60 protein-coding genes, 2 tRNA genes and 2 riboswitches (2 of these 64 running past the window's edge) are annotated in these 55658 nt (G+C 63.6%); of the genes, 21 read left to right on the forward strand and 41 right to left on the reverse strand.

Annotated elements, in window-relative coordinates:
- From IEV82_RS10655 to IEV82_RS10680, 6 genes are all read left to right on the forward strand, one after another.
- Window positions 1–144: the 3' end of an ABC transporter permease gene (locus IEV82_RS10655; protein WP_188482149.1), read on the forward strand. The gene continues 663 nt to the left of window position 1, outside the view; the window shows 144 of its 807 coding nt (coding positions 664–807); its start codon lies beyond the left edge, outside the window; it ends in the stop codon at window positions 142–144.
- An 82-nt stretch (window positions 145–226) separates the two neighbouring features.
- Window positions 227–1561 carry a glutamine synthetase family protein gene (locus IEV82_RS10660; protein WP_188482150.1) on the forward strand — a complete coding sequence of 445 codons (1335 nt, stop codon included), beginning with the start codon at window positions 227–229 and terminating at the stop codon, window positions 1559–1561.
- Window positions 1562–1623: 62 nt separating this feature from the next.
- On the forward strand, window positions 1624–2307 hold the full coding sequence (locus IEV82_RS10665; protein WP_188482009.1) for a type 1 glutamine amidotransferase: 684 nt from the start codon (window positions 1624–1626) through the stop codon (window positions 2305–2307).
- Window positions 2304–3668, forward strand: coding sequence for a glutamine synthetase family protein (locus tag IEV82_RS10670; RefSeq protein ID WP_188482010.1), 1365 nt, complete (start codon window positions 2304–2306; stop codon window positions 3666–3668). Before IEV82_RS10665 ends, IEV82_RS10670 begins: the two co-directional genes overlap by 4 nt.
- A 105-nt stretch (window positions 3669–3773) precedes the next feature.
- The gene (locus tag IEV82_RS10675; protein ID WP_188482011.1) at window positions 3774–5078 is read left to right on the forward strand and encodes an NAD(P)/FAD-dependent oxidoreductase; all 1305 of its coding nucleotides are present in this window, start codon (window positions 3774–3776) and stop codon (window positions 5076–5078) included.
- A 109-nt stretch (window positions 5079–5187) separates the two neighbouring features.
- On the forward strand, window positions 5188–6378 hold the full coding sequence (locus tag IEV82_RS10680) for a DegT/DnrJ/EryC1/StrS family aminotransferase (protein ID WP_188482012.1): 1191 nt from the start codon (window positions 5188–5190) through the stop codon (window positions 6376–6378).
- On the opposite strand, the gene phaR is transcribed toward IEV82_RS10680, so the two are convergent.
- The 3 genes from phaR to IEV82_RS10695 form a co-directional block, all read right to left on the reverse strand.
- On the reverse strand, window positions 6379–6957 hold the full coding sequence (gene phaR / locus IEV82_RS10685) for a polyhydroxyalkanoate synthesis repressor PhaR (protein WP_188482013.1): 579 nt from the start codon (window positions 6955–6957) through the stop codon (window positions 6379–6381).
- Window positions 6958–7127: 170 nt separating this feature from the next.
- Window positions 7128–7580 carry a phasin family protein gene (locus tag IEV82_RS10690; protein WP_188482014.1) on the reverse strand — a complete coding sequence of 151 codons (453 nt, stop codon included), beginning with the start codon at window positions 7578–7580 and terminating at the stop codon, window positions 7128–7130.
- Between the two features lie 135 nt (window positions 7581–7715).
- Window positions 7716–9509, reverse strand: coding sequence for a PHA/PHB synthase family protein (locus IEV82_RS10695; RefSeq protein ID WP_188482015.1), 1794 nt, complete (start codon window positions 9507–9509; stop codon window positions 7716–7718).
- 109 nt (window positions 9510–9618) lie between these two features.
- Between IEV82_RS10695 and phaZ the strand changes: the two genes are divergently transcribed.
- Window positions 9619–10896 (forward strand): polyhydroxyalkanoate depolymerase, encoded by a 1278-nt coding sequence (phaZ, locus tag IEV82_RS10700; protein WP_188482016.1) that lies wholly within the window; start codon window positions 9619–9621, stop codon window positions 10894–10896.
- A gap of 61 nt (window positions 10897–10957) precedes the next feature.
- On the opposite strand, the gene IEV82_RS10705 is transcribed toward phaZ, so the two are convergent.
- The 3 genes from IEV82_RS10705 to IEV82_RS10715 form a co-directional block, all read right to left on the reverse strand.
- Window positions 10958–11926: a Gfo/Idh/MocA family protein gene (locus IEV82_RS10705; protein WP_188482017.1), complete on the reverse strand. Its 969-nt coding sequence runs from the start codon at window positions 11924–11926 to the stop codon at window positions 10958–10960.
- Between the two features lie 91 nt (window positions 11927–12017).
- Entirely contained in the window at window positions 12018–12914 is an 897-nt protein-coding gene (gene rpoH / locus IEV82_RS10710; RefSeq protein ID WP_188482018.1) for an RNA polymerase sigma factor RpoH, read from the reverse strand.
- A 154-nt stretch (window positions 12915–13068) separates the two neighbouring features.
- Window positions 13069–14094, reverse strand: a complete 1026-nt coding sequence (locus IEV82_RS10715) for an RluA family pseudouridine synthase (protein ID WP_188482019.1) — start codon at window positions 14092–14094, stop codon at window positions 13069–13071.
- Here IEV82_RS10715 and IEV82_RS10720 point away from each other — a divergent pair.
- Window positions 14093–14398 (forward strand): DUF6476 family protein, encoded by a 306-nt coding sequence (locus IEV82_RS10720; RefSeq protein ID WP_188482020.1) that lies wholly within the window; start codon window positions 14093–14095, stop codon window positions 14396–14398. The genes IEV82_RS10715 and IEV82_RS10720 overlap by 2 nt on opposite strands.
- 3 nt (window positions 14399–14401) lie before the next feature.
- On the opposite strand, the gene IEV82_RS10725 is transcribed toward IEV82_RS10720, so the two are convergent.
- Together IEV82_RS10725 and IEV82_RS10730 are read right to left on the reverse strand one after the other, a co-directional pair.
- Window positions 14402–14478, reverse strand: a tRNA-His gene (locus tag IEV82_RS10725).
- A 52-nt stretch (window positions 14479–14530) separates the two neighbouring features.
- Window positions 14531–15016 carry a GNAT family N-acetyltransferase gene (locus IEV82_RS10730; protein WP_188482021.1) on the reverse strand — a complete coding sequence of 162 codons (486 nt, stop codon included), beginning with the start codon at window positions 15014–15016 and terminating at the stop codon, window positions 14531–14533.
- An 89-nt stretch (window positions 15017–15105) separates the two neighbouring features.
- Here IEV82_RS10730 and IEV82_RS10735 point away from each other — a divergent pair, with 89 nt between their 5' ends.
- Entirely contained in the window at window positions 15106–15300 is a 195-nt protein-coding gene (locus IEV82_RS10735; RefSeq protein ID WP_188482022.1) for a DUF6324 family protein, read from the forward strand.
- Here IEV82_RS10735 and IEV82_RS10740 read toward each other — a convergent pair.
- From IEV82_RS10740 to rlmB, 7 genes are all read right to left on the reverse strand, one after another.
- Window positions 15284–15763, reverse strand: coding sequence for an MmcB family DNA repair protein (locus IEV82_RS10740; protein WP_188482023.1), 480 nt, complete (start codon window positions 15761–15763; stop codon window positions 15284–15286). The two genes, IEV82_RS10735 and IEV82_RS10740, sit on opposite strands and share 17 nt — an antisense overlap.
- Before the next feature lie 266 nt (window positions 15764–16029).
- The gene (locus tag IEV82_RS10745; RefSeq protein WP_188482024.1) at window positions 16030–16359 is read right to left on the reverse strand and encodes a hypothetical protein; all 330 of its coding nucleotides are present in this window, start codon (window positions 16357–16359) and stop codon (window positions 16030–16032) included.
- A 76-nt stretch (window positions 16360–16435) separates the two neighbouring features.
- On the reverse strand, window positions 16436–16924 hold the full coding sequence (gene nusB / locus IEV82_RS10750) for a transcription antitermination factor NusB (RefSeq protein WP_188482025.1): 489 nt from the start codon (window positions 16922–16924) through the stop codon (window positions 16436–16438).
- Window positions 16921–17472 carry a 6,7-dimethyl-8-ribityllumazine synthase gene (locus tag IEV82_RS10755; RefSeq protein WP_188482026.1) on the reverse strand — a complete coding sequence of 184 codons (552 nt, stop codon included), beginning with the start codon at window positions 17470–17472 and terminating at the stop codon, window positions 16921–16923. Before IEV82_RS10755 ends, nusB begins: the two co-directional genes overlap by 4 nt.
- A complete protein-coding gene (gene ribB / locus IEV82_RS10760) occupies window positions 17472–18599 on the reverse strand; it encodes a 3,4-dihydroxy-2-butanone-4-phosphate synthase (RefSeq protein ID WP_188482027.1) in 1128 nt (375 codons plus the stop codon). Before ribB ends, IEV82_RS10755 begins: the two co-directional genes overlap by 1 nt.
- Before the next feature lie 75 nt (window positions 18600–18674).
- A complete protein-coding gene (locus IEV82_RS10765; RefSeq protein ID WP_188482028.1) occupies window positions 18675–19004 on the reverse strand; it encodes a hypothetical protein in 330 nt (109 codons plus the stop codon).
- A 49-nt stretch (window positions 19005–19053) separates the two neighbouring features.
- On the reverse strand, window positions 19054–19833 hold the full coding sequence (rlmB, locus tag IEV82_RS10770) for a 23S rRNA (guanosine(2251)-2'-O)-methyltransferase RlmB (protein WP_188482029.1): 780 nt from the start codon (window positions 19831–19833) through the stop codon (window positions 19054–19056).
- A 120-nt stretch (window positions 19834–19953) separates the two neighbouring features.
- Between rlmB and IEV82_RS10775 the strand changes: the two genes are divergently transcribed.
- Window positions 19954–20037: transfer RNA gene (locus IEV82_RS10775), tRNA-Tyr, on the forward strand.
- 91 nt (window positions 20038–20128) lie between these two features.
- On the forward strand, window positions 20129–21394 hold the full coding sequence (locus tag IEV82_RS10780) for a glycerate kinase type-2 family protein (RefSeq protein WP_188482030.1): 1266 nt from the start codon (window positions 20129–20131) through the stop codon (window positions 21392–21394).
- On the opposite strand, the gene IEV82_RS10785 is transcribed toward IEV82_RS10780, so the two are convergent.
- From IEV82_RS10785 to mraZ, 20 genes are all read right to left on the reverse strand, one after another.
- The gene (locus tag IEV82_RS10785) at window positions 21370–22152 is read right to left on the reverse strand and encodes a LamB/YcsF family protein (RefSeq protein ID WP_188482031.1); all 783 of its coding nucleotides are present in this window, start codon (window positions 22150–22152) and stop codon (window positions 21370–21372) included. The two genes, IEV82_RS10780 and IEV82_RS10785, sit on opposite strands and share 25 nt — an antisense overlap.
- 3 nt (window positions 22153–22155) lie before the next feature.
- Window positions 22156–23178 carry a 5-oxoprolinase subunit C family protein gene (locus tag IEV82_RS10790; protein ID WP_188482032.1) on the reverse strand — a complete coding sequence of 341 codons (1023 nt, stop codon included), beginning with the start codon at window positions 23176–23178 and terminating at the stop codon, window positions 22156–22158.
- Complete coding sequence (locus IEV82_RS10795; RefSeq protein ID WP_188482033.1) at window positions 23175–23921, reverse strand: 5-oxoprolinase subunit B family protein; 747 nt, start codon at window positions 23919–23921, stop codon at window positions 23175–23177. The genes IEV82_RS10790 and IEV82_RS10795 overlap by 4 nt, the downstream gene beginning before the upstream one ends.
- Window positions 23922–23959: 38 nt before the next feature.
- A complete protein-coding gene (locus IEV82_RS10800; RefSeq protein WP_188482034.1) occupies window positions 23960–24151 on the reverse strand; it encodes a DNA gyrase inhibitor YacG in 192 nt (63 codons plus the stop codon).
- Complete coding sequence (locus IEV82_RS10805) at window positions 24148–25170, reverse strand: ribonuclease E/G (protein WP_188482035.1); 1023 nt, start codon at window positions 25168–25170, stop codon at window positions 24148–24150. Before IEV82_RS10805 ends, IEV82_RS10800 begins: the two co-directional genes overlap by 4 nt.
- A complete protein-coding gene (locus IEV82_RS10810) occupies window positions 25167–25745 on the reverse strand; it encodes a Maf family protein (RefSeq protein WP_188482036.1) in 579 nt (192 codons plus the stop codon). The genes IEV82_RS10805 and IEV82_RS10810 overlap by 4 nt, the downstream gene beginning before the upstream one ends.
- Window positions 25746–25752: 7 nt before the next feature.
- Window positions 25753–25971 (reverse strand): translation initiation factor IF-1, encoded by a 219-nt coding sequence (gene infA, locus IEV82_RS10815; RefSeq protein ID WP_005978431.1) that lies wholly within the window; start codon window positions 25969–25971, stop codon window positions 25753–25755.
- Window positions 25972–26050: 79 nt separating this feature from the next.
- Window positions 26051–26935: a carbon-nitrogen hydrolase family protein gene (locus tag IEV82_RS10820; protein WP_188482037.1), complete on the reverse strand. Its 885-nt coding sequence runs from the start codon at window positions 26933–26935 to the stop codon at window positions 26051–26053.
- Between the two features lie 10 nt (window positions 26936–26945).
- The gene (locus IEV82_RS10825; RefSeq protein WP_188482038.1) at window positions 26946–27521 is read right to left on the reverse strand and encodes a GNAT family N-acetyltransferase; all 576 of its coding nucleotides are present in this window, start codon (window positions 27519–27521) and stop codon (window positions 26946–26948) included.
- The gene (locus IEV82_RS10830) at window positions 27518–27913 is read right to left on the reverse strand and encodes a ketosteroid isomerase-related protein (RefSeq protein WP_188482039.1); all 396 of its coding nucleotides are present in this window, start codon (window positions 27911–27913) and stop codon (window positions 27518–27520) included. Before IEV82_RS10830 ends, IEV82_RS10825 begins: the two co-directional genes overlap by 4 nt.
- 1 nt (window position 27914) lies before the next feature.
- Window positions 27915–28358, reverse strand: a complete 444-nt coding sequence (locus IEV82_RS10835) for an arsenate-mycothiol transferase ArsC (RefSeq protein WP_188482040.1) — start codon at window positions 28356–28358, stop codon at window positions 27915–27917.
- 3 nt (window positions 28359–28361) lie between these two features.
- Complete coding sequence (locus IEV82_RS10840; protein WP_188482041.1) at window positions 28362–28841, reverse strand: UPF0262 family protein; 480 nt, start codon at window positions 28839–28841, stop codon at window positions 28362–28364.
- A 67-nt stretch (window positions 28842–28908) separates the two neighbouring features.
- A complete protein-coding gene (locus tag IEV82_RS10845) occupies window positions 28909–30129 on the reverse strand; it encodes a Coenzyme F420 hydrogenase/dehydrogenase, beta subunit C-terminal domain (protein WP_188482042.1) in 1221 nt (406 codons plus the stop codon).
- Window positions 30130–30259: 130 nt separating this feature from the next.
- Window positions 30260–31342 (reverse strand): phospho-N-acetylmuramoyl-pentapeptide-transferase, encoded by a 1083-nt coding sequence (gene mraY, locus IEV82_RS10850; RefSeq protein ID WP_188482043.1) that lies wholly within the window; start codon window positions 31340–31342, stop codon window positions 30260–30262.
- Window positions 31343–31349: 7 nt separating this feature from the next.
- The gene (locus IEV82_RS10855; protein WP_188482044.1) at window positions 31350–32792 is read right to left on the reverse strand and encodes a UDP-N-acetylmuramoyl-tripeptide--D-alanyl-D-alanine ligase; all 1443 of its coding nucleotides are present in this window, start codon (window positions 32790–32792) and stop codon (window positions 31350–31352) included.
- The gene (locus tag IEV82_RS10860) at window positions 32789–34273 is read right to left on the reverse strand and encodes a UDP-N-acetylmuramoyl-L-alanyl-D-glutamate--2,6-diaminopimelate ligase (RefSeq protein ID WP_188482045.1); all 1485 of its coding nucleotides are present in this window, start codon (window positions 34271–34273) and stop codon (window positions 32789–32791) included. Before IEV82_RS10860 ends, IEV82_RS10855 begins: the two co-directional genes overlap by 4 nt.
- 43 nt (window positions 34274–34316) lie before the next feature.
- Window positions 34317–36104 (reverse strand): peptidoglycan D,D-transpeptidase FtsI family protein, encoded by a 1788-nt coding sequence (locus tag IEV82_RS10865; protein ID WP_188482046.1) that lies wholly within the window; start codon window positions 36102–36104, stop codon window positions 34317–34319.
- The gene (gene ftsL / locus IEV82_RS10870) at window positions 36101–36448 is read right to left on the reverse strand and encodes a cell division protein FtsL (protein WP_188482047.1); all 348 of its coding nucleotides are present in this window, start codon (window positions 36446–36448) and stop codon (window positions 36101–36103) included. The genes IEV82_RS10865 and ftsL overlap by 4 nt, the downstream gene beginning before the upstream one ends.
- Window positions 36448–37437 (reverse strand): 16S rRNA (cytosine(1402)-N(4))-methyltransferase RsmH, encoded by a 990-nt coding sequence (gene rsmH / locus IEV82_RS10875; RefSeq protein ID WP_188482048.1) that lies wholly within the window; start codon window positions 37435–37437, stop codon window positions 36448–36450. Before rsmH ends, ftsL begins: the two co-directional genes overlap by 1 nt.
- Before the next feature lie 6 nt (window positions 37438–37443).
- Complete coding sequence (gene mraZ, locus IEV82_RS10880; protein ID WP_188482049.1) at window positions 37444–37953, reverse strand: division/cell wall cluster transcriptional repressor MraZ; 510 nt, start codon at window positions 37951–37953, stop codon at window positions 37444–37446.
- Between the two features lie 666 nt (window positions 37954–38619).
- Window positions 38620–38801, forward strand: a riboswitch (cobalamin riboswitch).
- Between the two features lie 145 nt (window positions 38802–38946).
- On the opposite strand from mraZ, the gene IEV82_RS10885 reads away from it, so the two are divergent.
- The 7 genes from IEV82_RS10885 to IEV82_RS10915 are packed head-to-tail and all read left to right on the forward strand — an operon-like array spanning window position 38947 to window position 43772.
- Window positions 38947–39888, forward strand: a complete 942-nt coding sequence (locus IEV82_RS10885) for a FecCD family ABC transporter permease (protein ID WP_188482151.1) — start codon at window positions 38947–38949, stop codon at window positions 39886–39888.
- The gene (locus tag IEV82_RS10890) at window positions 39885–40643 is read left to right on the forward strand and encodes an ABC transporter ATP-binding protein (protein ID WP_188482050.1); all 759 of its coding nucleotides are present in this window, start codon (window positions 39885–39887) and stop codon (window positions 40641–40643) included. Before IEV82_RS10885 ends, IEV82_RS10890 begins: the two co-directional genes overlap by 4 nt.
- A complete protein-coding gene (locus IEV82_RS10895; RefSeq protein WP_188482051.1) occupies window positions 40640–41428 on the forward strand; it encodes a cobalamin-binding protein in 789 nt (262 codons plus the stop codon). The genes IEV82_RS10890 and IEV82_RS10895 overlap by 4 nt, the downstream gene beginning before the upstream one ends.
- Window positions 41422–42051: a MotA/TolQ/ExbB proton channel family protein gene (locus IEV82_RS10900; protein ID WP_188482052.1), complete on the forward strand. Its 630-nt coding sequence runs from the start codon at window positions 41422–41424 to the stop codon at window positions 42049–42051. The genes IEV82_RS10895 and IEV82_RS10900 overlap by 7 nt, the downstream gene beginning before the upstream one ends.
- Complete coding sequence (locus tag IEV82_RS10905; RefSeq protein WP_188482053.1) at window positions 42044–42418, forward strand: ExbD/TolR family protein; 375 nt, start codon at window positions 42044–42046, stop codon at window positions 42416–42418. Before IEV82_RS10900 ends, IEV82_RS10905 begins: the two co-directional genes overlap by 8 nt.
- Window positions 42415–42804, forward strand: a complete 390-nt coding sequence (locus tag IEV82_RS10910; RefSeq protein ID WP_188482054.1) for an ExbD/TolR family protein — start codon at window positions 42415–42417, stop codon at window positions 42802–42804. Before IEV82_RS10905 ends, IEV82_RS10910 begins: the two co-directional genes overlap by 4 nt.
- Window positions 42804–43772, forward strand: a complete 969-nt coding sequence (locus IEV82_RS10915; protein WP_188482055.1) for a TonB family protein — start codon at window positions 42804–42806, stop codon at window positions 43770–43772. The genes IEV82_RS10910 and IEV82_RS10915 overlap by 1 nt, the downstream gene beginning before the upstream one ends.
- Window positions 43773–43820: 48 nt before the next feature.
- Here the strand turns inward: IEV82_RS10915 and IEV82_RS10920 are convergent, their stop codons facing one another.
- Window positions 43821–44888, reverse strand: coding sequence for an Mrp/NBP35 family ATP-binding protein (locus IEV82_RS10920; RefSeq protein ID WP_188482056.1), 1068 nt, complete (start codon window positions 44886–44888; stop codon window positions 43821–43823).
- A 271-nt stretch (window positions 44889–45159) separates the two neighbouring features.
- Between IEV82_RS10920 and IEV82_RS10925 the strand changes: the two genes are divergently transcribed.
- Complete coding sequence (locus tag IEV82_RS10925; RefSeq protein WP_373285207.1) at window positions 45160–45333, forward strand: DUF1127 domain-containing protein; 174 nt, start codon at window positions 45160–45162, stop codon at window positions 45331–45333.
- Between the two features lie 475 nt (window positions 45334–45808).
- Window positions 45809–48745, forward strand: coding sequence for a valine--tRNA ligase (locus tag IEV82_RS10930; RefSeq protein ID WP_188482058.1), 2937 nt, complete (start codon window positions 45809–45811; stop codon window positions 48743–48745).
- 360 nt (window positions 48746–49105) lie between these two features.
- Here the strand turns inward: IEV82_RS10930 and IEV82_RS10935 are convergent, their stop codons facing one another.
- The 5 genes from IEV82_RS10935 to metZ all read right to left on the reverse strand — a co-directional run bounded on the left by IEV82_RS10935 (window position 49106) and on the right by metZ (window position 55121).
- A complete protein-coding gene (locus tag IEV82_RS10935) occupies window positions 49106–50698 on the reverse strand; it encodes a 5-guanidino-2-oxopentanoate decarboxylase (protein ID WP_188482059.1) in 1593 nt (530 codons plus the stop codon).
- Window positions 50698–52146 carry a TrkH family potassium uptake protein gene (locus IEV82_RS10940; protein ID WP_188482060.1) on the reverse strand — a complete coding sequence of 483 codons (1449 nt, stop codon included), beginning with the start codon at window positions 52144–52146 and terminating at the stop codon, window positions 50698–50700. Before IEV82_RS10940 ends, IEV82_RS10935 begins: the two co-directional genes overlap by 1 nt.
- A gap of 33 nt (window positions 52147–52179) precedes the next feature.
- Window positions 52180–52437 (reverse strand): hypothetical protein, encoded by a 258-nt coding sequence (locus tag IEV82_RS10945; protein ID WP_188482061.1) that lies wholly within the window; start codon window positions 52435–52437, stop codon window positions 52180–52182.
- 276 nt (window positions 52438–52713) lie between these two features.
- On the reverse strand, window positions 52714–53811 hold the full coding sequence (gene folE2, locus IEV82_RS10950; RefSeq protein WP_188482062.1) for a GTP cyclohydrolase FolE2: 1098 nt from the start codon (window positions 53809–53811) through the stop codon (window positions 52714–52716).
- Window positions 53812–53942: 131 nt separating this feature from the next.
- The gene (gene metZ / locus IEV82_RS10955; protein WP_188482063.1) at window positions 53943–55121 is read right to left on the reverse strand and encodes an O-succinylhomoserine sulfhydrylase; all 1179 of its coding nucleotides are present in this window, start codon (window positions 55119–55121) and stop codon (window positions 53943–53945) included.
- A gap of 56 nt (window positions 55122–55177) precedes the next feature.
- Window positions 55178–55254, reverse strand: a riboswitch (SAM riboswitch).
- Window positions 55255–55363: 109 nt separating this feature from the next.
- Here metZ and IEV82_RS10960 point away from each other — a divergent pair.
- Window positions 55364–55658, forward strand: the beginning of a protein-coding gene (locus tag IEV82_RS10960) for a DUF726 domain-containing protein (RefSeq protein WP_188482064.1). The gene runs 650 nt beyond the window's last position; 295 of the gene's 945 nt are visible here — the first part of the coding sequence; it begins with the start codon at window positions 55364–55366; its stop codon lies beyond the right edge, outside the window.

A 55658-nucleotide genomic window follows, 5' to 3' on the forward strand; every position in this document is an offset into this window, starting at 1 on the left:
CCCTACCCGATCCTTGCCTTCTATTTCATCCTGTTGACGCTGGTCATCATCAGCCTCTTCGGTTTGATCAATCGCCACCTGAACCGGCACCTGCCGGAAGAAACCCGTGCCCGGATCAAGCTGAAACTCAACGTCATCCGGTGAATTCCGCTTGCCAATTCAGGGGCACAGCGCCTATCCATTAATTTGATCAAATTATCAAAACGGCTCTAAAATGGACTCCCACATTCGCAACTGGCTCCGCAAGAACCCGCAGGTCCGCACGATCCGCGTTGCGGCTTCCGACCTCAATGGGCAGGCGCGCGGCAAGCGGGTTCCTGCACGTTTTGCCGACAAGACCATCGAAGGGGGCACCCGCTTTCCCCTGTCGGTCCTCAACCTCGACATCTGGGGCGAGGACATCGACGACAGCCCGCTGGTCTTCGAGGCGGGCGACGCCGATGGCGTTCTTTTCGCCACCGAACGCGGCTTCGTGCCGATGCCCTGGCTGGAGGCCCCCAGCGCTTTGCTGCCGCTGTGGATGTTCCGCGAAACCGGCCAACCCTACGAAGGCGATCCGCGCCATGCGCTCAATTCCGTGGTGCAGCGCTACAAGGCGCGCGGCCTGACGCCCGTGGTGGCGATGGAGCTGGAATTCTTCCTGATCGACGACAGCACCCGCAACCTGCAGGTGCCCGCCTCACCCCGGTCCGGCAAGCGCCGCAAGGCGGGCGAGATCCTGTCGATCCGCCTCATCGACCAGTTCGACCGCTTCTTCACCGATCTCTACGACGCCTGTGAGGCGATGGACATTCCCGCCGACACGGTGATCTCCGAGGCCGGTCTGGGGCAGTTCGAGATGAACCTGATGCATTGCAACGACGCCCTGCGCGCGGCCGACGACGCGTGGCTCTTCAAGATGCTGGTCAAGGGGTTGGCCCGCCGCCACGGCTTTGCCGCGTCCTTCATGGCCAAACCCTATCCCGATTATTCCGGGTCGGGCATGCACACGCATTTTTCCGTGCTGGACGAACAGGGCAACAACGTCTTCGACGATGGCGGGCCACGAGGCACCGACATGCTGCACCACGCCATCGCGGGATGCCTGAACGGCATGTATGACAGCACGCTGCTCTTTGCGCCGCACTGGAACAGCTTTGACCGGCTGGTGCCCGGCGCGCATGCGCCCACCGGCATCGCATGGGCCTATGAGAACCGCACTGCCGCGATCCGCGTGCCTTCGGGCAGCGCGTCGGCGCGCCGCATCGAACACCGGGTCGCGGGCGGTGACGTGAACCCCTACCTGACGCTGGCCGCGATCCTTGGTGCGGCCCTGACCGGCATCGAAGACGGCAAGGCCCCACCCGAACCTGTCAAGGGCAATGCCTACGCGCTCGACCTGCCGCAGGTGCCGGGCGAATGGGCCTCTGCGATCGCGGCTTTCGAGTCGAGCACGATCATCCCGCGCATCTTCCACGAGGAACTGATCCGCAATCTGGTGCTCACCAAGAAGCAGGAACACCATTACATGAAAGAGCTCACCCCCGCCGAACGCGTCGAAATTTACCTCGATACGGTTTGACGTACACCTTGTCCGCCGCCGGTCAAGCGCATAGCTTGAGATCACAAACACCTTGGTGCTTCATGAAAATCGGAATACTGCAAACGGGTCTGGCCCCGGACGAACTCAAGGGCTCGTTCGGTGAATACCCCGGATTCTTCGAACGGCTGCTGTCCAACAAGGGCTTCACCTTCCAGACATGGTCGGTGGTCGAAAACGTCTTTCCGGACGGGCCGGACGATGCCGATGGCTGGCTCATCACCGGATCGAAACACGGCGCCTACGAAGACCACCCGTGGATTCCCCCGCTGGAACAACTCATCCGCGACATCGTCGCAGCAGACCGCCCGCTGATCGGGGTGTGTTTCGGCCATCAGATCATCGCGCAGGCGATGGGCGGCAAAGTCGAAAAGTTCAAAGGCGGTTGGGCCATTGGCCAGCAAACCTATGATTTCGGCGGAGCCCCCATGACCATCAACGCCTGGCATCAGGATCAGGTGGTCCAAGTGCCCGAAGGCGCAGAAGTCGTGGCTACCAGCGATCACTGCGCCAATGCCGCGCTGCTCTATCCTGGCAAGGCCTTCACGGTGCAGCCGCATCCCGAATACGGCGATGATTTCATCACCGGCCTGATCGACACACGCGGCAAGGGCGTGGTGCCCGATGCGCTGATGGACGACGCACGATCCCGCATGGGCCGCCCTCTCGACAATGGCCGCATGGCCGACCAATTCGCCAAATTCTTCCTTGAAGGAACGCTTGCATGACCGACTGGACAGACAGCCTGCCCGAACCGGCGCGCGCCTTCCTCGAAGGCCGCCGCCTTGACGAGGTGGAGTGCATCATCGCCGACCTGCCCGGCATTGCCCGCGGCAAGGCGGTGCCCGCATCGAAATTCGCGCGTCAGGAATATTTCCACCTGCCCGATTCGATCTTCTTTCAGACCATCACCGGCGATTGGGGCGAAGCCGCCAACGAAGAAGATGGCGGCTTCATCGAACGCGACATGGTCCTGAAGCCGGACATGAGCACGGCGACCGCGGCACCGTGGACCGGCGACTGGACGTTGCAGGTGATCCACGACGCTTATGACCGCAAGGGCAAACCCGTGCCCTACGCGCCGCGCAACGTGCTCAAGCGGGTGGTGCAATTGTACCGCGATCAGGGCTGGGAGCCGGTGGTGGCTCCCGAGATGGAGTTCTTCCTGACCGCGCGCAATCTCGATCCGGCGCAACCGATCAAGCCGATGATCGGCCGCTCGGGTCGTCCGGCAGCCGCGCGCCAGGCCTACAGCATGACGGCAGTGGACGAATTCGGACCGGTCATCGACGACATCTACGATTTCGCCGAAGCCCAGGGGTTCGAGATCGACGGCATCACCCAGGAAGGCGGCGCAGGCCAGCTCGAGATCAACCTGCGTCACGGCAACCCGGTGAAGCTCGCCGACGAGGTGTTCTATTTCAAACGCCTGATCCGCGAAGCCGCGCTGCGCCACAATTGTTTCGCCACCTTCATGGCCAAGCCGATCGAGAACGAACCCGGCAGCGCCATGCATATTCACCACTCGATCATGGATATCGAAACAGGCAAGAACATCTTTTCCGGGCCGCAGGGAGGCGAGACGGACGCGTTCTTCCATTTCATCGGCGGATTGCAGACCTACACGCCCGCGGCCATTGCCGTACTGGCCCCCTACGTCAACAGCTACCGCCGCTACGTCAAGGATCACGCAGCGCCAATCAACCTGGCCTGGGGTCGCGACAACCGCACCACCGGCATTCGCATCCCACTGTCCAGCCCGGAAAGCCGCCGGGTGGAAAACCGTCTGGCCGGCATGGACTGCAACCCCTATCTGGGGATCGCGGCCTCGCTCGCCTGCGGCTATCTGGGGCTGATCAACGAGAAATGGCCCTCCAAGCCGCTCAAGAAGGACGCCTATGAGGGCGAGGCGGACATCCCGCAGGTTCTTGGACAGGCGCTGCAGGTGTTCGAAGAGGCGACGGAGTTGCACGAGATCCTCGGCGAGGAATTCTGTCGGGTCTATTCCATTGTCAAGCGCTCGGAATACGAGGAATTCCTGCAGGTGATCAGCCCGTGGGAGCGCGAGCACCTGCTGCTCAACGTCTGATCCGGGAGCATCGCACCGGCTGCGCCGGTGCGACCGGGTGGGGGGACGCTGTCCCCCCACTCCCCCCTGAGGTATTTTTGAACCAGAGAATAACAGGACCGCGTTTTGAATCTTCTGTTCAGCAATGACACGCGCGGGGCATATCCCCAGAGCTGGTACGCCGCGACCGCGACGCCGCTGGAGCCTTTTGCGCCCTTGCAGGGCGAAACCCGCGCCGATGTCTGCATTGTCGGGGGGGGCTATACCGGCCTGTCGGCAGCGCTCCATCTGGCCGAGATGGGCGCGGATGTGGTTCTGCTCGACGCGCATCGCGTGGGTTTTGGCGCGTCCGGGCGCAATGGCGGACAGTTGGGGTCGGGTCAGCGACAGGACCAGATTGTGCTCGAAAAGATGGTCGGGGTCGAGGCCGCGCGGCACCTGTGGGATCTGGGCGAGGATGCCAAGGCGCTGGTGCGCGGACTGATTGCGAAACACGGGATCGACTGCTACCTCAAGGATGGCATCGCCTGGGCGGCGTCGCACCCCAAGGATGTGACAGACCTGCATGCCTATGCCAAGCATCTGCAAAAGCGCTATGGCTATGACCGGATCAAACCGCTGGACCGCGCTGCGTTCCACGCGCTCTGCCCCTCGCCGGATTATGTGGGCGGCGTGCTTGACATGGGGGCGGCGCACCTGCACCCGCTGCGGCTGGCGCTGGGGCTGGCCGAGGCCGCCGCCAAGGCCGGTGCGCGCATTCACGAGCGCAGCCATGTCCACGCCGTTCAGCACGGGCCCAAGGTCACCGTGCGGACCGATGCCGGGCATGTGATCGCCGATCACGTGATCCTTGCGGGCAACGGGTACCTGAGCGGGCTGGACCGGCAGGTGACCGCGCGGGTCATGCCGATCAACAATTATGTCGTGGCGACCGAGCCTTTGGGCGAGGACGCGGCAAAGGTGCTGACACGCGACGTGGCGGTCGCGGATTCGCGGTTCGTGGTGAATTATTTCCGCCTCAGCCATGACAAGCGCCTGATTTTCGGCGGAGGCGAGACCTATGGCTACCGCTTTCCGTCCGACATCGCCGCGTTGGTGCGCAAGCCGATGACCACGATCTTTCCGCATCTGCGCGATGTGCGGATCGACCACGCCTGGGGTGGCACTCTGGCCATCACGATCAAGCGCATGCCCTACCTCGCGCGCGTGCGGCCCAATATCCTGTCCGCCTCCGGCTATTCCGGGCACGGCGTCGGCAATGCGATCCAGGCGGGCAAGCTGATGGCCGAAGCGACGCGCGGACCGTCCGAGGGCTTTGCCGCCTTCAACACCATCCCGCACACGCCCTTCCCCGGCGGCGGCATGTTGCGCACGCCGATCCTGTCGCTGGCGATGTCCTGGTACGCGATGCGCGACCGGCTGGGCATCTGAGGCCCGAAGGACGCAACGGCGCGGCGTTTGCGCCCGCGCTCTGTCATACCACTGTCACACTGGCGTGAAAACGCGTAGGCTGAGCAGAGTATAAATGAGAGGCGCAGCTATGGCACACCTTCCGAACATGCATGACGCAGAACCGATCCCCGAAGCGGCACGGCACGAGATCGACCGTCTGTTGAAATCGGGTGACCTGTTCCGCTACACCGCCTCCGAAGGGGCGCCGGTCTCGTTGCTCGAAGAAGAGTTCGCCGCCATGATGGGCGCGAAATATGCGCTGGCCGTCAGCAGCTGTTCCGCGGCCCTGTTCCTGTCGCTCAAGGCGCTGAACCTGCCCCGCGATGCGCGCGTGCTGATCCCCGCCTTCACCTTTGCCGCTGTGCCATCCTCGGTGGTGCATGCCGATTGTATCCCCGTTCTGTGCGAGGTCGATGACAGCTACCGCATCGACATGGCCGATTTCGCGGCCAAGCTGGACAGCGTCGACGCGGTGATGATCAGCCATATGCGCGGACATACCTCGGACATGGATGCGATCCTGCGACTGGCCGCAGAGCGCGATATCCCGGTGATCGAAGACGCCGCGCATTCGCTGGGCACGCGCTGGAACGGGCAGTTGATCGGCACGCTGGGTCGGATCGGCTGTTTCAGCTTCCAGAGCTACAAGATGCTCAACGGTGGCGAGGGTGGCATCCTGTTGACCGACGACGCCGATCTCGTGGCCCGTGCGGTGATCATGTCGGGCGCATACGAGCACAACTGGAAGAAACACCCGGTCCTGCACGAGGCCTTTGCCAAGTGGCAGAACAAGCTGCCGCTTTATAACCTGCGCATGTCGAACCTGTCGGCCGTGGTGATCCGTCCGCAGCTGGCCGAGCTGGACCGCCGGGTGCATGACGGGCGGCGCAACCACGATCACGTGGCCGACCGCCTGCGTACGTCTCCGTGGATCACTGTGCCGCGGTCCCTGCCGCAGGAAGTGCGTGCGCCGGATTCGCTGCAGTTCACTCTGCGGGACATGACCGACGGCGATGTCGATGCGTTTGCCGAGGCCGCGAAAGCGATGGGCGTGGCGATCCAGATTTTCGGGCGCAGCAGCGACAACGCGCGGGCGTTCTGGAACTGGGAATTCCTGGGCCCGGCACCCGAACTGCCGAAAACCCGCCAGATGCTGTCACGGGCCTGCGATTGCCGCCTGCCCGCGCGCCTGTCGATTGCAGACTGCGATGCTGTGGCGGACGTGATCCTGTCCGCCGTCGATCACGTCATGCGCTCACCCGCGCAAGCGCTCGCCTGATCACTTGTCGAGCTTCGACAGTTTCTTCTGAAGCTCGGCAAGCTGCGTCTTGATCGCGTCGAGATCGTCGTTGCTTGGCTTGGTCTCGGCGGGTTTGGGCGACGTGTCATCCTCGTCCTTCGATGGCGCGGACCAGGTGCCGCCCATCTTGCCCGTCATTGCCTTGAGAAAGGCTTCTTGCTGCGCCTGGATGGCATCGAACCCCGGCACGCCCGACATCGGGTTGGCCTTGTTCATGTTCTCCATCCATTTCGACTGGCTGTCGCGGAACATCTCGAAACTGGCGGCAAGGAATTGCGGCACCGCACTGGTGGCGGTCGTGGTATAGCTGCGCACCAGATCGTTGAGCACGTTGGTCGGCAGCACGCTTTCGCCCCGGCTTTCGTGTTCGGCGATGATCTGCAGCAGGTATTGCCGTGTCAGGTCATCGCCGGATTTCAGATCGACGATCTTGACCTCGCGCCCACCCCGGATAAAGCCAGCGATATCTTCGAGCGTGACATAGTCGGATGTTTCGGTGTTGTAGAGACGTCGGCTCGCGTAGCGCTTGATCAGTAGCGGTTTCTGGTCGTCGGCCAAGGTGTCCCCTCCGCGGAAATTCTGTGCTGCACAACAGCCTAAGCGCATGCAACTCAAAATGAAAGCTTTGCCGACGCCGGGCATGCACAAAAAAAGGCCGGATCCACGAGGGACCCGGCCTGAGGATAGCGTTCCAATTTGGGAGGAGAGAACGCTAGTTCGGTAAAAGCTTACTTGGCAGCGGCAGTTGTTGCCTTCTTGGCAGCAGCCGTTGCGTCAGCAGTTGCTTTCTTGACAGCGGCGGTCGCGTCTTCCGACATGTCCTTGCCTGCTGCCATCATCAGTTCGACAGTGTCCATCTGGACCTTCTTGGCGATCTCGGCAAATGCTGCCATGTTCTCGGCTGCAACTTCGGCCTGGGCCGATGCGAAATCGGTCATCGCTTTTGCGTAATCCGCGGGCTCTGTCTTTGCCTTGGACATTTCGCCGATCTTGGCCAGCGTGTCCTTGGTCCACTTTGCGGAAATCTCGGCCGACTTGTCAGCCGCTTCGATTGCAACGTGCGAAAGCTTCTCGTTCAGAGTCGCCGTGGTCTTGAAGGCGTCTTCCATTGCTTTCGTGTCAACCGGGAATGCGCCCATCATTTCTTTCATGGTCGCTGTCATGTCAGGTGTCTTAGCCATTTCTCAAATCCTTTCCTGCTTAGCGGGCCCACCCCGCTGTGCTTTGCAGATGACGAACATATACATGCTGCACTGCAGCAATTCAAGTCTTTTTCTGCGGTGCAGCAAAAATATTTGACCAAGCGTCAAGCACCATCACGCACGCGCTTTCACACGGACGTAGGTACCCGGTGCCGGTGCGAGGGACGGGTGCGATTCGTCACCGACGTCGCGCGCCTCGACCCACTTGCCCGACCGCTTGGCCAGCCATTTTTCCCAAACCGGCCACCAGGACCCCTCGGTATAGCTCGCCGTGTCTTTCCACTCGTCCGGCGACAGCGACAGGTCTTCATTGGTGTAATGACCGTATTTCTTCTTGGTCGGCGGATTGACGATTCCCGCGATATGACCCGACTCGGACAGGATGAACTGCTTGGATTTCGACCCCATGGTCTGAACCCCGCAATAACAATCCTTCCACGCCGCGATATGGTCGGTCTCGCAGGCGATGGAACACAGCGGTACATCCACATCGCGCAGCGACAGCGTGTGCCCCATCAATTCGAACTCGCCCCTCGCGAACTTGTTGGATTGGCACAGCCCGCGCAGGTATTGCATCGCCATGCGTCCAGGCAGGTTCGCGCCATCGCCGTTCCAGTATAACAGATCAAAGGCTGGGGGCGTTTCGCCCATCATGTAGCTCTTGATCGCGGGGCCGTAGATCAGGTCGTTGGACCGCAGGTAGCTGAAGGTGCGGGCCATGATGAAGGATTTGAGAATGCCCGACTCCTCGATCTCGGCCTCGATGCCGTCGATGAAATCGTTCTGCAGAAACGGCGTGAATTCACCCTGGTCGGAAAAATCGGTCAGCGTGGTAAAGAACGTGGCCGACTTGATCGAATTCTCGCCCCGTTGCTTGAGCAGCGACAGTGTCAGGCTCAGTGTGGTGCCCGCGATGCAGTACCCGATCGCATTGACCTTCTCGACCTCGCAGATGGATTTGACCTCTTCGACCGCGCGCAGATATCCCTCTTCGATATAGGCTTCGAGACCGACGTCGCGGTAGCTTTCATCCGGGTTGATCCAGCTTGCCACAAACAGCGTGTAGCCCTGATCGACCACCCAGCGGATGAACGAGTTTTCGGGCTTCAGGTCGAGAATGTAGAACTTGTTGATCCAGGGCGGGAACAGGATGATCGGCGTCTCGCGCACCTTTTCGGTGGTGGGCGCATACTGGATCACCTCCATCATGTGGTTGCGATAGACCACCTCGCCCTTGGCGGTTGCGATATTCGTGCCGATCTCGAACGCACCCTCGTCGGCCAACCGCACCACAAGTTCGCCGTTGTTCGCCTCGAGATCCGCCACGAGGTTCTCGAGCCCTTTGACAAGGCTCTCCCCTTCGGTCTCGAGCGCCTTTTGCAGGGCATCGGGATTGGTGGCGAAGAAGTTGGTCGGCGCGAACATGTCGACGATCTGCTGGGCGAAATAGCGCAGCCGTTTCTTTTCTGTCTCATCCATATCCTCGACATCGTTCACAGCATTGCTGATCGCCTCGGAATTGATGAGGTACTGCTGCTTGATGAAATTGAAATACGGATGCTCGTCCCAAAGCGGGTTCTTGAACCGCCGGTCCTTGGGGCCGGGATCCTCGGGCGGCTGCAGCTTGCCCTTGGCCAGCGCCTGCTGCGCCTCGAGATAATGGGTCATGGACTTGCCCCAGTATTCCACCTGGTGCTCGAGGATCTTGGCCGGGTTCTGAAGCCATTCCTGCCAGTAGGCGGTGAGCGCCTTGCCATAGAGCATCGAGTCAGGCCCCTGCAACGAGGGGTTGATCTGCCGCTTGTGCGACAGCGCCGACATCAGCCGCTGCGTCAGCGTGTCGATCTTTTGCAAATTGGCCTCAAGCTCCGCGCTTAATTCCGGTGCGGCAACGTCGTTGGTTGTCATGGCCAATATTCCCCCCTAGATATGCTGCCATGCAGAATACAGTCGCCTGCGTTGGGAGGCAAAGCGACGAATTGGCCCGGTTGCGGGTCGAGACAAAGGAGACGCCTCTATGCGCCACATGATGACATACGATCTCATGGAAACTTTCCGTAATACAAATCAATGGTTTGGCTCTACTGCCCGCACCATGGCATCATACCCTGCCTGGGCCATGATGCCAAACCCTGCGATGCAGTGGTTGGCTGCCTGGGGGGAAGTGACCGAACGCACCTTCGAACGGATGGTGGTCAAACCGGACTGGGGGATTCGAACATTCACCCACGAAGACGGCAAGGATCACCTCGTCGAGGTTAAGACTATAGTCGAACGTCCGTTCGGCAATCTGATCCATTTCGACGTCGTCGGACGCCCGGAACAAGCCCGCAAGATCCTGCTGGTTGCACCCATGTCCGGTCACTACGCGACGCTCCTCCGCTCGACGGTAAAGTCTCTGATCGTGAACTGCGAAGTGTACGTGACAGACTGGCACAACGCCCGCGACATTCCCGTCAGTGCCGGCAAGTTCGATGTCGAGGATTACACCCTGTACCTGATGGAGTTCATGCGCGAGCTTGGACCCGACACCAACGTCGTCGCCGTCTGCCAGCCAGTGCCGCTGACACTTGCCGCCACGGCCTACCTGGCAGAGCTTGATCCCGACGCACAGCCGCGCACGCTGACCCTGATCGGTGGGCCTGTGGACCCCGATGCGACGCCCACCGACGTGACCGATTTCGGCGCACGGGTGACAATGGGCCAGCTCGAGGAAACCATGATCCAGCGTGTCGGCTTCAAGTACAAGGGCGTTGGCCGCATGGTCTATCCCGGCTTGCTGCAGCTTGCGTCCTTCATCTCGATGAACGGCGAACGCCATGCCGACGCCTTCGGCAACCAGATCCAGAGCGTCATGCGCGGACAGGCGTCGGACCACGACGCGCATAACCGCTTCTACGACGAATACCTTGCGGTGATGGACATGCCTGCGGAATTCTACCTGTCGACAGTCGACCGAATCTTCAAGAAGCGCGAGATCGCGAAGAACACGTTTGTCGTGCATGGCCACAAGGTCGATTTCGGCGCGATCACCAAGGTGGCAATCAAGACAGTCGAGGGCGAGAATGACGACATTTCCGCCCCCGGTCAGTGCCTTGCCGCGCTGGCTCTCTGCACCGGCCTGCCGGACAGCATGAAGGCCAGCCATGTCGAACCCGGTGCCGGCCATTACGGCATCTTCGCGGGCAAGAGCTGGCGCAACAACATCCGGCCGCTGGTGCTCGACTTCATCGACAGCAACGCGGATGGCGCGAAGTCGAAAAAGTCCAAACCGGCCAACACCAACGCCGCGTAAATCAAAAAAGGGCTGATCCACGGATCAGCCCTTTTTCAATCCCCGAACGGCGCGCGTCGCGTCAGCCTTCAGCGGCCCAGATCATGTCCATGAGCGTCTGTGTGCCCCGGCTGAACTCCAGAGGACACGGATAGTCCGCCTCGCCCCGCACCGCGGCGCCGAACGCCTCGACCTGCTGCACATACTGGTTGACCCCCGGGTAACGGAACACCTCAACCGGTCCCGCCTTGCGCATCAACCGCACCTCGGCATCGCCGTAGCCCATCGGGTTGAACGGCACCGGCACCTCGATCACGCCCGTGGTTCCCTGGAACGTCACCGATTGGTAGCGCAGCATCCGCATCGACGTGAAGGATGTGAGCGTGAACCCGTCGAACTGCACCATGGCCTCGGCCCGCACCTCGACACCCTCTTCGCGGCGGATATCCGCAAACAGCACACGCTCGGCCTCCTGCCCGGTGACGAATCGCGCGCAGCCCAGCGTGTAGACCCCGATATCCGGCAAGCTGCCCCCACCGGTGCCCAGTGCATTGCGGATATTGCCGGGATCGGCCGAATTGTCATAGGTGAAGGTCGCATTGACCCGCCGCAGCGCCCCAATCGCACCATCCTGCACCCATGTGCGCACCTGCGCCCATTGCGGATGATGCACGATCATGTAGGCCTCTGCCGCCACCAGCCCGGTGCGATCCCGCAGGTCGATCAGCGCGTCGATCTCGTCCGCACGCATCGCGATCGGCTTTTCGCAAAGCACATGCTTGCCCGCTTCCAGCGCGCGGCGCGTCCACTGGACATGCATCGAATTGGGCAGCGGGATATAAACCGCGTCAATCTCCGGGTCCGACAGCACCGCATCATAGCTATCGACCACGCGCAAACCGCTGTCCATCGCCGTGAACGCCGCCGCCTTGGCCGGATCGGACGTGGCCAGCATCGCCAGCCGCGACTGGCGCGCCGCGTGAATCGCCGGGGCCATATGCTCCCGCGCAAACTTGGCCGCTCCCAAGATACCCCATCGCAATTCTGTCATGGCTGAACCCTCCTGTCTGTTTGCACCCGCCTAACACGAAAAAACGCCGGGCACAGGCCCGGCGTTTCCAAACTGTAAGGACGTGCGGGGCTCAGACCGGGCTCAGCAAACCCTGATCCTTGGCCAGATCCCGCATCCGCTTTTGCAGCTTCTCGAACGCGCGCACTTCGATCTGGCGAATGCGTTCGCGGCTCACGTCATACTGGCCAGAGAGGTCTTCAAGCGTCACCGGCTTGTCGGCCAGACGGCGCTGGGTCAGGATGTCCTTCTCGCGATCATTGAGCACATCCATCGCCTGCACAAGCATTCCCCGGCGAGCCTCAAGCTCATCCCGCTCTTCGTAGTCACCAGCCTGGTCCGCGCTTTCATCTTCAAGCCAGTCCTGCCATTGCATGGTGCCTTCGCCGTCGGAACCGACGGTCGCGTTCAGCGACGCATCGCCGCCCGACAGACGCCGGTTCATCGAAATCACCTCGTCATGGGTCACACCGAGATCCGTGGCGATCTTTTCGACATGCTCGGGGCGCAGATCCCCTTCCTCAAGCGCGCCGATGCGCGACTTGGCCTTGCGCAGGTTGAAGAACAGTTTTTTCTGCGCGCTGGTCGTGCCCAGCTTCACCAGCGACCACGACCGCAGGATGTATTCCTGGATCGAGGCGCGAATCCACCACATGGCGTAGGTCGCCAGACGGAACCCCTTTTCGGGATCGAACCGCTTGACCGCCTGCATCAAGCCGACATTCGCCTCGGAAATCACCTCGGCCTGCGGCAAGCCGTAACCGCGATAGCCCATCGCGATCTTTGCCGCGAGGCGCAGGTGGCTTGTCACCATCCGGTGCGCGGCTTCGGTGTCTTCCTGCTCGACCCAGCGTTTGGCGAGCATGTATTCCTCTTCGGGCTCCAGAAGCGGGAATTTCCGGATCTCCTGAAGATAGCGACTCAGTCCAGCTTCCGGTGACGGGGCCGGGAGATTCGCATAATTGGCCATACCCTTGTCCCTCCAATGTTTACGGGCTTAACATCCAACTTGGGAAGAAACCCGTCGGTTTCAAGTGTTGTTTGCTCTCTTGATCGTAATTTAACGCACACCGAAACCTTTATAACCGCCATGTCAGTGCGCTCACGCACATGGGACGATTGTTTCAGCCACGCAAAGATGTGATCAGATCATCCATGTCTTGGGGTAACGCGGCCTCGAACCGGATGGTTTCACCGCTCACGGGATGGTCAAACCCCAACACGGCCGCATGAAGTGCCTGCCGGTCAAACCGAGTCAGCAGTTCCATGGCGGCATCGGGCAAAGCCCCTTTGGCCACCTTGCGCCGCCCGCCATAGACCGGATCACCGACCAAACAATGACCGGCATGGGCCAGATGCACCCGGATCTGGTGCGTGCGCCCGGTCTCCAACCGGCACTCCACCAGCGACAACTGCACCGGCGCGCCGTAGACTTCCAGCACCCGCGCCCGCGTGATCGCATGTTTGCCATGCCCAAAGAACACCGCCTGACGCTGACGGTCGGTCTTGTGCCGCGCGAGGTCACTGGTGATCTTGATCACCGCACCCGGTTCGATGGACACGCCCCGCACGCCTTGAAGCCGCGGATCGCCTTGGTCGGGATGGCCGTGCACCACCGCCTGATACAGCCGTTCAACCGTATGCGCCGCGAACTGGTCCGCCAGCCCGTGATGCGCCCGGTCGGATTTGGCAATCACCAGCAAACCGCTGGTGTCCTTGTCGATCCGGTGGACGATGCCCGGACGCCCGACACCGCCGACTCCCGACAAGCGCCCGCCGAAATGATGCAACAACGCATTGACCAGCGTGCCGCCCGGCGTGCCCGGTGCCGGATGCACCACCATGCCGGCCGGCTTCATCACGACAATCAGATCGTCATCCTCGAACCGTACGTCCAGCGGCAGGTCTTCCGCACCGATATGGCTTTGCGTCACTTCGGGCACCGCGATCTCGATCACGTCGCCTTCGGACACGCTGGCCTTGGGGTTGGTCATGACCTCACCCGCGCAGCGCACAGCGCCTTCGTCGATCAGCTTGGCCAGCCGGGTCCGCGACAGCGCGGCTTCCTCTGGCACGTCGCGCGCCAAGGCCTTATCAAGGCGCGGCGGTGGTGCGGCCCCGATGGTCACGCGCAAAATGGAGTCAGACATGGACAACGCCCCCGAAGATCAGGCCCCCGAACCGGCCAATCTGCGCTTTCTGCGACGGCTGGTGACGGTGCTGACCGCAACTATGATCGCCGGGGTCATAGCGATCACTGCGCTGATTGTCATCCGCTTCAATCAATCCGCGACACCTTTACCCGACATGATCTTCCTGCCCGACGGCACCACCGCGACAGCCTTCACGCAGGCCCGAAACTGGTACGCGGTCGTGACCGGGGACAACCAAATCCTGATCTTCGCCCGCGACACGGGTCGCCTGCTCCAGACCATCGATATCGAAATCGAATGAGAATGGTACCGACACCCCGGCTCGAACGGGGGACCTCTTGATCCACAATCAAGCGCTCTAACCTACTGAGCTATGCCGGCACTGAGGGGCGAAATAACGGCACGATCCGGCCATTGCAAGACCCATCTGTTCCTAGAGCGTGACTTCCCACGCCTGCTCCACCAGATCGACCCCGAAACTGTGCACAGGCTCTGATGACGCGCAGCGCCAGCCCGCAGTGCGATAAAGCGCGCAGGCCGCCTCGTGGCTTTCATGGGTCCAAAGCTGCATCCGCGTGTAGCCCCGGTCGCGTGCGAATCCCGTGCAGATCGCCAGCATCCGCTTGCCCAGCCCGATCCCCCGCGCTTCGGGCGAAAGGATGAACAGCCGCAGCTTGGCCGTGCGCGCGTCCGCCCGCACGCAAAAGATACTGCCCAGCCGCGCGCCGTCACGCTCCGCCACCCATCCGCGCTCGAAATAGGGGTCATGCTGCGCCTCGAAATCCCGCAGGATCGTCGCCACCAGCGGCGCGAAGGTCGCGTCGAACCCTTCGGCCTCGGCATAGTGGCGGCCATGCAGATCGACCAGCCAGTCGAAATCGCCGGGGGTGTAGGCGCGCAGGATCACATCATCGGTCATGCCCGCACTCTGCCCCGGCAGCAGCTTGCAAAACAACCCCCCCGGCGCTATGGCCCGTGTCCAGACCCCAACCCCGCCGGAGACCTGTCATGGGCATCAACACCGAACGCGACATCGAAGCCAACCTGCAAATCGGCCCGACCGATCTTGGCATGATACGGCTGTTTGTTCTTGCCGATGGCCTCGAGATCCCGATGGATTTCACTCCCGAGGAAGCCGACGAAATCGCCGAGGAAATCCGCCTCGCCGCAACCGCCGCACGCAAGGTCAAGCCCAAGCGCTGAGCATCGCCTCCGGATCGCGCAGCGCGTGCAGCCGCCGCGCTGCGTGCATCGCAAACTTGCGGACCAACGTGCTGCGCCGCGCCGATGCCAGCTTGTCTTCCGGTGCCATGCGTACGATTTCCGCATCATAGCCGTCCGCGATGATCAGCCCGGTCTCAATCGGCAGCAGTTCTGACGGAAACTCCAGATCGACCGCCCAGAAGTATCGGTCACACCAGTCCAGATACCCTTCCCATTTCTGGTCCGACTGGAAATCCACCCGCGAGGATTTGCATTCGACAATCCAGATCTCGCCTTTCGGGCCCAGCGCCATCACGTCAACCCGCAACCCGCGATCCGGCACGAATTCCTCGATCACCGCGAACCCGTGGCTCGCAAGGTGACGGCACACCCCGCGCGCCAGAAGGTGCCCCGGCTGAACATCGGCCCCGCGGCCCAAGCGTGGATCGAATACGGAATTCATACCGCCCATAGTTGAACAAAGTGTGAACAAAAATCAAGCCACCTGCAGGGGTGATCCAAAAATACCCCTTGTCAGGCAGCCCCGTCGCGCCTACTTCAAGGATAGGCGGGTTTCTACGCTCCTCGTGGCAGGTTGCATTCCGGTGGCCTTAAGCAATTCCGAGGGAGTTGGCTCTGTCCGGGCCCTGGTCCGGTTACCCGACGCCCACCTGTAGATACAGGTCCTCGGGAATGAGAGAACCGCACGGTTGCCGTGGTTCCCGCCGCCTAATTTTTTCCGAAATTCCGAACGGTGCCGCGTGGTGCCGTTGCTTCGACCCGGATCGGGGTCAGCCCGACGGGGTGGCCTCGATCGTCATCATCATCGTCGTCATCGTCATATTTCATGAGCATGATCGAGATGCCGAACTGCACGCCTGCGAACACGATACCGTTGAAGAGCCACAACAGGAACACCGCCAGAAACCCGACATCGCTGTGGGTCACGAGGTGCCAGAGGTTCACGACATTCATGTAAAGCAACAAGGCGACAAAAACCGCCGACAACACGAAGCCAATCGCGGTCTGGCGGATATACATCTTGATCAGGTCGGGCATTGGATCACCTCGCTTTCGAAGCAAGACCTAAGCCACGTCACAGCGTTTTTAAAGCGTCCAAACCGCGCAGCCCGTTTCAGAACGCTTCGGGACGCGCCTCTCGGGCCATGTGATCCAGCACTGCGTTGACGAATTGCGATTCCTTGCCCTCGGGGAAAAACGCCCGCGCAACATCGACATATTCGTTGATGATCACCTTGGGCGGCGTTTCCGTTGCCACAAGTTCGGCCCCGGCCGCCCGGAAGAGCGCGCGCAGCGTCGGGTCGATCCGCGCGATGGGCCATTTCGCCACCAGCCCGCGATCCGTCATCTGGTCGATCTTGGCCTGCCAGTTCACCGCCTCTTCAGTGATCCGGCGAAACAGATCGACATCCCCCTCGACCAGAGCCTCGCCGTCCTCCTGTGCCAGTCCAAAGCGATGGTCGAGGAATTCGACCGCCACCTTGTCTACGGACTGGCCCGATTGCTCCATCTGGAACAGCGCCTGCACCGCGTAAAGCCGCGAGGCAGACCGCTTCTGGCGTTTTTCTTCCACCTTTTTCGGAGGCTTGGCAGCATGGCTCATGCGTTTTTCGGACCTTTGGAATCAGCAGCGATCTGGTACTCGTCCCGTGCCGGAACGAACCCCACGCCTTTGCGGGCAGCGCCCCATTTACGGCTGAGCGCGATCAGGTGCAAGGCAGCAGCCGCAGCCCCACCGCCTTTGTTCTGACCGGCCGCCTGCGCACGCGCCTCGGCCTGTAGCATGTTCTCGACCGTGAGGATGCCATTGCCGATGCACAGCCCCTGCAAGCCCAGCAACGAGAGCGCCCGCGAGCTGTCGTTGCAGACCGTGTCGTAATGCGTGGTCTCACCGCGGATGATGCAGCCCAACGCGACATAGCCATCGAAATTCGACATGCGTTCTGCAATGCCGATTGCCGTCGGGACTTCCAAGGCGCCCGGCACCTCGATCAGGTCATGTGTGCCGTCACAGGCCTCGATCTCTGCCCGCGCACCGGCGATCAACTGGTCCGCGATATCCTTGTAGTAAGGCGCAACCACTATCAAAAGCTTAACCGGCTTGTCGAATGTCGGCCGCTCCAGCGTGTAATGTTCAACAGATGCCGCCATCATCCCAACTCCGAGATCTTGCGCGTGCCGACGATCTCGAGCCCGTAGGCATCAAGCCCGACCACCTTGGGTGTCGGTGAATTGGTCAGCAGCGTCAGTTTCGACAGGCCCAGCGACGACAGGATCTGCGCCCCCAGACCGTATTGCCGCAGCGTCTTGGGTGACACCTCGTCACCCACATCCAGTTTCATCGACGTGTCGCGCAGCAGAACGACCACGCCGCGCCCCTCTTCGGCAACCGCCTGCATCGCATGCTGAAATTCGTCCGCGCGCCCTTTCGGCCCGGTGCCGACCACATCCAGCATCGGGTCCATCGCGTGCATCCGCACCAGAACCGGCTCATCGCCCGACAGGTCTCCCTTGGTCAGCACGATATGTTCGTCGCCATGGGTTTCGTCGGTGTAAATCCGCATCAGCCAGTCACCGCCGAATTCCGACGTGATGGTTTCCTCCTTGCGCACGCGCACCAGATTGTCGTTGCGGCGGCGATAGGCGATCAGGTCGCTGATCGTGCCGATCTTGAGGTTGTGCCGCTGGGAAAAAGCCACCAGTTCCGGCAGCCGCGCCATCGAGCCGTCGTCGTTCATGATCTCGCAGATCACCCCGGCGGCATTCAGCCCGGCCAGTCGGCTCACATCGACAGCCGCTTCGGTATGGCCCGCACGCACCAGCACGCCGCCATCCTTGGCGCGCAGCGGGAACACGTGGCCCGGCGTCGCGATGTCCTGCGCGCCCTTGGTGCCGTCGATGGCCACCGCCACGGTCCGCGCGCGGTCCGCTGCGGAAATGCCCGTGGTCACACCTTCGCGCGCCTCGATCGACACGGTGAACGCGGTTTCGTGGCGCGAGGAATTGTTCGTCGACATCAGCTGCAGGCCAAGGTCCTCGATCCGCTTGGAGGTCATCGCAAGGCAGATCAGCCCACGCCCATGCGTCGCCATGAAGTTGATCGCGTCCGGCGTCGCCCATTGCGCGGGAATCACCAGATCGCCCTCGTTCTCGCGATCCTCGTGGTCGACCAGAATGAACATCCTGCCGTTGCGCGCATCCTCGATGATCTCTTCCACCGAAGAAATCGCGTCTTTCCAGTTTTCCTCGACCGGACCGGGGGTTTCGTATGTCGTCACGCGGGCGCCTCCGTCATTGCACCTGCGCACTTAGAACACGGCGCTGGAATTGACCAGTGAAACGTCCCGTTGAGATCAGTCGAAAATGTCCTCGATCACGTCGATTGCCTCTTCGAAGAACCGCCGCGCCAGCGTCTTGCGCTTCTTGGGTTTCTTGCGCTTCGATCCGCCGTCATCGCGGTCCCAGGCGGCAAACGGGGCACCGCCGGTGTTTTTCGGCTGTTTGACCGGACGATGCTGCGTCGGGACCTGTTTCTGCGCCACCTCCGCGCGCAACATCTTCATGTCATGCAACGGCGCGCCACAGGCCGAACAGCTCAGCTCGTGGCGTGTGTCGCCCCTGAGAACAAGCGCCGCACGTGTTCCGCAATAACAGCACGTGGCGATCTTTGTTCCGTGGGGCATGGTGTCTCCTTCGGCAAGGATATTGGGACGCAGGACCCCGGACGCAAGTTCACGCCCGTGCGGCGTAAAGCGCCACCGCCGCCGCGTTCGACACGTTGAGCGATCCGAACCCCTGCGCAAAGGGGATTTTCACCAGCGCATCACAGGTGTCCTTGGTCTTGGGCCGCAGCCCCGGCCCCTCGGCCCCCAGCACCAGCGCAATCGGCCTGTCACGGACGGGGGCAATGGCGTCGTCGATGGTCTGCTCGGCCTCACCGTCCAGCCCGAAGATCATGTACCCCATGGACCGCAAACGCTCCATCGCGTCTGCAAGATTGCGCTCGCGCAGATAGGGTTGCCGCTCCAGCGCGCCCGAGGCGGTTTTCGCCAAGGCACCCGTTTCCGGGGCCGAATGGTGCAGGGTGCCGATGACGGCAGAGGCGCCGAACACCTCGGCAGAGCGCAGAATCGCCCCCACGTTGTGCGGATCGGTCACCCGGTCGAGCAGCACCACGCGGGGCGGGCCGTCGCCCGGCCCAAGCGCCACATCCTCCAGTCGCCCCCAGTTCAGCGGCTTCACCTCAAGCGCCGCGCCCTGGTGCACGGATTGCGGATCAATGGGTGCCGCGAACCGGCGCGGATCGCTCATTTCCGGTTCCATCCCGGCCACTTCGATCGCATCGGCCAGCTTGTCCATCGCGTTGCGCGTCACCACCAGCCGCAGCCTCTCGCGGTTGGGGTTGACCAGCGCGTCGCGCACGGCATGCAGCCCGAAGAGCCACACGGTTTCCGCCGCAGAAGCCTTTCTGGACTGTTCCTTGGCCACCACCCAGCTTGGTTTCTTGACCATCACAGCCCCCTTTTCCATCCTGCCAAAACGCTGCCCGCTTGATGGGATTTTCCTGTTGACGCCGCAAGGGGGCAATTGTAATCACCCGCTCACGCCAAAGACAGGGTCTTGGGCGAAAGTGGGCGACAGGCCGCAAGGTGTGGCAGGGGACTGTAACTCCCTCGCGGAGACGCACGCCTGGTTCGATTCCAGGGTCGCCCACCACTTTCTCCTTGCAGGCGAAATCTGAAAGCGTTGCATCAGCTCTGCTGCGCAAGCATTTGACTTTCATGGTATTTGCAGCCCTAATCCTCTCATGACCAAGATCGACACGCTTCGCACCAAGGCCCGGCTCCTGTTCGACGCAGCCGTCACCGCCGCCGACCCGGCGCGCGCCGTACGACGCGGGCTCGATCAATCGCCGCTGCCGCCGCAACAGCCCGGTGGACGCACGTTCCTCATCGCCATCGGCAAGGCCGCACCCGCCATGCTGGGCGAGGCGATGAAGGCCATCCCCGACGCATACGCGGCCCTTGCGGTGACCCATCACGAGAACGATGCGACCCTGATGGGTGCAGAACTGCTCCGCGCGGGCCATCCCGTCCCCGACGAGGCCGGTGCCCGCGCCGCGCGCCGTGTCATGGACCTCCTGGCCGAGGCGACCGAAAAGGACCGCGTCGTTGCCCTGATCTCGGGAGGAGGCTCCGCGCTTTTGCCCGCGCCACCCCCCGGCATCAGCCTAAGCGACAAGGCGCGGCTCAACGATCTGCTGCTCTCGGCCGGGCTGGACATTGTTCAGATGAACCTTGTGCGCCAACAGGTCAGCCTGCTCAAGGGCGGCGGCTTCGCGCAGCAGGCGGCCCCGGCCCCGGTCTTTGCCTATATGCTGTCGGACGTGATCGGCGACGATCTGCGCGCCATCGCCTCGGGCCCCACGGTCAGCCCGATCGGCACCGCGTCCGACGCGATCGACACGCTCAAGAGCGCCGGCATCTGGGCCAGTACCCCTGACCCGATTCGCAGCCATCTGGAAAAGGCGCAGCACGACACGCCGCCGCCTCTGCCCGAGGCGACGAACACCCTTGTCGGATCGAACCGCCTGTCGCTCGAGGCGATGGCGAAAAAGGCCCAAGAGCTCGAACTCACGCCCCGGATCGTCAACGACGCCCTTACCGGCGACGTCGGGGACGCGGCCCAAAGCATCCTCGACGAGTTGATCGCGCGGCCCGAACCGACGGCCCTGCTCTTCGGCGGCGAAACCACCGTGCGGCTCACCGGCACCGGGCGCGGCGGGCGCAACCAGGAACTGGCCCTGCGGGTCGCTGCCCAAGCCCCGCACATCAACGGCACATGGGTCTTCCTGTCCGGCGGCACCGATGGGCGCGACGGCCCGACCGATGCGGCGGGCGGCGTGGTCGATGCGGGCACCCTGCCCCGGATCGTGGCGGCAGGTCAGAACGTGGCTGCCCTTCTGGCCAACAATGACAGCTACGCGGCCCTGTCCGCCGCAGGGGATCTGCTGATGACCCGCGCCACCGGCACCAATGTGGCGGATGTTCAGGTCTTGCTGATCGCGCCCTGACGGCCTTCGAACCGTTGCAACGACACACCTGCCTCTGCCAAGGCACGGCGCACCGTTTGCGCGATCTGAACAGCCGTTGCCCCATCGCCATGCAGGCAGATCGTGTCCACCGCCGCCGGAATGTGCCTGCCGCTTTCTGTGATGATCGCGCCTGCCTTGACCATCTCGACCATGCGCCGCCCAGCCAGATCCGCATCGTGGATTACCGCTCCGGGCTGGCTCCGGTCCACCAAGGTTGCATCGTCGTTATAGGCGCGGTCCGCGAATATCTCGCCCGCCCAGCGACAACCCAGCGCCTCGACCGCGGTTTGCTGCTGCGTCGCGGCGAGCACCATGATGATGATGTCGGGATCGACCGACAACGCGCCCTCGTAGCACGCCTTTGCCAGCGCCATGTCCTCGGAAGTCATGTTCGACAAGGCGCCATGCAGCTTGAGATGCCGCACCGTTCCACCCACGGACCGCGCCATAGCCTGTGCCGCACCCAGTTGATATCGCACGAGATTGCGCAGACTGTCCGGACTCATCTGCATCCTGCGTCGCCCGAAGCCCTGCAGGTCGGGAAAGCCCGGATGCGCGCCGATCCCCACGTCATGCGCCACCGCCAACGCCATCGTCTGCGCCATCACATCCCAGTCGCCCGCGTGAAAGCCGCAGGCGACATTGGCCGAGGTGATGACCTGCAACAGCGCCGCGTCCGATCCCATCGGCCAGGGACCAAAGCTTTCGCCCATATCGGCGTTCAGATCGACATGCATCGCCTATTCCTTCGTTCCGGGGGCATCGCCAGCCGTGACGCCACTGATCAGTTGATACCCCAGAAGATCCCGGATCTGCGACGGATCTCTGACCAAAGGCTGGCGTGATCGGGTCAGGTTGCGCAGATACTCCTGCATCCGCGTCTGCGCCTGCAACGCCTCATCCCGCGACACGAACCTGAACCGCAAGCGCCCCCAAGCAGGCGTCTGTACAGCGCGCGGCAGATCAGCGGGAATGACCGTCCCGATCCTTGGATAGCCCCCGGTCGTCTGGCTTTCGCCCAGCAGAAGGTAGGGCGTGCCATCGCCGGTGACCTGAATATCCCCCGGCAGGATCGATTCCGACAGGATGTTCAACCCACCCTCGGGCGCAAACCCGTCCACGCCAGACTCAAGCCGCAGCCCCATCCGATTGGCCCGCGCATCGCGGGTGAAAACCGTCTCGGCAAACTGCGCCCGCGTCGGCTCATTGAAAAGCCCGGTCTGAAAGCTCTCGACCATGCGCAGCGTACCGCCGTCAAACCGGGTGTCCGGCGGCAGGCACAGGCCCGTTTCGCTGCGTGTGTCCTCGCCCACGGGCAGAACCTCACCCGCCTGCACCACCGCCCCGATTCCCGCCGCCAGATGCGCCGCACGTGACCCAAGCCGCAGCGGCACATCGAACCCGCCGCCCACATGCAGGTAGCCATAGCTGCCTGCCGTGGCACCGCCGATCTCGATCCGCGCATTCGCTGGCACGGCATGGGACGCGTTCCAGACCAGCGGTGCTCCGTCCAAAGACGCCCGCATCGGCGCGCCGGTCAGGGCGATGCGCAGGGGTGCTGTCGCCTCGAAGACGCCGCCCGATCCCGGCAGTTCCAGCGCTGCGCAGTCGGTGGATTGCCCGAGCAACGCCGCCCCTTCGGCCAGCGCCAGCCTGTCCGCCGCGCCCCCCCTCGACACACCGAACGCGCGATACCCGCTGCGGCCCATATCCTGCACAGAGGATCCGGGCGCGATGCGGTGCACGATCAGACCGCGTGTCATCGGATCGCCTCGATCACTGCACCACCATCGGGGTCATCGGCATGACGCGACATCACATCCGGCGAAACCTGTACGAACTGCACCTCGTCACCGGGACGCAGGAAAAACGGCGTGTCGCTGTCGGGCCGGAAGAGTTTGAGCGCGGTCTGGCCCACATGCCGCCACCCCGTCGGGCTGGACACCGAAAACAGCACGAATTGCCGGATCGCCACAACCAGCGCGCCTTCGGGCACTGATTTGGTCAGCGCGGTCTGGCGCGGAATGTCCCAAGCCTCGGGCAAGAGGCCCAGATAGGGCTGACCGGGCGCAAAGCCGATGGTCTGCACCCGCACGCGCGCCTCGGAAAGTTGCGCAATGGCCTGTTCGACCGATAGCCCCGCAGCCTCGGCTGCCTCGCCCAATTGTGGCGCGATATCAGTGCCATAGACCGTCGGCACGCGAATGAACCGCCGCCCCTCCGGCATGGGTGCCGCGTACCAGTCCCGATCCTGCAACAACGCGGTCAACCGCGCGGCCAGCCTATCGTACCCCAAATGCACCGGATCGAATTGTACAAAGACCGACACCAGCGACGGCGCGCATTCCTCGACCCCGTCGATTCCGGCACGCGCAACCGACGCCGAAAAAGCCAGCGCTGCCCGGTTGGCAGGCTCCGACAACGCGTCGCCAAAGCTGACCAACACGCCATCCAGACCCGCCGGGCGGATCACAGGCTCAAAGGATCGGGACGTCAGATCGTTCATGACCAAGCCGTATCATGACGACTGATCGAGACAAGGTGCTAGTGCAGCTTGTCCGCCGCTGCTGCCGCCTGCTCGACCGCCTCGATCGCCGCTTCGATGTCTTCGGGATCATCGGACGGCACGGCGTAATTCCCGTTCAGCCACCGCGCCAGATCGACATCGGCGCAGCGTTTGCAACAGAACGGACGAGTCTCGGGCTTGGCGTCCTTGCCGCAGATGGGACAGCTCATGTCAGCACCTCGCTCAGGGACAGTCGGTCCCGTTTGCGTTGCAATTCGATATGCCCCAGCGGAGTCCACCCCACGAACACGGTTTCCACGCTGTCGCGTTTCAACGACGCCCGCAGCGCGCTTTCGATCTGCCGGCGGTCTTTCTTGGCCGTGGGAGCCGGGTCAATGACGATCTGCCCGCCAAGACCCCGCAGCCGCAACTGGCGCGGCAGGTCTTTGACAGCGGCCAGATTGGCCTTGAGACCAGCCGCCGGGCTGGTATCGCCGCCAGTGTTCACGTCGACCGCCACAAGCGCCCGCGTCGGCTCGATCGCCATCGATGCCGGCCCCCCCAGCGGCACATCGCGCGCTTGCAGCCCGTCCAGCACATCCAGAATACCATGTCGGTCGAAACTGCCATCGGCGCTGTCGATCTCGGCATCCTCCGTCCATTCGCGCCACGCCAGCAAATGCGGCCCGTCGCCAAGGGTCAGCGTTTCCGCATCCCCCGTGGCATCCGCCATCACCTTGGCCGCCAGATCGGCCATCGCCGCGATGTCATCGGCGATCTCGCCCGTATCCGCACCCTCGCACGAGGATCGCAGGATCAGGCCGAAGCCTTCCAAATCCATGATATCATGCGCGATTTCCAAAAGGCTCTCGCGCGCATCCTCGTCCTTGATCCGGCGTGAGACGTTGATCCCCGGAGCCTCGGGCGTGACGATGGCATAGCGGCTCTTGAACAGCACCTTGTGCGTGACGGGAATCGCCTTGCCCGGTTCGCCGTAGCCGGTGACCTGCACCAGAATCGCCTGACCGGGGGCCAGCCCCTTGACCTGCCGCACAAAAGCGGAGCCATCGGGCGTGCGCAGGAACATCCCGCCTTGCCCCTTCATCGGGCGGTCGACAATGGCGCGGTAAATCGTGCCCGGAGCGGGCTGGTCGGTGTCGAAGAACAGGTCCTCGACCACACCATCCACCATCAGCGCCGCCGCCTCGCGACCGCCAATATGATCCAGCGCAATCAACCGCCCCTTCATGCCGACACCTCGTAAAGCGGATAGCCCGCCGCCACCAACAGGCTCGCGGTCTCGGCCAAAGGCAGGCCCACAACGGCGCTGAAACTGCCGCTGATCCACGGCACAAACGCGCCTGCCGGCCCTTGGATCGCGTAGCCACCCGCCTTTCCGCGCCAGTCTTCGCTGGCAAGATAGGCGTTCACCTCGGCATCGCTCAAGCGTTTCATCTTCACCTGCGTGACCACGTCGCGTTCCCAAATCTGATCCCCGCGCCGCACGGCCACCGCCGTCACAACGCGGTGCCTGCGGCCCGACAGCGCATACAGAAACTGCGCCGCCTCGGCCACATCCGCGGGCTTGCCCAGAATGCGCCGCCCCAAAGCGACAGTGGTGTCTGCCGACAGAACGATCTCGTCGTCACTTGCGGGAATCGCCCAGGCCTTTTCGCGCGCAAGCCGCACGCAATAGGGTCGTGGCAATTCACCGGGGCGCGGGTCTTCGTTGATGTCGGGCGGGCGGATGTCATCCGCCTCCACCCCGATCTGAGCCAAAAGCTCTCGTCGCCGGGGGCTGCCGGAGCCGAGGATCAGCTTCATGAATCGCTTACTTGAAGCGGTAGTTGATCCGACCCTTGGTCAGATCGTAGGGAGTCATTTCGACTTGCACCTTGTCGCCTGCAAGAACCCGGATACGGTTCTTGCGCATCTTTCCTGCCGTGTGCGCGATGATCTCATGGCCGTTTTCAAGCTCGACCCGAAACGTCGCGTTAGGCAGGAGTTCCTTGACGACACCGGGAAATTCGAGCGTATCTTCCTTGGCCATGGTTTCTCCTAAGTTGTTCGCCCCTTACTTCGAGACGCGCTCTTAAATGGGGCCAAACGTGCGGTTTATCAAGGCCTATTCAGCCGAGTTTCCGCGCCGCGGCAATACTGTCGCGTCCCGATTGCTCGTCCCAGTGCCGCCGATTGAGCACCACGCCATCAGCCCGCACATGTGCAATCTGCTCCAGATCGACCTCTGCATAGGTCCAGCCGGGTTGGTTCAATCGGCCCTCAGCAATCACGCCCGTAGGCGGAAACCCGGTATCGGGAGGCCCGAAAATGCCGCCCATTCCGGTGTTTTCGTCAACAGCCTCTGACCAGTCGCAGGCTCCTACGGTTGACGACATGACCGTAACACACTGATTTTCCAGCGCCCGCGCCATCGCACCAATGCGCACACGCGAATAGCCAGCCAGCGCTTCGGTGCAGGACGGCACGAGAATCAGATCCGCCCCCGCGACCGCCCGGCCCAGCAGCGGAAACTCGCTGTCATAGCAGATCAGGATGCCGATCTTGCCAAGCGCCGTGTCGAACAGATGCAGTGGCCCACCGCCGATGACACCCCAGACCTCGCGTTCGAATCGCGTCATGATCTGCTTGTCCTGCGCGCCCATGTCGCCGTTCGGTGCAAAGAATCGCGCCCGGTTCACCGGCCGATCCCCCAGATCCGCATCGAACACCGGGGCCGAGGCCGCAAGGATGTGAACTCCGAACTCCTGCGCCAGCCGGGCGTGCAGCCCATCCGCCTCAGGTATCCGGTCCGACACCGCACGCAGCGACGCCTCCAGATCCCGTGCCACATCGCGCCCTGCCAGCGTCGCAAGCTCCATCGCGCCATATTCGGGGAACACCAGGAGATCCGCCCCCGAACCTGCCGCCTCGCTCACCCATCGGGTCAACTTGTCGTCGTAAGCTTTCCACGAATCAAGGAAATCCATCGGATAGGCTGCGGTTGCAATTTTCATCGACTTGTCCTCACAATGTGCGCATCCATCCCTGCAGACGGTGCGCCGTCTCTTCCGCCTCACCCACATCCTGCCAGTGAAAGGTGGCGATCACGCCCTCGGCGGGCGCATATCCGCGCTTGCGCCAGAACGCGTCAAGAGGGCGATACTCAACAGGACGCGCCGGGTGATCTTCGGGACGTATCACGCTGAAGAAAAGCGCATATTTGAAGCCGGCCTCCCGCGCCGCCGCCTCTCGCTCATCAAAGAAGGTATGACCGATGCCGCGCCCGCGATACTCGGGCAGAAGCACGCTTTCAGCACAGTAGAAGATCTCATCCTTCGGCGGCAGCGTGCCAGCAGCCTGCAACGCGTCGGCATGGCTGGCAAACGGCATGCCCGTCGCCGCGCCCACGACCTTGTCGTCATCCCGCGCCACGACAATCACCGCTTCCGCGTTGTCCCGATAGGACCGCATATAGCTGCGCTCATAGCCGAGATCCCCGTCGTAAAGGTATGGAAAATCGCGAAAAACTGCGATCCTGAGATGTGCAAGATCGTCAAGCGCGCCGTCCAGCGCGTCGGGATGCAGACGCTCGACCTTCACGAGACCTGCTTGATCCAGTCGTTGAGGTTGTAATAGGTCACCACGCGGCTGATCTTGCCGTCCTGCATCGAAAAGAACGACCCGGCAGGCAGGCGGTACCCTTGCCCACGCGCCTCCGGCAGGCCCGCATCGGTGGCAAGGTACGTTCCGTTGACCATGTACTCCGCCGCCCCGCGCGCACCGTCCTCGGCGGCGAACACCACCAGTTCGGTCAGCGTCTCGTCGTAGCACTCTGACATGTGGGCGCAAAACGCCTCGAACGCGTCGCGCCCGATCCGCACATTTCCCTCGTTCACGTGATGCGCCACGTCCTCGGACAGACAGTCCAGCATGGCGGGAATGTCCTTGGCGTTGAATGCTTCGAAATACCGCTCGATGGTTGCACGGCTCATGTCAGCCTCCCCATTTCCGTTTGAGTTGTTCGACCAATTGGTCGCGTGTCTGCCGATAGGCATTGAGCTTCTGCTCACGGGTCTCGCCAAGGCCGGTCGGGTCCATGATCGGCCAGTATTCTACCGTCAGATGATAGAACCGCGTCAGATCCAGCGCCCGCCGCTGCGATGCGGGCGACAGCGCCACAATGAGGTCAAACCCCGAAAGCGCCTCGCCGGTTTCCTCCATCTCGTCGAAACTGCGCGACTGGTGACGGTCCATCTCGACCCCGATCTCCTTGCAGACCGCGATGGCGAACCCGTCGATCTCCAGATCGTTCATCACACCCACCGATTGCACATAGGTCTCGAAGCCGTAGAGCTTCTTCGTGATCCCTTCCGCCATCGGTGAGCGAACAGCGTTGTGATCGCAGCAAAACAGAATCGACTGCGGCAGCGCTTTCAATCCTCAGCCCCCGAAATGCAGCACGCAGACCAGCGTGAACAACCGCCGCGCGGTGTCATCATCCACGGTCACCTTGCCCTCGAGCCGTTCCTGCAGGATGCGCGCGCCTTCGTTGTGGATGCCGCGCCGCGCCATGTCGATCGTCTCGATCTGGCTCGGCGGCAGGGTCTTGACCGCATCGAAATAGGATTTGCAGATCTGGAAATAATCTTTCACCACCTGCCGGAACGGCGACAGGGAAAGGTGAAATTCCGCTGCCTTGTCATGGCTTTCCGTGGTCACGTCAAAGACAAGCCGCTTGTCGCGGATCGAGAGCCCCACATTGTACGGCCCAGACGGCACCGGTTTTCCGTCGCGCGCAGGCAATTGAAACGTGTTGTGCTCCATGAGGTCGAACATCGCGACGCGGCGTTCCTGTTCGATCTCGGGGGTTGGCGGAGGCAGGTTGCCGTCGTCCAGCTTGATATGGGCAATGCGTGTCATGGGTGGTCTTCCTTGGTCTGCGCACCTCCCTAACGCGCGTTCAGATATGGCGCAATTGACCTTTGGCCTAACTGCGCGTCTCGTCATTGTCGGGCATCAGACCATAGCGCGCGGCAATCCGCCAGACATGCGCAGGCACCATGTTCTTGATCCGTGCCGGATGCACCCGCCGCAGGTGCAAAATTGTCTCTATCGCCTTCATCTCGACACGCGCCCGCGCAAACTCGAGCCCCCTCGGCCCGGTGCGCGGCTGCAACCACGCCACGATGGGCCGCACCCAGTCCGGCATGCGCCGCAACGGCAGGCCACCCGCCGCCCGTTCGGTGTTGGCCATGAAGCCTTTCACGGCGGCCTCGCGCTTGCCCTTGTCGGTCAAGGCGCGCCGCACCACCCGGTCGCCCAACCGGTCCAGCACTGCCGCCCCGCGCGCATTGCGCACGATCAGCCACTGGTCGCCGTCACCACCCATGTAGCCCACGGTGATATCCGCCAGCCGGTTGGTGTAATCGACACAGGTCTTGCAGGTCATCGGAAAGAAATCCGCAGGCAGGTCGGACAGCGGCAGCTTGAGAAACGGCACGAAGCGCGGCTTGCGCCCATCGTCGAACCGCAGTTCCACACGGTAGTCCGCCCGGAACTCGAGATACGACACGGTCTCGGGCCGGTCATCCAGCCGCGCCAGAAACGCATGGAAATTCTCGGTCGTGGTGTTGTCGGAACAGGGCGTGCCGATCACCGTGATCTCGTCGAACCCCAGCTCTGCCTCCAGCGCCCGCAGCGCATAGACCTGGCAGGGAATGCCCACCACCGCGATCCGCCGATGCCCGGCCGCGCGCGCAGGCTCCAGCAGCGCCAGAAGCGGCCCGTAGCCCATCCGCATGCCCCGGCACTGCGCCATCTGCTCGGCATCCGTCACGATCACTGGCAGCGGCTTCCACCGGTCCTCGGGGTCGGGTGCCGTCGCGAGCACCGCATCCACAGCGCCAGCGCGCAACAATTCCGCCGCCAGCGCCGTGGTCAGGCCGGTCCATTGCGCCCCCTCCGCCGCTGGCTCCAGCCGTGCACGGTACATGGCGTGTGTCACCCCGAAAAACGCCTCGTCCCCCGTCCCGGCCAGACGCCCGTGGACCGACACCTCAAGGCTCTCGTAATCCGGCTGGATGAACTGGCAGGCCCGCCCGCAGGCGCGGCCATCCCCCATGCGCGACACACCGCAATCGGTACAGAGCCCAGCGCGCGGCGCGCCGCCGATCTCGGGCACCGTCAGGCCAACACGACCACCATCCATGCCAACTCTCCCTTGCGCCAATGTGTCAAGTTTAATTGACAGTATCACCGAAAGCGAGTCCGCACTTCTTCTTTTTCCAAATATGCCAAAGCAACGCCAACGCCCGTGCAACGGCTGGCACTGGCCCGTGTCAGCGCACCTTCAGCGTCGCAAGTCCGATCAGCGCGAGAATGAGCGAGATGATCCAGAACCGGATCACGATCTGCGGCTCGGCCCAGCCCTTCTTCTCGTAATGGTGATGGATCGGGGCCATCAGGAACACGCGCTTGCCCGTCCGCTTGAAATAGAGCACCTGGATGATCACCGACAGCGCCTCGACGACGAACAGCCCGCCGACGATGGCCAGCACGATCTCGTGCTTGGTGGCCACGGCGATCGCGCCCAAAGCGCCGCCAAGGGCAAGCGATCCGGTGTCACCCATGAACACGGCCGCAGGTGGCGCGTTGTACCACAGGAACCCCAACCCGCCACCGAACAGCCCGGCGGTAAAGATCAGGATCTCGCCCGTTCCCGGCACATAATGCACGTCAAGGTAGTCGGTGAAATCGACCCGGCCGACCGCGTAGGCGATCACGCCCAAAGCTCCCGCCGCGATCATCACCGGCATGATCGCCAGCCCGTCAAGCCCGTCGGTCAGGTTCACTGCATTGGCGGCACCGACGATGACGATCACCGAAAACGGCACGAACAGGTAGCCAAGGTTCAGCAGCATGTCCTTGAAGATCGGAAAGGCCAGCTGGTTGGTCAGCTCTTCGGGATGATACTGCGCCGCCCAGTAGCCCGCGATGGCCGCGATCACGAAGCCCAGCAGCAACCGGACCTTGCCCGACACACCGGCAGTGTTCTGCTTTTTGACCTTCGCGTAGTCATCGGCAAAGCCGATCATCGCAAAGCTCATGGTGACGAACAGCACCATCCAGATGAACGGGTTGTCCAGCCGCGCCCAGAGCAGGGTCGAGGTCAGCAGCGCGCCGACGATCAGCAGCCCGCCCATGGTCGGTGTGCCCGCCTTGGAAAAATGCCCCTCCGGCCCGTCGCTGCGAATGGGCTGACCCTTGCCCTGCCGCTTGCGCAGCACGTTGATCAGCGGCCTGCCAAAGAAGAATCCGAACAGGAGTGCGGTCAGGAACGCGCCCCCGGCGCGGAAGGTGATATAGCGAAAGAGGTTGAAGAAATCGCCCCCGTCCGACAGCGCGGTCAACCAGTACAACATGAACGTTTCATCCTTCCGCTTCGTCGCGCGCGCTGCCTTGGCCCATATTCAGGATGGCGTCAACCACGCGGGCCAGCCCCATCGACAGCGATCCCTTCACCAGCACGACATCCCCGGCATCAAGCTGGCGGGGCACGCGTGCGGCCAGTTCATCGGCGGTTGCGACCCACAGACCGCGCCGCTCGGCGGGCAGAGCCTCGTGCAGGTGCCGCATCAGCGGCCCGACGCAATGCACCTTGTCCAGCACCCGCGTCGCATCGAGATCGGCAAGCGCCGCGTGCAGGTCCGGCCCGGTCGGCCCCAATTCCTTCATGTCGCCCAGGATGGCGACCCGCCGCCCCCGGCTCAGCCGTCCGACATCGTTCTGCACCGGGGCTGCGGCCAGCACTTCGAGCGCCGCCGCGACCGAGGCCGGGTTGGCATTGTAGGCATCGTCGAACAGCGCAAGCGTCGCGTGCGGATCGGCCTCGTCGAGGGTGATCGCCACATGCGCTCCGCGCCCTGCACCGGGATTCCAACGCGCCAGATCGTTCATCACCATGGCGCGGTCCAGCCCAAGCGCGGTCGCCACAGCCACCACACCCATGCCATTGACGCCGAAATGCCGCCCCGGCGCATTCACCTTGAACAGGATCGGAATGCGCCACGCGCGCCCCTCGACAACCACCATGTCCGGGTGCGGCGTGACCGCAATCGCCCGGTGATGGCAGCCTCGGCTTTCCCCGAACGAGATCGACCGCGCGGCATGGCGCGCCGCCACCTCGCGCAGGATCGGGCTGGTCTGGACATCGCCGTTGAACACCGCCGTGCCCTTCGGCTCCAGCCCCTCGAAGATCGACGCCTTTTCATGCGCGATGCCTTCGATGCTCTCGAAGGCCTCCAGATGCGCCGGGGCAACCGTCGTGACCATCGCCACGTGCGGGCGCGCCATGCGGCTCAGCGGAGCGATCTCGCCGGGATGGTTCATGCCGATCTCGATCACCGCGAACTGCGTGTCGCGCGGCATCCGCGCCAGCGTCAGAGGCACTCCCCAATGGTTGTTGTAGCTGGCTTGTGCCGCATGGGTGATCCCGTGCGAGGCCAGCACCGTGCGCAGCATCTCCTTGGTCGAGGTCTTGCCCACCGACCCGGTCACACCGACCACCTTGGCGCGTGTCCGCGCCCGCGAGGCCCGTCCAAGCGCCTCCAGCCCGGTCTGCACGTCGTCCACGATCAACAGCGGCGCATCCTCCGCAACGCCCTTTGGCAGGCGGCTGACGAGGGCCGCCGCAGCGCCCTTTTCCAGCGCCTGCGCCACGAAATCATGCCCGTCCCGCGCCGCCGTCAGGGCGACGAACAGATCGCCCGGCTGGATCGTGCGCGTGTCGATGGACACGCCATGTGCCTCCCAGGCGGCGGTCACCCGACCGCCTGTCGCCTCTGCCGCCTCTGCACTTGTCCAAAGGGTCATGCCAGTTTCCCGTCCAGAGCCGCCACCGCCACGCTGGCCTGTTCCACATCGTCGAACGGATAGACCGTGTCGCCCACGATCTGCCCGGTCTCGTGCCCTTTGCCGCAGATCAGAAGCGCATCGCCCGGCCCAACCGCATCGACGCCGCGCAGGATCGCCTCGGCGCGGTCCCCCACCTCGGTGGCCTCGGGTGCGCCCTCCAGAACGGCGGCACGGATCGTTGCGGGGTCTTCGCTGCGCGGATTGTCGTCGGTCACGATCACAAGGTCCGCGAACTCGGCCGCAGCAGCCCCCATCAACGGGCGCTTGCCCGGATCGCGGTCACCGCCCGCACCGATGATCGCCACCAGCCGGCCCATCACATGCGGACGGATTGCCCGGCAGGCGGTCGCCACCGCATCGGGCGTATGCGCGTAATCGACATAGACCGCAGCACCACTGCTGCGCGTCGCGGCCAGCTGCATCCGGCCCCGTACGGTCTCGAGCTCGGGCAACACCGCAAACACCCGGTCCGGCGCGGCACCGCTGGCGATGACAAGCCCCGCCGCCACCATGACGTTTTCGGCCTGAAAGCCACCGACAAGGTTCAGCCGCGTCTGAAAGGTCTCGCCACCGAACTTGATCCGCACGTCCTGCCCGGTGGCGTCGAACCGCTGCGCGAGCAGCGCCATGTCGGCCCCGCCATCCTTGCCGACGGTCATGATCTCCTGCCCGCGCGCCCGCGCGATGGCCAGCATGTCCACGCCCCGTGCGTCGTCGATATTGATCACCGCAATCCCGTCCTCGGGCAGCACCCGTGCAAAAAGCCCCGCCTTGGCGTCGAAATACGCCTCGAAGCTTTCGTGGTAATCCAGATGGTCCTGCGTGAAATTGGTGAACCCCGCCGCGCGCAGGTTCACCCCGTCCAGCCGCCGCTGTTCCAACCCGTGCGAGGAGGCCTCCATCGCCGCGTGGTCGATCCCGGCCTCCACGGCGCCGGCCAAGGCCCGGTGCAGCGTGATCGGTTCGGGCGTGGTGTGCAGAAGCGGTGCCTGCCAATCGCCCTCGACCCCTGTGGTGCCCAGATTGACCGCCGGATGGCCCAGCAATTGCCAGATGCGCCGCACGAAACTGGCCACGCTGGTCTTGCCGTTGGTGCCGGTCACGGCAACCACCGTATCGGGCTGCTTTTCGAACCAGAGTGCTGCGCAAAAGGCCAGCGTCTGTCGCGGATCGGCTGCGATCACCACGGCTGCCGTCGATCCGGCCAGTTCCTCGCGGGCAATCTCTGCGCCGTCCATGTCGGTGAGAATCGCCGCAGCACCCATGCGCAGCGCATATTGGATGAATTCGGCACCGTGCATCCTTGTGCCCGGCAGCGCCGCGAAAAGGTAGCCGTCCTTCACGTCACGGCTGTCCACCGCAAGCCCGGAGACGATCGCATCCGTGCCACCGCGCGCCGTCAGACCCAGCTCGCTCAGGCGTTTGCCCCCTGCTGCCATGACGACCCCCTTGTGTCCTGTGTCTCGTTCCGGGCTGCTGCCCTCAGTTCGAGGTGTTGATGATGCCCGTCAAATGCCGCGTTTCGACCTCGGGACGCAAGCCCAGAAGCGGCGCGATGCGGCGGATCATTTCGGCCGCCACAGGAACAGCTGTCCATCCAGCCGTCCGCCGCGGCTTGGTGCCGCTGGTCTCGACCGGTTCGTCCAGCGTGACGATCAGCACGTATTTCGGATCATTGCTTGGAAAGACCGACGCGAAGGTGTTGATCACCTTGTCATCGTAATAGCCGCCACCCCGCGCCTTGGGCTTGTCCGCCGTGCCGGTCTTGCCGCCCACCGCGTAGCCCGGCACCTCGCCAAAGCTGGCGGTGCCTTCTGTCACGACCTTGCGCAGCATGTCGACGGATTGCCGCGCGGTTGTCTCGGACATCAGGCGCGGTCCAAGGCGTGGGCCGGTCTGCCGCAGCAGCGTGGGTTCCACCTTGAAGCCGCCATTGGCAATCGCCGCATAGCCCGCGGCAAGGTGCATCGGGCTGGACGACAGCCCGTGACCATAGGAAATGGTCACCGTCGACAGTTCGGTCCAGCGCTTCGGCAAAAGCGGCTTGCCGCCCTGCGCCTCGACGATCTCCAGCGGCGTCGCATCAAAGAACCCCAGCCCCTTGAGGAATTCCTGCTGCCGCTCTGCACCGATCGCCAGCGCCAGACGCCCGGTCCCCCGGTTCGAGCTTTTGACGATGATATCCGACACCGACAGGGGCCCGTAATTCTTGTTCTGGAACTCCCCGATCGGAAACCCGCCCACCCGCATGGGACCAGAGGTGTCGATCACCGTCTCCGGACCGACCAGACCCAGTTCAAGCGCCTGTGCCGACGTGAATACCTTGAAGGTCGATCCCAGCTCGTAAACCCCCTGCACCGCACGGTTGAACAGCGGGCTGTCGGCTGCTTCGCCTTGGGTCAAGGGGCGTGGCCGGTCGTTCGGATCGAAATCCGGCAGCGAGGCAATCGCGATCACCTCGCCGGTGTAGATGTCCATCAGGATGCTCGCCGCACCCTTGGCATTCATCAGGTTCATGCCGCCCTGCAGCACGCGCTCGGTCGCCGCCTGAATGGTCAGGTCCAGCGACAGCACCAGCGGCGCGCCTTCACGGGCGGGATCACGCAACTGTTCGTCAAAGAACTTCTCGACCCCCGCGGTGCCGATAACTTCAGCAGAATGAACACCTTCACGGCCAAAGCTCGCGCCGCCCAGCACATGCGCCGCCAGGGCACCATTGGGATACAGCCGCATCTCGCGCGGCCCGAAAAGCAGCCCCGGCTCGCCGATGTCATGCACGCGCTGTTTCTGCTCGGGGCTGAGTTTTTTGCGCACCCACAAGAACTTGCGCTTGCCAGTGAAGTCTTCACGCAAACGGTCTTCGTTAAGCTCTGGAAAAATCTTGACCAATTCCGCTGCGGTGCGGATCGGGTCCACCATCTGCTGCGGATGCGCGTAAAGCGAAAAGGTCTCCATGTTGGTCGCAAGAATGCGTCCCTGCCGGTCCACGATATCGGCGCGGCTGGCGATGATCGACGCACCCGACGCCTGCGCGCGCGGCTCTTCCGGCTCGGACGCGGCCAGCGTGCCCATGCGCGCACCGACAACGACAAAAGCGCAAAAGAACATCACCGCCATGACCAGCAACCGCCCCTCGGCCCGCGACCGCGCCCTGTCGCGCATCTGTTCGTGGCGGATGCGCAGGTTCTCGCGCTCGATGGCGTCGGGGTTTTCCCCCTTGCGCCGCGCGTCGAGGATTTGCGCAAGCGGTCGAAGCGGCGTGCGGATCATGGTTCTTGCGCTCCCGCGCTGGAAATCTCGACCGGGTCGGTGATGGGCAGCTCGGGTGGCTGCGGGAACGCGATCTGGTCAACGCGCCCGAACTGGTCCGGCTCGAACGGCATCAGCCCCAGCCGCTCGAAATTGACCTCGGCCAGATCACGCAGCCGGTCCGGGCGGTTCAGATAGGCCCATTCGGCCCTGAGCACTGCAAGGCGCGCCCGCGCCTGACCGATCTCGGCCCGCACCGCCTGCGCTTCGCCCAAAGCGGCCTGCGTCTTGTAATTCTCGTGATACGCCCAGAACGCCGCCGCGATGACGGACAGGAATGTCAGGACATACAGCAGGGAACGCATCAGCGGTCTTCCTTCAATTGCGGCAGGGCGATCTGCCCTGCGTCGATCTCGCCCGAGGGGGCATCCGTACGCCGCGCCACGCGCAGCTTGGCCGATCGCGACCGCGGATTGACAGCCAACTCGTCATCATCCGGACCCACCGCCTTGCGGGTCACGATCTGGAACGCCGGGGTGTCTTCCTCGATTTCGGGCGCATAGCGGTTGGCCCGCCCCGATTGTCCGCCGCGCGCCTGCAGGAACCGCTTGACCATCCGGTCCTCGACCGAATGAAAGCTGACCACCGCAAGCAATCCGCCGGGTTTCAACGCCCGCTCCGCCGCCATCAGCCCGCGCATCAGCGCGCCGTATTCGTCATTCACCGCGATCCGCAGCGCCTGAAAACTCCGCGTTGCCGGGTGCGACTGCCCCGGCTTGGGACGCGGCAGGCAGGATTCCACGATCCGCGTCAGCTCCAGCGTCCGGGTGATCGGCGCCACCTTGCGCGCCGCGACAATCGCCTTGGCGATCCGCCGCGACGCACGTTCTTCGCCGTAGGTATAGAGAATGTCAGCGATATCGAACTCGTCCGCAGTGTTCACGATATCCGCAGCCGATGGCCCGTCCTGCCCCATCCGCATGTCCAGAGGGCCGTCGCGCATGAAGGAAAACCCGCGCTCTGCCAGATCAAGCTGCATCGACGACACACCGAGATCCAGAACCACACCGTCCACATCCGACGCGATCTGGTCCATCTCGGCAAAATTCGCGCGGTGCAACTCGATCCGGCCATCAAACTCCGGCAACCACGCCGACGCCATCTCATGCGCCAGCGGATCACGGTCGATGCCGATGACCTTGTCAGCCCCCGCCCCGATCAGCCCGCGCGCATAGCCGCCCGCGCCAAAGGTGCCGTCCACCCAGACGCCTTCGACCGGCGCCACCGCCCGCAGGAGCGGCGCAAGAAGGACGGGAATGTGAGGGTCGGCGGAAGGGTTGGAAGCGGCAGACATGTCTGATCAGCCCCCCGGCTGCTGATCCAGGAAGATGAGCGGATCGACATCGTCGGGCAACTCGTCGAGCCACTCGTCGGTCGCAGCCTGCTCCTCTGCCTCGAAGATTTCGGGATTCCAGATCTGGAACGTGTCGCCCGCACCGATAAAGAACGCCTCGGTCGACAGCCCGATCTTCTCGCGCAGCTTGGCGGGCAGCACCAGACGCCCGGTCTCGTCAACGCTGGTCGCGTGTGATTGCCCGTTGAACAGGCGTTGCAGCATCTTGCGCTCGACCGACCCACGCGGGAGCGCCTCGATCTTCTCGTCCACCTCTTCGATGGCCGCGACGGTATAGCATTCAAGGTATTTGCGGCGCTTGTCGCCATAGACGATGACCAGTTCGGGGTGCTGACCTTCGGTAAACGCCGGATCGCCAGCCTCAAGCACACGGCGAAACGAGGCCGGGATAGACACCCTGCCCTTGCCATCAACCTTGTGATGACTTTCACCTCTGAACCTTAGCCTGCGGCTCACTGCCCTACCGGTCCTTTCACCACGATGATCCCTGGAAACGGAAACGGCGGGTTGATCTGCTGCCACTGATCAACCCGCCGTCCGTGTCCCGTTTCCGGGAAGTCCGACTGCGCGCGCCACCTGGGGGGATGTCTGCTCGCCCGCGCGCCGGATCTCTGTCGTCAGATGAAAGCGGGTGCCTGTATGAAACCTGCTTTTTTTATAATTTGGATACCGCGTCGAGGTCTGTGCGCCTCGTTTGCCGTTCCTGCTCTCATCTCGTAAGACAGGGATGCCATGGGAAAGCATGGGTCGCAACAGTTTTTTTATGGGAATTCACGCCTACATGCTGCTAGCAAAGTCTGGCTGGAACCACATCTGGTAGTAAATTATTTCAATTTCGTCAAAATACACCGCATGATGCGAATTCGACCACAACATATAGCGCATCCATTGGCGCAGGATCAATGCCCATAATTTCCCACAGCCGCAAGAAACAAACCAAGAACATTACAAATCCGAAACAAACTTACCCGTCAAAATCGCTCATTTTCAGGGAAATCCATCCGAATCACTCATTTGGTTCGACATGTCGCAGGCCCGTGGCCCCACCCGTCCCATCAATTCCCATGCCCATCCCGTCCCTGCCCTCGGATCGGCAATGCTTGCAATGCATGTCGCCCGGTTGTACGCCAAAACCGTCATGGTCCGGGCAATCCCCGGTGAAAAGGGAACGTGGTGCAACGCCACGACTGCCCCCGCAACTGTAAGCGGCGAGCGTGTTCGGCATATGCCACTGGGAAACCGGGAAGGCCCGAGCCACGCAAAGACCCGCAAGTCAGGAGACCTGCCGTGACAGATCACCCTACACTCGCGCGGGGCGCGCGGGATGTGACGGTACTCCGGCGTGGTGACAGTCACCGTCTTTGGGTAGGCCCAAAGGCATGATATGTTGTTCGCGCGGGAGGCAGAGCGGTGAAGCTCTTTATTGCGCTGACGGGTCTGACGGGGGGGATGTTCCTGGCATCGCTCTTTGTCGGCTACGCGGCGATTTCGGTGCCCGAAGGTCTTGCCGCGCTGTTCGGACAGGGCAATCCTCTTCATGTCACCGTCATGCAAGACATCCGCCTGCCCCGCACGCTGCTGGCCGCGATGATCGGCGTGTCGCTGGGTCTGTCCGGTGCCGCGATGCAGGGCTTTCTGCGCAATCCACTGGCCGAACCGGGGCTGATCGGCGTGTCCGGTTCTGCCGCCCTTGGCGCCGTGATCGCCCTGCAAACCGGGTTTGCCGCTGCATTCTTCCTTGCCTTGCCGATCACCGCGCTTGGCTTTGCCGGGGTGGCAGTCGGGCTGATCCTGCTGCTTGCCGGTCCGCGCGGATCGTCGCTCACCCTCATTCTTGCAGGCATCGCCGTGTCCGCCTTTGCCGCAGCCCTCACCTCATTGACGCTGAACCTGTCGCCCAACCCCTACGCCGCGTCCGAGATCATGTTCTGGATGATGGGTTCCGTCGCCAACCGCGCGATGAGCCATGTCTGGCTGGCACTGCCGATCATGGCACTGGGCTGGCTGGCGCTGGCGGGTCTGGGGCGCGGCCTTGACGCGCTGACGCTGGGCGAAGATGCCGCCGAGGCAATGGGCATCTCGCTCTCTGGCCTGCGCGTGCAACTGCTCTTCGGTACCGCCGCCGCTGTCGGGGCCGCCACTGCCGTTGCTGGCGCGGTTGGCTTTGTCGGGCTGGTGGTGCCGCATATCCTGCGCCGCTTTGCCCATGGCCGCCCCTCCACACTGCTCTGGGCCTCCGCTCTTGGCGGCGCCGCCATGCTTCTGGCCGCCGATCTGGTGACCCGGCTGGTGCTGCCCGAACGTGACCTCAAACTCGGCGTCGTCATGGCCCTGATCGGCGCGCCGCTCTTCCTGCACCTCATATACAAGACACGGAGGGAGTTTGCATGACGCTCCTGTCGGTGCAGAACCTCACCGTGCGGCGCGGCGAATGTCCCGTGGTGGATGCGGCTTCGTTCAGCATCGGCCCGGGCGAATGTGTCGGCCTGATCGGCCCCAACGGCGCGGGCAAGACCTCGCTTCTGCGCGGCGCTCTGGGCCTCTTGCCGTTTGAGGGGACCAGCAGCCTTGCAGCCCTCCCCCCCAGACAGCGCGCCGCGCAGGCCGCATGGCTTCCGCAGACCCGCGAAATCGCGTGGCCCATGTCGGTCGAACGCATCGTGGCCCTTGGCCGTCTGCCCTACCTCGCCCGTGGCGCGCGCCTCAGCCCTGCGGATCAAGGCGCGGTCGATGCCGCCCTCAGCCGCATGGGGTTGCAGAATTTCCGCACCCGCCTGGCCACCGCCCTCTCGGGGGGCGAACAGGCCCGCGTGTTGATCGCACGCACCTTGGCACAGGACACGCCGCTCCTGATGGCGGACGAACCCATCGCAGGGCTCGACCCCGCCGCCCAGATCGCCACGCTTCAGGTGTTCGAGGCCCTGGCGCAGGAAGGCCGCGCCGTGCTGACCTCGCTGCATGACCTGTCTCTGGCCGGGCGCTACTGCACCCGGCTCATCATGATGGGCGCAGGCCGCATCGTCGCCGATGGCCCGCCTGACAAGATCCTGACCGCCGAAAGGCTGGCCGAGGTGTTTCACCTGCACGCCAATATCGTGCCAACGCCACACGGCCCGCTGGTGCAACCGCTCGGAGTGATCGCATGACTGCCCCGCAGCGCATCGTTTGCCTGACCGAGGAAACGGTCGAAACGCTCTACCTGCTGGGGCAGGAAGACCGGATCGTCGGCGTCACAGGCTATGCCGTGCGCCCCAAACGCGTGCGGCAGGAAAAGCCCCGCGTCGGTGCCTTCACCTCTGCCGACATTCCCAAGATCCTCGCGCTGCGCCCCGATCTGGTGCTCACCTTCTCGGACCTGCAAGCCGACATCGCCGCCCAGTTGATCCGCGAAGGGGTCGAGGTCATGGCCTTCAACCAGCGCGATGTGGCGGGCATCCTGCGGATGATCCGCATGCTGGGCCGCCTGACCGATTGCACCGACCGCGCCGAGGCACTGGCCCAAGGCTTCGAGACCCGCATCGCGGAGTTGCGCGCCAACGCGCCCGCACACCGCCCCCGCGTCTATTTCGAGGAATGGGACGAGCCGATGATCACCAGCATCGGCTGGGCCTCCGACCTGATCGACATCGCAGGTGGCACCGATTGTTTCGCTCATCTGCGCCACCAGGCGTCGGCAAAGGACCGTATTGTGACGTCTGAAGACGTGATCAAGGCCGCGCCCGACGTCATTGTCGCCTCATGGTGTGGCAAGAAGGTGAGACCCGAAAAGATCGCCGCGCGCCCCGGGTGGGACGCGATCCCGGCGGTGGCATCGGGCCGCATCGTCGAAATCAAGTCCCCCCTGATCCTGCAACCCGGCCCCGCCGCCCTGAGCGACGGGCTTGACGCCATGATCGCCGCAATCTTCCCCAAGGACGTCCCGCCATGCTGACCCGGATCACCGATTTCCTGAACATCGGCGGCCCCGCGCTCTGGGTCATCGCCGGGCTGAGCGTGGTGACACTGGGCCTCATCCTGTGGAAACTCTGGCGGCTGACGCTCATGGGCGCATGGCGGCGCGGCGCGACCGAGGCCGCGGTGGGTCAGTGGCAGATCGGCCAATATGACACTGCCCTTGCCAGTTTGCACAATCGCACCGGCCTGCGCGCCCGCGTCGTCAAGACCGCAATGCAGGCCGCGCGCACCCTGCCCGTCGAAGATGCCCGCGACGAGACCGCCCGCGTCGCGCGTGGCGCGCTGATGGACGCGGGCAGCGGCTTGCGCGCACTCGACCTGATCGCCACGATCGCGCCGTTGGTCGGTCTGCTCGGTACCGTTCTGGGCATGATCGACGCGTTCCAGGCGTTGCAGGACAGCGGCGCGCGCGCTGATCCATCAGCCCTCGCCGGTGGCATCTGGGAGGCGCTTCTGACGACCGCCGCAGGCATGGCCGTGGCGATCCCGGCGTCCATGGCGCTCAGTTGGTTCGACAGCATCAATGACCGCCTCGCGCATGATTTCGACGATCTTGCCACCCGCGTTCTTATCCGCGCAAACAGGGGAAGCGATGCTTGAGCTGAACCACCAGACACGCCGCCGCCGCATCGGGTTGACCCCGATGGTCGACGTGGTGTTCCTCTTGCTGGTCTTCTTCATGCTCGCCGCGCGGTTCGGCGTGACGGACGCGATCCCGGTCACGCTCTCGGGCGGCGCGGCGCAGTCCTATGACGGCCCGCCCCGACTTGTGACGGTCCTGCCCGACGCGCTTCGGGTCAACGGCATCGACGTGGCCGATCCGGTGGCGGCCTTGACCCCGCTGATGGGCACCCCGACCGACATCATCCTGTTGCGCCCGCGCGACGGTGCGTCCGTGCAACACCTGCTGGACGCGATGGGCAGTCTGCGTGCGGCGGGCTGGTCCAATCTCGTGGTGCTGGAATGAGACAGCGTCCGCTCATCGCGCCGAGGTCTCGGCGCTCCTCGCGCGAACCGGTCGTGCCGATGATCAACGTGGTGTTCCTGCTGCTGATCTTCTTCCTGATGACCGCGCAGATCGTCCCCCCCGCGCCTTTCGACGTGACCCTGCCCCAAGCCACCGCAGACGAGGACGCAGGCCAGACCGCGCTTTACATCAGCGCCGAGGGTGAGATCGCGTTCGAAACCGCGCGCGGCGACGCCGCCCTTGCACAAGCTGTCGCCGCCAGTGGCGATGCGCCCTTGCGCCTGCACGCCGATGCCGCCTTGCCCGCCGCGACGCTCGCACGGGTGCTGGGTCAACTGACCGCGCAGGGTGCCACCCGCGTCGAGATCGTGACGGAGGGCGGCTGATGCGGATCGTGGAGATCACGACCTTTATCGCCCTCTCCGGCGCTCTGCATGCCGCGACGCTCTACGTTGCCCCTGTGCCCGGAGGCTCGTCCAGCGGTGGCGCAGGGGGAACGGCAGATGTCACGCTACAGGCGGCAACACCCACACTCGCCGCGATGGTGCAGAAGTGGGACCGCCCACCCGAAATCAGCGAGGCGCCCGCGCTGGCGGCGCCCGAGATGACACCCCCCCCCGAGCGTCCGACGCAGGATGCGCCTGTGGCCGAGCGCCCGGAGACGACTGCCCTTGCCACGCCCAGCCCCGCACCGGACCTGCCCCAGGCCGAAACCCGTCTGCCCGCGCCCCCCGTGCCCTTGGCCCAGACCACACCCGGCGTGCTGCCTCTGCTGGACATGCCCGCGGTAGACGCGCCCGATCTGCCTTCCGAGCAAACCGCCCAGCGCCCGGAACCGCCGCAGCAACCAAGAGAGACCGACACCGCGCCCTCAGCGCCGCAAGTGGATACGACGCCCGCCGCACAGCGCACGGCCCCCACTGCGTCGCTGCGTCCGGAGCCACGCCCCGAACGTCCTGAACCCGCGCAAACCCGGCCGCAGCCGGCACAAACCGCCAAGGGCGCGGGACCGCAGCAAACGGCCAGCCCGAAACCAGCCCCCAAGGCGCAAGCGCCACGAGGACCGTCACAGGCACAACTCGCGCGGCTGGAGCAGCAATGGGGCGCGGGCATCACCTCGGCCCTGCGCCGCGCGCACCGACCGCCGCGCGGGGCGCAGGGGTCGGTCACGCTGGTGATTGCGATTGCGCCCTCGGGTCAGGTCGCGGCTGTGTCGGTGGCGGCGTCCTCGGGCAACGACAGGCTGGATCAATCCGCACTGGCCACCGTGAAACGCGCCCGGTTTCCACGCGCACCCGACGGGCTGACGCAAGCCAGCTACCGGTTCAGCCAGCGGTTGACCGTCGCGCGGTGACGCTCGGTTGACCCAGCGTCTCGATGCGTCGACGCATCGTCGCCCGGCTCAGGCCATGCCACCTTCGATCAAACGAGAAGCCAGCACCGCGTAGGCATCCGCCATCGGCCCGTCGCCCGCCGCGATCGGCACGCCGCCATCGCCGGCCAGCCGGGTATCCAGATCCAGCGGCAATTGCGCCAGCAGCGGAATGCCCCGCGCCTCGGCCTCGGCCACGGTGCCGCCCGACCCGAAGATATGGCTTTGCCCGCCGCAATGCGGACAGGTGAACACGGCCATGTTCTCGATCAGCCCCAGCACCGGGGTCTTGAGCGTGTCGAACATGTCGAGCGCCTTGCGCGCATCCAACAGCGCCACATCCTGCGGCGTGGACACGACAATGGCCCCCGACACCTGCGCCTTTTGACAGAGCGTCATCGCCACGTCGCCGGTCCCCGGTGGCAGATCAACGATCAGCACGTCCAGATCGCCCCAGGCCACCTGCCCCAGCATCTGCTGCAACGCGCCCATCAGCATCGGCCCGCGCCAGACCACGGCCTTGTCCTCGGGCAGCATCAACCCGATGGACATGAGCGTGACACCATGCGCGGTCAGCGGAAGGATCGTCTGGCCATCCGGACTTTCGGGTTTTTGCGAAACGCCCATCATGCGCGGCTGGCTCGGGCCGTGGATATCGCCATCCAGCAAGCCGACCCGCCGACCGGCCCGCGCGAGCGCCACGGCAAGGTTCGAGGACACGGTGGATTTGCCGACGCCGCCCTTGCCCGACCCGATCGCGAGGATGCGCGCCACCCCCGGCGGCTTGAGCGATCCGGCCTGCGGCTTCGGGTGACCGCCGATCTTCAAGCCCTTCGGCGGTGCCGCCGCCGGACCATGCGCGGTCAGCGCCGCCGACGCCTGCGTCACGCCGGGCAAGTCGGCCACAACGGCCTCAGCGGCCTTGCGCACAGGCTCCATCAGCCGCGCGATCTCGGGCGACGGGGCCTCGATGACAAAGCGCACCACCGACCCATCCACCTGAATCGCCCGCACGAGATCGGCCGAAATCAGGTCTTTGCCATCGGGAATCGCCACGCGGGACAAGGCTTCGCGAATCAGTTCCGGGGTGACGGACATGCCCAACCTTTCATCTTTGTGACCCACAGATGACAGCCACGCCGCGATGCTTCAACCGCCTGCCCGGGAATCGGGCCTGTTAGCGCAAAACGCACAAATTTGAACCAATTGGTCTATGCAATTGCTGCATAGCAGCGTTGAGGCAATTAACCATTGTGCATGCGCAGCATTTGCCTATCTTTGTATCAACCGAACGGAAACAAACAAAAGCGAACAGAGCAGACAGATGGCATACGAAACAAACAGCCTCGGCGCGGTCAGCACCGGCATCATGGATCGGGTCAACACACTGATCGCAGGATATCGGGTCAAAGCCGCCCGCCGCAAGATTTACCGTGACACGGTGCGCGAACTCAGCGCGCTGTCACACCGCGAACTGTGCGACTTGGGATTGAACGAATCCGAGATCAAGCGCGTTGCGTACCAAGCAGCTTACGAAAGCTGACGAAATTCGGTGAGCATGGCCTTCGGGCCCCTCACCACACGGTCTCGGCATCCTCTCCTCCTCCCTGGATGTCGTGAACTTGACGGTGGCACCTCTCCTCCTCCCTGGTGTCACCGTCACACTTATTCGGGCTTCGGCCCACACGAGCTCGGCATCCTCTCCTCCTCCCTGGATGTCGTGAACTTGACGGTGGCACCTCTCCTCCTCCCTGGTGTCACCGTCACACTTATTCGGGCTTTGGCCCACACGAGATCGGCGCCCTCTCCTCCTCCCTGGGTGCCGTGAACTGGAACGGTGGTGCCTCTCCTCCCTTGGCACCACCGTTTTTTGTTTTTTGGAGGTCCGCGCAGCTCTTGACCCGTGGCTCCACATTTTCCCGCATTGTTTGGTTTTCCTTTGCCCCCCCTTTCGCTAGATGAGGCGCAACGGAACATCTGCGGCCCGAGAGGGCGGCACAGAAGCGGGAATTGACCCCATGGCGATGGACAAGACATTCGATGCGGCCGAGGCCGAGGCGCGGCTTTACGAAGCGTGGGAACAGAGCGGTGCCTTCAAGGCAGGCGCCAATGCCAAGCGTGCCGAGACCTTCTGCGTGATGATCCCGCCGCCCAACGTCACGGGCTCGTTGCATATGGGTCACGCCTTCAACAACACCCTGCAAGACATTCTGGTCCGCTGGCACCGGATGCGCGGCTTCGACACGCTGTGGCAGCCGGGCACCGACCATGCGGGCATTGCGACGCAGATGGTCACCGAACGCGAGATGGCTGCCAATGGCGAGCCCACCCGCCGCGAGATGGGGCGCGACGTGTTTCTGGACCGCGTCTGGGACCAGAAGGTCAAGTCGCGCGGCACCATCATCGGTCAGCTCAAGCGGCTTGGCGCCTCTGCCGACTGGTCGCGCGAGGCGTTTACCATGGGCGGGGCCGCGGGTGATCCCGACAAGTACTCGGGCGCGCCGAATTTCCACGACGCGGTGATCAAGGTCTTCGTCGACATGTACAACAAGGGCCTGATCTATCGCGGCAAGCGGCTGGTCAACTGGGACCCGCATTTCGAGACAGCGATTTCCGATCTCGAGGTCGAGAACACAGAAGTGCCCGGTCATATGTGGCACTTCAAGTACCCGCTGGCGGGCGGCGAGACCTATACCTATGTCGAAAAGGACGAGGACGGGAACGTCGTGCTGCAGGAAGAGCGCGACTATATCTCCATCGCCACGACGCGCCCCGAAACCATGCTGGGCGACGGCGCGGTGGCGGTTCATCCCTCGGATGAGCGCTACGCGCCAATCGTCGGAAAGCTTTGCGAGATTCCGGTTGGTCCCAAGGAACACCGCCGCCTGATCCCGATCATCATCGACGAATACCCCGATGCCTCTTTCGGCTCGGGTGCCGTCAAGATCACCGGCGCGCATGACTTCAACGACTACGGCGTCGCCAAACGCGGCGGCATCCCGTGTTACCGCCTGATGGACACCAAGGCCCACATGCGCGACGATGGCGCGCCTTATGCCGAGGCGGCTTTGATTGCCGGTGCGGTGGCGCGCGGCGAACGCACGCTGACCGAGGCCGAGACCGATTCGCTGAACCTTGTTCCGGATCACCTGCGCGGGCTGGACCGGTTCGACGCGCGCAAGGCTGTGGTCGAGGAGATCACCACCGAAGGTCTGGCTGTGATGGTGCCTGTCACCGACCCGCGCCTTGGAGCGCCCAAAGCCCCCCTTGCCCCCGAAGAGGGTGGCGAGGCGCGCGACGACACGCTGGTTCCGCTGGTCGAGGCCAAGCCGATCATGCAGCCCTTCGGCGACCGCTCCAAGGTGGTGATCGAGCCGATGCTGACCGACCAGTGGTTCGTGGACGCCGACAAGATCGTCGGCCCCGCGCTGGATGCCGTGCGCAATGGCGATGTGCGGATCGTGCCCGAGTCGGGCGAGCGGACCTATTTTCATTGGCTCGAAAACATCGAGCCCTGGTGCATCTCGCGCCAGCTGTGGTGGGGGCATCAGATCCCGGTTTGGTTCGACGCCGACGGCAACCAGTACTGCGCCCCGACCGAGACGGAGGCGCAGGCGATGGCAGGCGACGGTGTTGCGCTGACCCGCGACCCCGACGTCCTCGACACATGGTTCTCGTCCGGTCTCTGGCCCATCGGCACGCTGGGTTGGCCGGACCAGACGCCGGAACTGGCAAAGTACTTCCCGACATCCGTGCTGATCACCGGGCAGGACATCCTGTTCTTCTGGGTCGCGCGGATGATGATGATGCAACTCGCCGTGGTGGGTCAGATCCCGTTCAAGGACGTCTACCTGCACGGGCTTGTGCGCGACGCCAAGGGCAAGAAGATGTCCAAGTCGCTCGGCAACGTCGTCGATCCGCTTGAGATCATTGACGAATACGGCGCGGACGCGCTGCGCTTCACCAATGCGGCGATGGCCTCGCTCGGGGGTGTGCTCAAGCTCGACATGCAACGAATCGCGGGTTACCGGAATTTCAGCACCAAGCTCTGGAACGCCACCCGCTTTGCGGAGATGAACGGCGTGTTCGAGAACCGGACGCCGAGCGCCGACATGCCCCACGCCACGGCAACGGTGAACCTCTGGATCATCGGAGAAACCGCCCGCGTGCGCGCCGAGGTGGACGCGGCGCTGGACGCCTACCGGTTCGACGACGCGGCGGCGGCATTGTACCGGTTTGTCTGGGGCAAGGTCTGCGACTGGTACGTGGAATTCTCCAAGCCGCTGCTGCTGGACGAAGGCCCCCAAACCGCGGAAACCAAGGCGACGATGGCGTGGGTCATCGACCAGTGTTTGATCCTGCTGCACCCGATCATGCCCTTCATCACCGAAGAGCTGTGGGCGGTGACGGGCAAGCGCGACACCATGCTGATCCACGCTGATTGGCCCACCTATGGCGATGATCTGATTGACGCCGAAGCGGATCGCGAAATGAACTGGGGCATCGGGTTGATCGAAGGCATCCGGTCGGCGCGGCAGCAGATGCACGTGCCGGTGGGACTGTACCTGCCGCTGGTGGCCAAGGATTTCGGCGACACCGCCCGCGCGGCATGGGACCGCAACGAGGTGCTGATCAAGCGTCTGGCGCGGATCGACGAATTGACCGTGGTCGAGGCGTTCCCGAAAGGCTGTGCGACAGTGCCGATGGACGGGGCGACGTTTGGCCTGCCGCTGGCCGACATCATCGACGTGGGTGCCGAGAAAGAGCGGCTCGAGAAGTCGTTGCAGAAGCTGGACAAGGAAATCGGCGGAATGAAAGGCCGGTTGGGCAACCCGAAATTCGTCGAAAGCGCGCCGGATGAGGTGGTCGAGGAAACCCGCGCCAATCTCGCCGCCCGCGAGGATGAAGCGGCCAAGCTGAACGAGGCGTTGGCACGTTTGGCGGAACTTGGGTGATCGGCACAGGGTCGGACGGGCTGACCCCTGCCCGGCCCACGACGAACGCCCGGTCGGGCCGAAACCCGCCGGGAGCATTCTGTCATTCGGGATGCGTGTGATCCCTGATCACGTGGAAAGCGGCGCCGCCCCGAAGGTCTGACATCTGCTTTTCGCTGTCGGACCTTGGCCCGAACCCTGTGACCTCGCAAAAGGCCCTGTTGACCGGTCTTTCACGGGTGTCCCCTGGTGGGGCGTGAAAGCAAACGTCATGTGGTGTCGCGGTGTGGGAGTGACCCTCTCCGCTCGATGCGCGTCGTGCGGAGGGTTTTGACGGTGGGGCGTTAAGACTTCGTCAAGGCACCGCGCGGGCTTGGCACGCTATCCGGCCAGCGCGCGGGTCATGCGGATCAGCGTCGGGCCCTTGGCGGTGAGGGCGTCGATCACCGCCTGTTGCAGCGCCTTGAGGCTGTTCGGCTCGACCGCACCCGCCCCGTAGGCCTTTGCCAGAGCAAGGAAATCCGGGTTCCGCGCCACCACGGCATTGGGCGCGATCTGGTTACGCACCATGCTGTCCTCGATTTCGCCCAGCTTGCCATTGTCCCAGACAAGGATCGGCAGCGGCAGGCCCAGTTCGACCGCCGTGCCCAGTTCCTGGATGGTGTATTGCAGCCCGTAATCCCCCGCGATGGCCAGCGTCGGCTTGCCCTGTCGCGCCACGGCCCCGCCGATGGCGGCAGGCAACGCATAGCCCAGCGTGCCAAAGCCGTAGGGATGGTGCCAATGACCGGGGCGCGGCATGTCCCAGACCTCTTTCGCGCCGTAGGCAAACTGCGTCATGTCGGAATAGATCATCGTGTCGTCGGGCAGCACGGCGCGCAGCGCGTCGCAGACCGGCACGATGCCGGGGCGTTCGATCTCCACCTCGGCGCGCCACGCAGCGCGCTTGCGTGCCACTGCGGCCGCGTCCCATTTCGGCGGCTGGTCCCCGGTGCGGGCGGGAATGGCGATGGTCATGGCGCGCAGGATCGCGCCCGCATCCCCGAGGATCGCGCGGTCCTGTGGTCCCATGCCGCTGAAATTTTCAGGGTCGATGTCCACCCGGATCATCGGCGCGTCATGGCCGAGCCTTGGTCGCCAGAGATCGACCTCGGACAGCGTGGTTCCCACGGCGATCACAAGATCGGCCTGTGCCGCGATCTCGGCGCTGTCGGGACGGGCCAGATAGCTGCCGAAAAAGAGCGGCTGATCTGCGGGCACAATCCCGCGCGCCGCATAGGTCACGAACGAGGCCGCACCGGTCTGGCGCAGCAGGTCGGGCACCGCTTCCGCAGCCGAGACCGCGCCACCGCCAAACACGAAAAGCGGTTTTTCGGCAGCCAGCACGGCGGCGACCAGATCGTAGACCTCCGCATGGGACGCAGCCGGCAGAGCGGGGCGCACGGGACGCGGCGGCGCGGGATCGGCCTGCGCACCCAGAGTGGCGATCGGCACCTGCAGATGACAGGGGCGCGCACGGGCACTGGCGAACAGATCGAACGCCCGGTCGATCAGGGTATAGGCGGCGGAGGCAGTTCGCGCCTCTTCGGACCATGCACAGACCGTTTCCGCCGCCGCACGCTGGTCGCGCATCTGATGCAATTGTCCGCGCCGGGCGGCTGTTTCGTCAAGGCAGGACGAGATCGCCAGAATCGGCACCGAGTCGGAATAAGCCTGCCCCAGCGGCGTCAGGATGTTGGTCAGCCCCGGCCCGGTGATGACATAGGCCACGCCGGGTTTGCCCGAGGCGCGGGCGTAACCGTCAGCCATGAAGCCCGCGCCCTGTTCGTGGCGGGCCAGCACATGGGTGATCCCGGCCTGATCTATGCCGCGATAAAGCTCGATATTGTGGACACCGGGGATGCCGAAGATCGTGTCGACGCCACGATCACTGAGCATGTTCGAAATCTGCGCGCCAAAGGGCTGTCGGGACATCAGGCTCTCCAGAAGGTGGGAAGGAAGAGGACGATCACGGCCACCAGCTCCAACCGGCCCATCAGCATGGCAAAGGACAGGATCCATTTCGCCGTGTCCGAGAAGTTTTCGAGCGATCCCGAGGGCGTGATCATCGTGCCGAAGGCGGGGCCGATATTGAACACCGATGTCCATGCGGCTGTCAGCGATTCGAGAAACGGCAGACCGGTGAAGGACAGCAGGATCGCCACGGCGGTGACGGTGACCGCAAAAAGCGTGAACATCGAGATCACCGAGGCCATGACCTCGTAGGGCACGACACGCCCGTCGATCCGGACGGTCACGACCCGGTGCGGATAGGCGATGCGCTTGAGCTGTGATGTCAGCGCGGCAAAGAACACCTGGTAGCGGAACACCTTGATCGAACAGCCGGTCGACCCGGTGCAGCCGCCAATCGCCCCGACGAAGAGAAGCACGGTAAAGGCCATGCCGCCCCACAATGTCACATCCGCACTGCCGTAGCCGGTGCCGGTAAAGAACGACACCGTGTTGAAGGCGATCGACCGCAGCGTCGCCAGATCGTAGCGCGCATTCACCAGCCATTGCGACAGGCTGACCGCCGCCACCGCCAGCGTCAGCAGGAGCAGATAGGTGCGGATCTGGCTGTCGCGGTAGATCGGCTGCACCTGCCCCCGACTGAGTTGGAACAGGCGGATGAAAGGCAGGCTGGCAAGGACCATGAACAGCACCCCTGCCCATTCCGCCGAGCCCACGAACTTGGCGAACGACATGTCCGAGGTTGAAAACCCGCCTGTGGACACCGTTGTCAGCGCATGCACAGTCGCATCGAACACGTCCATGCCCAGCACGAAATAAGTCAGCGCGCAGATCATTGTCAGAAGGATGTAGATCTCGAACAGCCCGCGCGAAATATCCAGCGCGCGGGGCAGAACCTTGCCCAGCGTGTCGAACCCTTCGGATTTGAAGAACTGCATCCCGCCCACGCGCATCACGGGCAGAAACAGCATGGCGACGATCACGATCCCCAAACCACCCAGCCATTGCAGGATGCCGCGCCACAACAGGATGCCCTTGGGCAGCTCATCAAGCCCCGAAATGACGGTCGATCCGGTGGTCGTCATCCCCGACATCGCCTCGAAATAGGCATCGACAAGGCGCAGGTCGGTGACCCCGATCATCATCGGCATCGCACCGAACATCGGCAGGACAGCCCAGACCCCGGTGGTCAGCAGGAAGACCTGCTGCAAGGACAGGTCACGCCGCACCCCATTGGCCGAGGCCAGCGCGATCAGCCCGCCGGAAAACATTGTCAGAACAGAGCTTTGCAGGAACACGTGCCATTCGCCGCGACCTTCGGCCAGATCGACCAGCATCGGCAAAAGCATCGTCGCCCCGAGAACAGCGACCAGAAGGCCGATCACATAGGATACGGGACGGATGTCGAACATGGCGCAAAGCGTTGAACCCGGATCGTAGGGGTGTCAAGCGCCAGACCACCGCTTTGGCGGTGCCGTGTCGGCAAAACAATCCTCGAAGACGAAAGGCAGGATGTCCTCGCGCGTCAGGCCGCATCGCGCCAAATCCGCATCGCTCATCGCGTCAAGCCGCAGGATGCTGCCAAGGCGCGGGCGGATATAGGCAGCGGCGTTGAAGCCCTGCCCCCGTTCGGCAAAGTAAAGATCGATCCGGTTGCGCAATCCGGGCGTGACAAACTGCACGTGCAGCGGGTCTATCGACATTGGAAACCTCGTTGCGGTTGGCGGTTTCCTCCCGATGCTCAGTCTAGGACGCGCTGCGAGCCGATGCGTGACGAAGCGGCGGCGCCGGGCGATTCCCGGCCGGCCTGTGGGATTGTAACGACACCTTGCCCGGCATGTGGTGGCCCCCTGCCCGATGAAGCGGCACAGCGGCGAGGATTTCATCACATCGCAGAGTCCGCCGCCTTGTCCGCACGCAACACAGAAAAACGGCGACCGAAGCCGCCGTTTTGCACACGCAGGTTTCAGACCGGCACATCAGCCAACATGGAACAGCGTCGAGAAGAGCTTGGGATCAAGGCTCTGAGCCGCGAAGAGATCACCCTCGGTCAGCACCGACACGGCGTCGTGGCTGTGCAGGCTTTCCTGGTGGCTGGCCAGAACGCGGTAATCGCCGATCCGTGCGTCTGCCTGCAACTGCTCGGCGAAAAGTCGCGCCGCGTCTTCGACGAAGATCGGATTGGCGGCGTTCAGTTCGGCAAAGGCCTGTTCATCCTCGCGCTTGACCATGACCTGCGTCTCGGTCGGCACGGCGCGGCGGCACATGTCGATCAGGTCTTCGAACCACAGGCACTTGCCCTCGTTCAGTTCGACCGAGATCCGCGCAACCGAACGCTGCGAATGCGGTGTGGCCAATTGGCCCCTCTCGCGGCGCGCGTGTTCCGACAGTTCCAGCGAACAGGGGCAGGTCGAACTGTAGACGTAATCCAGATGCATGATCTTGCGGCGCACACCCGCGATTTCGACCAGTTCGAGGGCGATGTCGTAATACTGGTAGCCCGACAGGCCCGAGCGCAAGCTCGACACCTTCATCGGGAAGGACAGGCGCATGTTGATGCGCGCGTCAAAGGATTCGAGGTCAGATTTGTAATCGTCCAACGCCGCTTCGATCACGTTGAAGCTGAAGGTCTTTTCGGCATGCACATAGAAGGACCGCATGATGCGGCTCATGTTGATGCCCTTCTTGTCGGCATCGAGGCTGACCGTGCCGGTCACGCTGGTTTCCAGCGTCAGATCGCCATTGTCGCGCGTGTGATAGCTGATCGGCAGGCGGAAATTGGAAATGCCAACATGCTGGATGCCACGATTGGCGCCCCGGATCAGGGCAGACGGGCCGTTCTGCAGATCAGGCAGCGTATCCTTGTAAGCCGCATCGACAGCAAACCCATCGGGATAGGCGCGCGACAGGACCGGGTAGCTGTCCGAATCCCCGTCAACCAGACGCCGCAGGACCGGATCGACCATGTCGATCTCGGCGTCATGCGATTTTCCGGCCCATTGGCGCAACAGCGCAAGCGCTGCCTCTGCTTCGGAACGGCTCGGTTTGCGGTCGATCTCAGGTGTATGGATGTTCATACTCAGGCCCCCTCGCCCGTAGGACATGCCCTGAAGATAGGCACCCGTCCGATCATTTCCATCTACCCTGTATACGGCAGCCCCCCACAATCGGACCACTCTTGCGGGGAAATTTCTCGGTCATTTCACACTCATGCAGCATCGAGTGCGGTCAGGATATCCTCGATCAGGTCATCCGTATCCTCGATACCGACCGAAAGACGCACCAAACCGTCGGTAATGCCAAGGATCTCGCGCTGTTCCGCGCTCAGACGCTGATGCGTCGTGGTCGCGGGGTGGGTGACGATGCTTTTGGCGTCCCCGAGATTGTTCGAGATCACGATCACCTCGAGCGCGTTCAGGAAGGCAAAAGCCGCCGCCTTGCCGCCCGCAAGCTCGATGGCGAGCATCGTGCCGCCCGAGCCGGTCTGACGTGCCGCCAGCGCCGCCTGTTTGTGCGACGGAAGCCCCGGATAGATCACCTGCTTCAGCTTGGCATGGCCCTCAAGCGTCTCTGCGATGGCCTGCGCCGAGTCTGCCTGTGCGCGCACGCGCAGATCCAGCGTTTCAAGCCCCTTGAGCTGCACCCATGCAGTAAAGGGCGACATCGACCCGCCTGTATGCTTCATGTAGGGCTCGACCACCTTGCGGATATGGTCGCGTGTGCCAAGGATCACGCCACCCAATGTGCGCCCCTGCCCGTCGATATGCTTGGTCGAGGAATAGATGATCACATCCGCGCCTTGCCCCAATGCATCCGAAAACACCGGGGTCGAGAACACGTTGTCCACCACCACAAGCGCGCCCTGGGCATGGGCGATCGCGGACACCGCCTCGATGTCGACGAGTTCCAGCGTCGGGTTCGACATCGACTCGAAGAACACCGCCTTGGTGTCCGGGCGCACAGCCGCGCGCCACTGGTCCAGATCGGATCCGTCGACCAGAGTCACCTCGACGCCGAACCGCGGCAGGATGTCCTCGACAATGTAGAGACACGACCCGAACAGCGCGCGCGCCGACACAAGGTGATCACCCGCCTTGAGCATCGACATCAGCGCGCCATTGACGGCCGCCATACCGCTTGCCGTGGCAAAGGCGTCCTCGGCCCCTTCGAGCATCGCGATGCGTTCCTCGAACATCGCGACGGTGGGGTTGCCGTAGCGGGCATAGATATATTCGTCCGGCCCGGGTTTGATGAACCGCTGCTCGGCCTGTTCGGCGCTGTCATAGACAAAGCCCTGCGTGAGAAAGATCGCTTCGCTGACCTCGCCCCACTGGCTGCGCTTGGTGCCGCCGTGCACCAGTTTCGTTCTCGGCTTCCTGTCTTTCATGTCTTCACCCATTTGGGCCACCACCCATCAAAAAAGCCCCGTTCCGGCCAAGCGAAAGGGGCTTTCGACTGACCTTTTAGCGGCATGTTTAACGTGGCCCGCAATCCGGTAACAAATCGCCACGACGCTGCGATACTGGCCGCAAAGGCACAGGTCAAGCCTGACATATCGCTGTCACACGGACGTCACCGCAATGTTGCGGAAGAGACTTAGCCCTGCCCCAACATGTGGTGGGGCGATCCATGGCTCTTGTGCAGATCAGCAGCGACGGGACCGGCTTTTGGCAGGGTGATCTGCATCCCCTGCCCGCATCCGCACCGGTCGTCATCATGCTGCACGGCTACAAGTACCGCCCCGGCTCGGCGACGGACTGCCCGCACACGAGCCTTTTTGCCCGTCACTCGAACCATCCCGCGCTGCGCAGCAGGCCCTGGCCCGTGCGGCTGCGCATCGGCACGCCGCGCATCTCGGCCGTAGGCTTTGGCTGGCCCGCACGCGGATCGCTCTGGACAGCCTGGCGTCAGGCCGAGATCGCGG

The sequence above is a fragment of the Marivita lacus genome, assembly GCF_014637725.1.
Classification (GTDB): domain Bacteria; phylum Pseudomonadota; class Alphaproteobacteria; order Rhodobacterales; family Rhodobacteraceae; genus Marivita; species Marivita lacus.

Coding starts and splice junctions, on each gene's coding strand:
- ftsL (WP_188482047.1), bottom strand. CDS start 36,448: ATGCGTTCCCTGCTGTATGTCCTGACATTCCTGTCCGTCATCGCGGCG.
- IEV82_RS10735 (WP_188482022.1), top strand. CDS start 15,106: ATGGGCATCAACACCGAACGCGACATCGAAGCCAACCTGCAAATCGGC.
- IEV82_RS10790 (WP_188482032.1), bottom strand. CDS start 23,178: ATGACACGCGGTCTGATCGTGCACCGCATCGCGCCCGGATCCTCTGTG.
- IEV82_RS10855 (WP_188482044.1), bottom strand. CDS start 32,792: ATGACCCTTTGGACAAGTGCAGAGGCGGCAGAGGCGACAGGCGGTCGG.
- IEV82_RS10830 (WP_188482039.1), bottom strand. CDS start 27,913: ATGAGCCGTGCAACCATCGAGCGGTATTTCGAAGCATTCAACGCCAAG.
- IEV82_RS10740 (WP_188482023.1), bottom strand. CDS start 15,763: ATGAATTCCGTATTCGATCCACGCTTGGGCCGCGGGGCCGATGTTCAG.
- rpoH (WP_188482018.1), bottom strand. CDS start 12,914: ATGGCCAATTATGCGAATCTCCCGGCCCCGTCACCGGAAGCTGGACTG.
- IEV82_RS10895 (WP_188482051.1), top strand. CDS start 40,640: ATGACTGCCCCGCAGCGCATCGTTTGCCTGACCGAGGAAACGGTCGAA.
- IEV82_RS10800 (WP_188482034.1), bottom strand. CDS start 24,151: ATGAGCTGTCCCATCTGCGGCAAGGACGCCAAGCCCGAGACTCGTCCG.
- IEV82_RS10810 (WP_188482036.1), bottom strand. CDS start 25,745: ATGAAGCTGATCCTCGGCTCCGGCAGCCCCCGGCGACGAGAGCTTTTG.
- IEV82_RS10665 (WP_188482009.1), top strand. CDS start 1,624: ATGAAAATCGGAATACTGCAAACGGGTCTGGCCCCGGACGAACTCAAG.
- IEV82_RS10905 (WP_188482053.1), top strand. CDS start 42,044: ATGCTTGAGCTGAACCACCAGACACGCCGCCGCCGCATCGGGTTGACC.
- folE2 (WP_188482062.1), bottom strand. CDS start 53,811: ATGAACATCCATACACCTGAGATCGACCGCAAACCGAGCCGTTCCGAA.
- IEV82_RS10930 (WP_188482058.1), top strand. CDS start 45,809: ATGGCGATGGACAAGACATTCGATGCGGCCGAGGCCGAGGCGCGGCTT.
- IEV82_RS10925 (WP_373285207.1), top strand. CDS start 45,160: ATGGATCGGGTCAACACACTGATCGCAGGATATCGGGTCAAAGCCGCC.
- mraY (WP_188482043.1), bottom strand. CDS start 31,342: ATGTTGTACTGGTTGACCGCGCTGTCGGACGGGGGCGATTTCTTCAAC.
- rsmH (WP_188482048.1), bottom strand. CDS start 37,437: ATGTCTGCCGCTTCCAACCCTTCCGCCGACCCTCACATTCCCGTCCTT.
- IEV82_RS10885 (WP_188482151.1), top strand. CDS start 38,947: ATGTTCCTGGCATCGCTCTTTGTCGGCTACGCGGCGATTTCGGTGCCC.
- IEV82_RS10680 (WP_188482012.1), top strand. CDS start 5,188: ATGGCACACCTTCCGAACATGCATGACGCAGAACCGATCCCCGAAGCG.
- metZ (WP_188482063.1), bottom strand. CDS start 55,121: ATGAAAGACAGGAAGCCGAGAACGAAACTGGTGCACGGCGGCACCAAG.
- IEV82_RS10945 (WP_188482061.1), bottom strand. CDS start 52,437: ATGTCGATAGACCCGCTGCACGTGCAGTTTGTCACGCCCGGATTGCGC.
- IEV82_RS10705 (WP_188482017.1), bottom strand. CDS start 11,926: ATGACAGAATTGCGATGGGGTATCTTGGGAGCGGCCAAGTTTGCGCGG.
- IEV82_RS10695 (WP_188482015.1), bottom strand. CDS start 9,509: ATGACAACCAACGACGTTGCCGCACCGGAATTAAGCGCGGAGCTTGAG.
- IEV82_RS10860 (WP_188482045.1), bottom strand. CDS start 34,273: ATGGCAGCAGGGGGCAAACGCCTGAGCGAGCTGGGTCTGACGGCGCGC.
- IEV82_RS10935 (WP_188482059.1), bottom strand. CDS start 50,698: ATGTCCCGACAGCCCTTTGGCGCGCAGATTTCGAACATGCTCAGTGAT.
- IEV82_RS10715 (WP_188482019.1), bottom strand. CDS start 14,094: ATGTCTGACTCCATTTTGCGCGTGACCATCGGGGCCGCACCACCGCCG.
- IEV82_RS10900 (WP_188482052.1), top strand. CDS start 41,422: ATGCTGACCCGGATCACCGATTTCCTGAACATCGGCGGCCCCGCGCTC.
- IEV82_RS10745 (WP_188482024.1), bottom strand. CDS start 16,359: ATGCCCGACCTGATCAAGATGTATATCCGCCAGACCGCGATTGGCTTC.
- IEV82_RS10720 (WP_188482020.1), top strand. CDS start 14,093: ATGGACAACGCCCCCGAAGATCAGGCCCCCGAACCGGCCAATCTGCGC.
- IEV82_RS10755 (WP_188482026.1), bottom strand. CDS start 17,472: ATGGCGGCATCTGTTGAACATTACACGCTGGAGCGGCCGACATTCGAC.
- phaZ (WP_188482016.1), top strand. CDS start 9,619: ATGCGCCACATGATGACATACGATCTCATGGAAACTTTCCGTAATACA.
- IEV82_RS10730 (WP_188482021.1), bottom strand. CDS start 15,016: ATGACCGATGATGTGATCCTGCGCGCCTACACCCCCGGCGATTTCGAC.
- IEV82_RS10890 (WP_188482050.1), top strand. CDS start 39,885: ATGACGCTCCTGTCGGTGCAGAACCTCACCGTGCGGCGCGGCGAATGT.
- IEV82_RS10690 (WP_188482014.1), bottom strand. CDS start 7,580: ATGGCTAAGACACCTGACATGACAGCGACCATGAAAGAAATGATGGGC.
- IEV82_RS10780 (WP_188482030.1), top strand. CDS start 20,129: ATGACCAAGATCGACACGCTTCGCACCAAGGCCCGGCTCCTGTTCGAC.
- infA (WP_005978431.1), bottom strand. CDS start 25,971: ATGGCCAAGGAAGATACGCTCGAATTTCCCGGTGTCGTCAAGGAACTC.
- IEV82_RS10845 (WP_188482042.1), bottom strand. CDS start 30,129: ATGGATGGTGGTCGTGTTGGCCTGACGGTGCCCGAGATCGGCGGCGCG.
- IEV82_RS10910 (WP_188482054.1), top strand. CDS start 42,415: ATGAGACAGCGTCCGCTCATCGCGCCGAGGTCTCGGCGCTCCTCGCGC.
- IEV82_RS10940 (WP_188482060.1), bottom strand. CDS start 52,146: ATGTTCGACATCCGTCCCGTATCCTATGTGATCGGCCTTCTGGTCGCT.
- IEV82_RS10765 (WP_188482028.1), bottom strand. CDS start 19,004: ATGCCCCACGGAACAAAGATCGCCACGTGCTGTTATTGCGGAACACGT.
- IEV82_RS10840 (WP_188482041.1), bottom strand. CDS start 28,841: ATGACACGCATTGCCCATATCAAGCTGGACGACGGCAACCTGCCTCCG.
- IEV82_RS10785 (WP_188482031.1), bottom strand. CDS start 22,152: ATGCATGTCGATCTGAACGCCGATATGGGCGAAAGCTTTGGTCCCTGG.
- IEV82_RS10670 (WP_188482010.1), top strand. CDS start 2,304: ATGACCGACTGGACAGACAGCCTGCCCGAACCGGCGCGCGCCTTCCTC.
- rlmB (WP_188482029.1), bottom strand. CDS start 19,833: ATGGTCAAGAAACCAAGCTGGGTGGTGGCCAAGGAACAGTCCAGAAAG.
- IEV82_RS10805 (WP_188482035.1), bottom strand. CDS start 25,170: ATGAAGGGGCGGTTGATTGCGCTGGATCATATTGGCGGTCGCGAGGCG.
- IEV82_RS10915 (WP_188482055.1), top strand. CDS start 42,804: ATGCGGATCGTGGAGATCACGACCTTTATCGCCCTCTCCGGCGCTCTG.
- IEV82_RS10920 (WP_188482056.1), bottom strand. CDS start 44,888: ATGTCCGTCACCCCGGAACTGATTCGCGAAGCCTTGTCCCGCGTGGCG.
- IEV82_RS10820 (WP_188482037.1), bottom strand. CDS start 26,935: ATGAAAATTGCAACCGCAGCCTATCCGATGGATTTCCTTGATTCGTGG.
- IEV82_RS10795 (WP_188482033.1), bottom strand. CDS start 23,921: ATGAACGATCTGACGTCCCGATCCTTTGAGCCTGTGATCCGCCCGGCG.
- nusB (WP_188482025.1), bottom strand. CDS start 16,924: ATGAGCCATGCTGCCAAGCCTCCGAAAAAGGTGGAAGAAAAACGCCAG.
- IEV82_RS10865 (WP_188482046.1), bottom strand. CDS start 36,104: ATGATCCGCACGCCGCTTCGACCGCTTGCGCAAATCCTCGACGCGCGG.